We start from the raw sequence: 44,326 nt of genomic DNA, 5'->3' as shown, positions 1-44,326 counted from the left end.
CAGGACAAGGACAGCTTCACCTATACGGTGACCGACGCCCACGGCAACACCACCACCGGCTCCATCCTGGTCGACATCGTCGATGACGTGCCGACGCTTGGAGCTTTCACGCCAGGGACGATCCCCAACGAGGTCGGATCCGTCAACGGTTTGTTTGACTTTGTGGCGGGAGCCGACGGTGTCAACCATTTCAACATCACAGGTCCGGCGATCACGGGGGTTAGCTACAGCACGGCAGTCCAGGCTGACGGAACGACGGTGCTGCTGGCCGAAACCTCCACGGGGACTGACATCTATTCACTCACCTTGCATCCAGATGGTACCTACGCCTTTGCGCTTATCACACCCGATGCAGCAACAACGGTAACTCAAACGCTCACGGGGCTGTCGCCGGGTGGTCCGACACCTTTCCTTGAAACATCGGATGGCCTGATCGAGTTCACCGGTACTGGCACGGGCGTCAATTCTTCGACACAGGGCTTCGGTGTCGCCGATCAGTTTATCGAGAAAGATGAGAACTTCACCATGGAGTTTCACACCTCCGCAACCGCGGGGGATGACGCACCGACGCTGAATCCGAAGTTCATAGGCAGCCTCGATTTCGCGGCAAGCGGCAACAGCTCGGGCTCTGTATCGTGGATCGCAACCAATTCCGTCACCGGCGAGACCCGTAGCGGAACGGCGACAGTTACGAACGGACATCTGGTCATCGATCCTTCGATCGACTTCAACCTAATTTCCATAACCGGTGATGCTGGTTCGAAAATCAGGCTGTCCGCCGTCGACATCTCACAAACGATACTGCCATCCGACACCACGTTGCATTTTCAAGTCAGTGCGGTCGATGGTGACGGTGACGTTAGTGCAACCCAGTCCTTGGACATCCACCAGGTAGCTGCAAGTTCGGGTGGATCCTTTACGCTGGCAGGGTTTGCGGGCACCGTGAACGACGTGATCGCCGGCAGCACCCACGCTGACACGATCTCAGGCGGAGCCGGCACCGACATTGCCGACTATACCGGGAGCGCGGCGATCTCGATAAACCTGACAGATGCAGGTGGCGCCGCCGGTGTTCATGGCACCCCCAGCAATCCGAGTGATGGCAACATCACCGGGGGCGATGCCACGGGAGATACGCTGACTGGCATCGAGGGCTTGATCGGCGGTTCCGGCGATGACTATCTCTACGGAAACTCCGGCGCCAATTACCTGGCCGGCGGATTGGGCAACGACACGCTCAGAGGCGAAGGCGGCGCCGACACTTTGATCGGCGGCGCCGGCAACGACCTGCTGGTCGGTGGTGCCGGGAGTGACACGCTCACCGGCGGGACGGGCACTGACACGTTCAGACTTGAGAACCTCGACATCAAGGATCTGATCACGGACTTCAATGGCGGCGACGGCGACAAGATCGACCTGACAGCCCTGTTCGACTCGGCTCCTGCGAATGTCGGCAACTTCGTCAACTACGACGCAGGGACCGGCGTGCTGAGTGTCGACACGAGCGGATCGGGAGATCCGGCCAATTTTGTCCAAGTGGCGGAACTCACGAACCACCCCGCTGCCAACACGATCACGCTGCTCTACGACGATGGCATAACCCAGCATCAGACAACGGCAAACGTGGTGTAACGCCATAGCGCACAACCACGTGACTATGTTATACGTCGCTAATATCTAGGGGAGCTCAATATGAAACGTTCTGCAAGACTGCTTGTTTCCGCTGCGACGCTGTTGCTGGCAGTCGGGTCGACGGGGTATGCCGCCGACATCATCGACGGTCCGACGGGCGACTATTGCCGTGTCGTCGGCACCTCCAACCTGGTGCTGAACGACAACATCGTCGATCTGAAGCAGGAGGTTGTGAAGTTGATGGACGAGTCGGTTGCCGTCGCCAACAGCTCGGAGTGGATCAACTCGTCGCGGCCCGTCTTCGTCTGGGCGTCGGAGGCCAAGGTCGCTTGCGGCAAGGCCTATGGCTACCTGAAGACGAACTACAAGGACGAAGACTACCTCAACAAATGCGAGTGTTTTCACGATCGCATGGTCGAGTACATGCACTGACCGGATAGGCGAACCCACGCCTGTTGGCCATCATGACAGCCGACGGATCCTTCCTGAAGGCGGTCGCGGGTGCGATCGTGTTGTTTGGCTTTGTCCAAACGGTCACGCCGGCCAGTGCCAACTGGCTGGAACGACCATCCGTGAAACAACAGCTTTCGTCCGGCCTGAAGCAACCGGTGCGCTGTGATCCGGCCACGGAGTGGACCCGGCAGGCTTTCAAGGCATTTGCGAGTTGCCAGGCATCGATCTATGGCCTGGAGCCGATGCTGGCGCATGCGGTGATGGAGATCGAAAGCGGCTTCGATCCCGGCGTGCAAGGCGGCGACGGCGAAGTCGGCCTGATGCAGGTGATGCCGGCGACGGCCAGGATGCTCGGCTTTCGAGGTTCCCTGGACGATCTGAGCGCGCCGGCGGCCAACATCGCGCTGGGGGTCAAATATCTTGCACAGGCCAACAGGCTCGCCGCGGGCGATCTGTGCACCACGGTCATGAAATATCGCGCCGGGCACAATGAAAGCCGGTTCTCAGCCCTTTCGGTCCGCTACTGCCAGCGTGCGCGGGCAATCCTGGCAAGGGAAGGCTTTGAAGTGACCGGGCCTTTGCCGGTGGCGACGTTTGGCTTTTCCGCATTTTCGCCGGGCGGAGAGGGTGGAGCCGCTGCCCAGGCAAAGGGCGTCTGCGTGCGCCGCGTGTTCGTGCCGGGGCCGCGATACATGAAATGCGCCGAGTATCGAAGTGCCGGGCAAGCAAGGCAGATCAGGGCGCTCAGAGGCAGGCTCTTCGGCGGCTAAAAGAACTACAGACGGCACTGCAAGTCCGCCGTAACATGCGTTGAAGACCAGACCGGGAACAATATCCGGCGGCACATAGGGGTGGAGCATTCATGGAAGCTGGCCGACAGGTCCACTGTCCGCGGACATGGGCAATCGCCTTGGCGCTCGCCGCGATCGTGTCGGGCTGCCAGTCGAAGGGCGGCGTGTCCGAAGTGCTCGATCCGGCGGCGATTGCCGCGCCTGCCGGGCAGAATGGCGCCGCCGGTGCCGGTCCCGTCCAGGCGACCCAGTCGCTGGGCACCGGTTCGACCAAAGTCACGATGCTGCTGCCGTTGTCCGCCCCCGGAACGGCCGGGGAAAACGGCAGGAAGATGCTCGATGCGACCAAGCTGGCGATGACGGATATCGGCAACGGATTGCTGACGCTGACGATAGAGGACACCAAGGGCGACAGCACGCAGGCCAGCAAACTGGCAGTAACGGCCATTACGACGGGATCGAAAGTCGTCATTGGCCCGACCGAGCTGCCGGCAGCCCAGCATATTGCCACGCTTTCGGGATCGAAGCGGCCACCGGTTCTGGCGCTTGCCGACAATTTCGCCGGCGGCGCCGGGGTTTATGCCGTGCTCCTTGGCGAGGCGGACAGCGCCGCAGCCGGCGCCGCGGGACTGGCTGCGAAAGGCAGCAAGAAGTTCGTACTGCTTGTCGCGGACGGTCCAAACGCCGGCGCCATGGAGAAGCGGGTCGCAAACAGCCTCAGCATCTACGGCGCGGCGCTTGCGGTCACTCTCCGATATTCTGCCGGCGATGGTGGCGCGAAGGCGGTCGACGAAATGGGCTCACTCGTGGACGCCCCCGACGCCGTCATTGTCGCCAGTGGCAATGGCAGTCCGGCGCCTATCCTTGCCGCCCTCAAATCGAAGGGCATTCCGGGAAAGACCATCTCCGTCGTCGGAACGAACCGTTGGCTGGAGCACCCCATGGATCCGCTCTTCGAGGGGGCGTTTATCGCCACGCTCGATCCAAGTGAAACCGGGCCGATCGCCGACCGCTTCAGGACGACATACAACTATCCTGCCGACGTCAACGTGGCCTATGCCTATGATATGGTTGCCTTGACGGCAGGGATTGCCAGCGCGGTCGGGCCTGATGGTTTCAGCAAGAAAGTTCTCGAAAATCCAAACGGCTTTCGTGGCTCGACCGGCCTGTTCCGGTTTCGGGCCGACGGATCCAGCCAACGCTCGATGCCGTTCTATCGGATTGAAAAAGGTGCGCTCAAGCTGGTTGCCAAATCGACGTCGGGTTTCTGACCGGCGCAAATCCCCGAGATCTTGTTCAAGCTGATGGCTAGGCCGGGCCGCAGCCGCTTGGCGATCGCGCTCGGAAGCTTCCTGCTTCTGGCCGGTATCCTGCTGATCATTCAGGGCGGGGCGTTGCTTTCGGTCGATCGGCCTGTCCGTGCCCCGTCGCCGGATGTTGGCGATACCCGGCCTATCCGGCCGGTTGCCCCGGTTGCCGGCGCGCAACGCCTGGAGCCGGCGCGCAAGGTTGCTCAAGACCTGATCGCTCCGCCACGGCTTGATCCCGCTGAGATCGAACGGGCCGAGCCCCGTCCGCCACTAAGCGAGCTCGGTCTCGCCGTGCCCCCGAAAACGCCAATGCCCGGGGATTGGCGGGAGGTCTTGCTCTACCGCCCGATCGCCACATCGTCGGCGATGTTCGAAGCCATGGGCCGCAAGGTGGTCATCAGCGGAGTGCGAGGCATCGATCTCGACAGCTCCTGCTCGTTTCATGACGTCATCTGGCCTTGCGGCGTGCGCGCCCGCGCCGTTTTCAATTCCTGGCTGAGGGGACGCGCGCTGCACTGTTTCGTACCGCCGGACGTCGAGCGTTTTGCCGTCGCCGCACCATGCAGGCTGGGCAAGCAGGATGTTGGCGCCTGGCTTGTCTCCAACGGCTGGGCCACGGCGCTGCCGAGCGGCATCTACGGCAAGGCGGAGGCGACAGCCCGAAAGGCTGGGATGGGCATATTCGGCCCGGCGCAATAGCCTGCCATTCATTCCCTGATGTTTTGTTTGTTAACCGCCACGGGCGCAGCCTTGATGGGGTCATCGCGCAATCGATTAAATTGCAAGCTTCCTTGAAACTGAAATTGCAACACACCGGCCTTATACCAGCCCAACCACAGGAGATCGGCCAGTGATAAAGACTATGGCGAGCACCACCGACCAGGCATGGAAAAGCGTCGCTTTGCTGACCTTTCTGGGAACCGCTGCAATCCTGGGCGTTTCCGTCGGCCTCAATTACCTGCTCCTGTTCTCCGAGGCGCTGACGCCATTTGGGCGCAGCATGATCACGGCAATCCTGTTGCCCGTTGTCCTTGGCGTTCCGCTTTTTCTGTTCGTTGGATTGAAACAGATCGAGCTTCGTCGCTATCGCCGGGAACTCGACAAGTCGGCAACCTTCGACACCATGACCGGCTGCCTGAACGGAGCGGTCTTCACGTCGATGGTCGAAAAAAGAACGGCACGGCCGTCGGTGCCGGGGCCGAAATCGGGCGCCTTCCTGGTCATCCATTCGGAACATCTGCGGTCCATCAACCTGCGCTTTGGTCTTGAATGGGGCGATCAAGCCTTGCGGCTCATAGCCTCGACCATACAATCGTCGGTGCGCGCGGAGGATCTGGTTGGACGCATGGGGACGTCGATGTTCGGGGTTTTCCTCGCCGGCGCGACCGAAGCAGAAGCCAGGGAAATCGGCGAGCGTATCAGTGCGCGCATCGCGCAAGTCTATTTCGCGCCAAAAGGGATGGAGGATGCCCTGACCGTCAAGGTCGGCGGCGTGGTGTTCGAAAACCAGGTGGAGTTCGCGGACATGTTCCGGTCCGCCGAGCAGCGCATGGCCGGCGTCCAGGACGGAGCCGCGTTTGAACTGACGCATCTCCATAGCTGACCGTCGCTGGGAACCAGAGCCATTCGGAAACCAGGGGAACTGTCGGACGCGGCCGCGGTTACGCTGAGGACGGGGTAGCCCGTGAAGACGCCGCCCAGGTTTCGGCGATGGCGACGATCGCGGCGTTGATCGGTCCGCTCGGGATCGCCGGCATCACCGAGGCGTCTACGACAAAGGCATTGTCGAAGCCGTTCAGCCGCAAGTCAGGATCGACGACGGCCTCAGTGTCACGACCCATCCGGCAGGTGCCGGCCGGATGGTGATGGGTGGAAGCAGCCCTGGCGATGAAAGCATTGAGTTCGGCATCGGACTGAACCGGTGCACCTGGCAGGATCTCCGTATCGCGCCATTCGTCCAGGGCCGCATGATGGCCGACCATGCGCGCCCGCTTCAACGCCATCCTGAATGTCGCGCGATCGTGTTCGGTTTCGAGGTAATGCGGGTCGATGACCGGCGCATCGTTGCGGCTCGGGCCGCTCGGTGTGATGCGCCCGCGGCTTGTTGGATGAGTGACGCCGCACAGGATGGTAAAGGCCGAGCCATAAAGCGGGGTCTTCAGGCCCTCGGCCGCCGACGGCGCGACGACGCAGGCGAGCACGATATCGGGACTTCCCGTGGAGCGGGTCGGGTCGTCGCTGTGCAGGTACATCAGCGATTCGGAGTGCTGCAGGCGGGAGGGCGGCACCGGCTTCTTCGTGCTGTAGACATTGCCGAGAGCCAGCAGATGATCCTGCAGGTTGCGGCCGACATCGCCGCGATCGGCAAGGCAACGTATGTCAGCTTGCTTCAGCGTATCGGGACAGCCAATGCCCGACCGCATGAGGATGAGCGGCGTGGATACTGCGCCGGCGCAAAGGACGATCCGGTCGGCGGACAGCGTTCCGGTCTCACCCTCGCACACCACGCTCACGCCCGTGATCTTGTGGCCGTCCAGCACCAGGTGCTCGACCTCGTGGCCGGCAAGCAAGGTCAGGTTCGGCCGCGCCATGACCTGCAACGACAGATAGGCGTCGGCGACGCTCAGGCGCTTGCCGTCACGTATGTTGAGTGAATTGGGACTAGTGCCGACCAGTTCGCCGCTGTTGTGGTCGCTCAGGGCGGGAGCACCCATGGCGCGCCCGGCGGCGATGTAGGCCCGCACGACCGGACTGACCTCGGCGTCCGGCAGATAGACGTCCAGCGGGCCACACTTGCCGCGTGTCGGCCCGTCGAAGGCAGTGAAGGCTTCGCTGCGGATGAAGCCCGGCAACAACCCCCGATAGGACCAGCGCTCGCCGCCAGCTTGCGCCCAGGGTTCGAAATCATCGGCATGGCCGCGGACATAGGCCATTGCATGCAGGCAGCTCGAGCCGCCGACGATCCTGCCGCGCGGCCATTCATGGACGCGGTTGGCGGTGAAGGGCTGGGGCACGGTCCGGTAGCTCCAGTCGTAGGCGCGGCCCTGGAGCATCGTCCATTTCAGCGGATCGGCGATGTCGGGATCGGCCGGCATCGCCCCGGCCTCGACGAGGCCGACCTGGCACGACCGGTCTTCACTGAGCCGGCTGGCAACAACCGAGCCGGCGGATCCCGCACCGATCACCAGCACGTCGAAATGACGTTTCAATTTGAAATTCCCCGCACAGGCTCACTATCGGAAGCTGATACGATCACGCGGCAAAGGCGCCGGCATTCGACCGTTCCATGATCTGTCTCTGCACGGACAAAAGGTGCGCGCGCATTGCGGCCTCTGCCGCTTCGGGATCGCGCTGCGAGATCGCCTCGGCGATCAGGCGATGCTCGCCGTCGCGGTGGGCGATCCGCTTGGGGCAGGTGGGGGCTGCGGTGCGCGCAACCTTCACCCGCGCATCGACGCCGACCTGGCGCAGCATCTTGTAGAATTCCGCGGCGAGATGGTTGCGGGCCGCGGCAACGATCGCGAGATGGAAAGCGAAGTCGACCTCACCCGACGGGGCGTTCTCCGGCGTGGTTGCCGCGTCGAGGATCCGCGCCGTCTCGAAAGAGGAGGCGCGCAGCGACGCCAGTCGGGCAAGGCCCGGCTCCATGATCAGGCGCAATTCCAGGACCTCGATCGGATTGGTTACCCTGACCAGTTCCTCGCCATATCTCGGAAGGGCGGTCGGCGCCCGCCTGGCGCGCGCCGGTTTGAGGTCGCCCGAAAGGCGCAGCACTTCAAGCGCCTTGCGAAGCTGATGGCGCTTGACGCTCAGATGTTCCGCAAGATCGCGCTCGGACGGAAGCTTGCCGCCGCCCTGCTGCAACTGGCGGACCGCGGCGATGATGTCGTCGAGATCCGATGGTCCGACCTGCGGCTCGAATGCGCTCAAAACCAAATCTCCTGTCCGATCGGCAGACCGCCGACTCAACGTCCGGCATCATATTGTGACACGAAAGCCTGTTCGACGGCACTCAACCAATTCAACCAATCTACAGCTGTACGCAATGGTTGACAACACCAGTTGCGCGATGGTTGACTGCCCATGTCGACGGTTGCCATCGCGGCGGGCCGTTTTCTCCCGAGGATCACGCATGCCGGCTGGCGAAACCTTTGACTACGTCATTGTCGGTGCGGGATCGGCCGGCTGTGTGCTGGCGAACCGGCTGAGCGAGGACCCTGCCGTATCGGTGCTTCTGCTGGAGGCGGGGGATTGGGACCGCGATCCGATGATCCACATCCCGCTCGGCTGGGGCAAGATACTGACCGAGCGCCGCCACGACTGGATGTATTTCTGCGAGCCCGAGGCCAATGTCGGCGGGCGCAAGGTCGAATGCGCGCGCGGCAAGGTCATCGGCGGCTCTTCCTCCACCAACGCCATGGCTTATGTGCGCGGCAATCGCGGCGACTACGATCGCTGGGCGGCAAGCGGCCTGACGGATTGGTCGTTCGACAAGGTGCTGCCCTACTTCAAGAAGCAGGAGCGCTGGGAAGCGGGGGAAAGCCGGTACCGTGGTGGCAGCGGGCCGCTGAACACCCAGTTCTGCCGGTACAAGGACGAACTGATCGATGCCTTCGCCACAGCCAGCCGTGATGCCGGATACCCGCAGACCGACGACTATAACGGCGCCATACAGGAAGGCTTCGGCCGGCTGCAGATGACAATTGCGAACGGCCGCCGCTGCTCGACCGCGACCGCCTATCTGCGGCCTGCCATGCGCCGCGGCAACGTCAAGGTGCTGACCGGCGCGATGGCGACGAAGATCCTGCTCAGGGATGGCCGTGCAACGGGCATTGCCTACACCAGAGGCGGGGCGAGCCATGAAGTTCTGGCGCGGCGCGAAGTCCTGCTTGCCGGCGGCGTCATCAACACGCCGCAGCTGATGATGCTGTCAGGCATAGGCGACAGCGGTGAGCTCGCGGCGCATGGCATCGAGACGAAGGTCGATCGTGCGCAGGTCGGAAAGAATTTGCAGGACCACGTTTCGGTCATCCTGATGTATCGGCGCAAACAGCCGGGACCGTTTCTCAAGATGATGCGGGCCGATCGTATCGGGCTGGATTTCGTCAAGACCTATCTCACCGGAAAGGGCTTTTCGGGAGATGTGCCTGGCGGCGTCGTGGCATTCCTGAAGAGCGACGCAAGCCGGCCGCTGCCGGACGTGCAGCTGCTTTTCACCGCCGCACCGCTGGGGGCATGGCCTTACATGTCGCCGTTCAAGGCGCCGTTCGCCGACGGCTTTGCGACCCGTATCGTTGCTGTGCAGCCGGAGAGCCGCGGCAGCGTCAGGCTGGCGTCGAGCGATCCGGTCGCCGCGCCGCTGATCCATCAGAATTTCCTGTCCTCGCAGCGCGACTGGCAATCGCTTCGCGCCGGCTTTCGCGTTGCCCGCAACCTTGCCAGCCAGCCGTCCATGACCCCGTTCGTGGGCGCAGAGTTCTTCCCCGGCCCGAAATGCGAGAGCGACGAAGAGATCGACGAGCATATCCGCAAGACCTCGATCACCGTGCATCATCCGGCCGGCACGTGCCGCATGGGCGTCGATGCGGCATCGGTGGTCGATCCGGAATTGCGGGTGCGCGGCATCGCCGGACTTCGTGTCGTTGACGCCTCGGTCATGCCCGACCTCGTCTGCGGCAACATCAATGCGGCGGTCATCATGATCGCCGAAAAGGCCGCGGATCTGATCCGCAGCCGCGCTCAACAGAGCGTGGCGGCCTGATAGAGGCGGCCGGAATACAACCAAAGTCTTTTGGTTGAGACTGAAAAACTGCGTTGGTTGGACTGTCATGCGCGTCCGCATGGCCGTGGCGAAGCGGTTTCACGCCCTTGTTGCGAGCTGTATCTCGCGATTTCTAGGCTATTTTGCCTATTTCTAGGCATTTGCCTCCCAAAAATGCACCTCAACCAAAAACTTATAAAATTCGCAATTTGGCTATTGTCGAGCAAAACCAATGCGAATACGGTTGAGTTGGTTAGAAGTATTTTCTTCGTGACGAGAGGTGTCCGATATGTCCCTGGCGCAACCAGCTAACGATGTGCTCACCAACAAGAAGGCAGCACTCAAGGGCCTCTATGACGCCCTCTACGCAAAGAACATGTTTCCGTTCTGGGCGACGTCGGAAGGCGTCGATCATGACGAGATCAAGCAGCTGATGGCGACGTCGAAGGCCGTTCCCTTCGTGTGGTCCTATTCGGACATCGAGCCGCTGCTGCAGCGCGCCGCCGAACTGGTGACCATGGACGACAGTGAGCGCCGTTCGCTGATCCTGGTCAATCCCGGTCTTGCGCCCAAGCGTGCATCGGTCAGCACCATGTACACCGCCTACCGCCTGAACGATCCCGACGAGATCATGCCGCCGCACAAGCACTCGCCGAGCGCCATCCGCTTCGGCCTGACCGGCAAGGGCAACTTCACCGGCGTCGAGGGCGAAGACGTGGTCTTCGGCCCGGGCGACATGGTGCTGACGCCCAACGACGCCTGGCACAATCATGGCACCGTCGGCGGCGAGCAGGCGGTCAACCTGTCGGTGCTCGACCTGCCGCTGGTCGAAACGCTGCATGCCGTCCATTTCGATCACAAATACACCGAGATGGTCGATGGCAAGGAAGTCGAGAAGAAGGTGCAGACCGCCCGCTATCCCGGTGACTACTCACAGCGCATCTATGGCGAGGGTGGCCTGATGCCGCGTTTCGTCGACCACAAGCGCGGCGGCGGCCTGTCGTCGCCGATGTATGTCTATCGCTGGGAGAAGATGGAAGCGGTCCTCGACGCCCACAAGGATTGGGATGGCGACCCCCATGAAGGCATCGTCATCGACTATGTCGATCCGACCACCGGCGGCCCCGTCTTCCACACCATCAATTTCTACGTGCAGATGCTGCGCCCCGGCGAGAGGACCTTGCCGCAGCGCGAGACCGCCAGCCTGCTCTTGGCGCCGTTCCGCGGCAACGGCCATTCGATCATCGACGGCAAACGTTATGACTGGAACCAGTTCGACACCATCGCCATACCTGGCGGTTCCTGGGTCGAGCATGTCAACGGCTCGTCTAGCGAGCCGGTGATCTTCTTCGGCGCCACTGATGCGCCGACGCAGAAGGCGCTGCTCCTCTACAAGCGCTGGGGCCGCAACCAGGCCGGCGACCTGCTCCGCCTCGTCTAGTTTTCGGCCCTTCGGCAAGCACTGTCCCGCCGCGATTGGCGGCGGGGACATCGAAATGACGTTTCAGCAGCAAGGGCGTATGCATTTGGTTTCGGCGTTCAACACCAAGCAGATCGGCCATGTCGACTGTCCAGGCGGCGGCCAGGTCTGGGTCGATGGCAACATCCTTTATATCGGTCACATGCGGCCGCCGAGCGGCACGACGCTGGTCGACATTTCCGACCCGCGCAATCCGCGCAAGATAGCCACGATCGATGTTCCGCCCGGCTGGCATTCGCACAAGGTGCGCGCCAAGGACGGGCTGATGATCATCAACCACGAGCGCTTTGGTGATGCCGGCCCGGCCGATTTCGGCGGCGGACTGGCGCTTTACGACACAACCAAGCCGGCGCAGCCCAAGCTCATCTCGAAATGGATAACCGGCGGCAAGGGCGTCCACCGCTACGACTTCGACGGCCGTTACGTCTACATCTCGCCGACCGCCGACGGTTATGTCGGCAACATCGTGATGATCCTCGACCTGATCGATCCCACGAAGCCGGTCGAGGTCGGACGCTGGTGGATACCCGGCCAGTGGACGGGTGGCGGCGAAGAATACCCGTGGCATGACTATGTCACGCCGCGTTGCCACCATCCGCTGCGCATGGGCGACCGGCTCTATGTCAGCTACTGGCATCACGGGCTGTTCATCCTCGACATTTCGGACATCACCAAGCCGAAACTGGTCTCGCACGTCAATTCGAGCCCGAGCTTTCCGCATCCCACCCACACCTGCCTGCCGATCCCGCAGTTGCTGAAGGGCCGCAACATCATGGTGGTGGCGGACGAGGATGTCGCCAAACTGCGACCTTCGCCGCCGGCCTTCACCTGGATCTACGACATCACCGACGAGACCAACCCGTTGCCGATCTCGACCTTCCAGGTGCCGGGCCTCGACCCGGATGGGGCGCCGCAACCGCCGATGACCGGCTGCCACCAGCCCTCCGAGCGGTTCAATGGAACCGTCATTCCGTTTGCATGGTTCGCGCAGGGGCTGCGCCTCGTCGACATCGCCGATCCGTTCGCGCCAAAGGAAGTCGGCCATTTCATGCCCGACGCGCCGGAGGGGGCGGAGCGTTCCTCGTCCAACGACGTGACCATCGACGACCGTGGCATCGTCTACCTGATCGATCGCATCCGTGGCGTCGACATTATCGAAACCAGCGTTCTCTAGGGGGGTATGTTGAGCGACAGCACGCGAAAATCCGCCAGCCACTACGCCATCGGCAACAAGAACCCGAACCTGCCGTTTCATCCGGCGGTGCGTGCCGGCGATTTCATCTTCGTCTCGGGCCAGGTGCCGAAGGACGAGAACAACAACATGATCAGCGGCACGATCGAGGAAGAGACGCTGGCGACGCTGAAGACCATTGCGCGCGTCATCGCGCATGAAGGCGCGACGCTGTCGGATGTCGTGCGGATCACCACCTATCTCGAGGATACGCGCGATTTCGGTCGCTACAACAAGGCGTTCCTCGAAGGGATCGGCGACGCCGTTCTGGCACGCACGACCGTCGAGGCAAAGGCCGTCATCAACACCAAGATCGAAATGGACGCCATCGTCTACAAGCCGCTCCCGGCGAGCAAGTAGACCCCTGGACACTAGCGAGGAGACGACATGTACAAGCTGTTAGGCCGCCAGACATCAGGCAACGTCCAGAAGGTGCTCTTCATGCTCGAAGAGCTGGGGGCCTCCTACAAGCGCGAGGATTATGGCCGCCAGTTCGAGAACACGCAGACGGCGGAATACAAGGCGCTCAACCCGACCTCCAAGGTGCCGACGCTGGTCGACGGCGACACCGTGATCTGGGAGTCCAACACCATCCTGCGCTATCTCGCGGCATGCGGCGGCGAACAGTTGAATGGCGCCACGCCGGCCGAAAAGACCGAGGTCGAGCGCTGGATGGACTTCCTGCTGGCGGCGGTCAATCCCGGCTATCTGGCGGCCTTCAAGGGCGCCAAGCTCACGCCCGAGGAACAGACCGCCGAATACAAGGAACAAGTGAAGGACCTTGTCGCGCAGCTCAAGATCGTCGACGGCCATCTGGCCGGCAAGGACTTCCTGGCGCTCGGCAAGCTGACCCTTGCCGACATTGCCTGCGCGCCGATCCTGAAGCGCTGCGTCGACTTCAAGATCGACCGGCCGTCAATGCCCAATCTGGAGCGCTGGGTGGCCGCAATCGCCGCCCGGCCGGCCTTCAAGGCGGCAACCACTGCTGCTCCCGCAAAGGCGGCATGATGATCAAGCGCGCCGCTCTCATCGGACTGGGAACGATGGGTCCAGGCATCGCCGCGCGGCTTTCGCGCGGCGGGCTCGATGTGACGGCGTATGATGTTTCGCCAGGGGCAATCGAGCGCGCCCGCGGCATGCTTGATCTCGCCGGCGGCGTGCTCGACCGTCTCGACATCAAGGCGCCCGGGACTGGCGCCGGCAGCGTGCGTTTCGTCGAGACGATCGCCGAGGCCGTCGATGGCGCCGAACTGGTGATCGAGAACGTGCCCGAGAATATCGACATCAAGGCGCAGACCTATCGCGACATCGATCCGCTGATCGGCCCGTCCGTCATCGTCGCCTCCGACACGTCGGGCATCCCGATCACCAAGCTGCAGGCGCATATCTCGCATCCCGAGCGGATGGTCGGCATGCACTGGTCGAACCCGCCGCACATCATCCCGATGATCGAGGTGATCGGCGGCGAAAAGACCGCGCCTGAAACCGTGACTGTTATCCGCGATCTCATCCGCTCGATCGGCCTGCTGCCGGTGGTGGTGAAGAAGGACATTCCAGGCTTCGTCGAGAACCGCGTGCTCTATGCGCTGCTGCGCGAGGCGGTCGATCTTGTCGAGCGCGGCGTCATCGAGCCGGAAGACCTCGACACCTGCGTGTCCTGGGGCATCGGCTACAAGATCGCGGTCATCGGTCCGATGGCGCTGCTCGATATGGCGGGGCTGGATATCTACAAATCCGTCTCGTCTTTCCTCAATGCCGATCTCTCCAACCGCGACGATGTCGCGCCGATGGTGCTGGAGAAGACAGCTGCGTCGAAGTTCGGCATCAAGTCGGGCGAGGGCATGTTTGCCTACACGCCCGAGCAGACAAAGGCGCTGCAGGGTGAACGGGCGCGCAAGCTCGTCGCGGTGCGGCGCATCCTGGAAGGCCGGGAGTAGCCGATGTCATATGGTGCGCAGAGGGCAGGCCGGTTTGAGGAGTTCCACCGGTCGGCTGTTTGTGTGAAGGGCGCCTTCGCCATCAAGGTGGTGCGGGTGCGGCAGAAAACAGCGCGCGGGGCGACAAGCCATGCGCATTGAAACCATTCGAGCCGCCGGCGACAGGCCGGCCCATATCCGCCATGACGATCTGATCTCCGCCAAGGGCGTTTCGGTGGTCATGGCCCGGCAGCTGATCCTCAGCAACATCGATCTTTCGGTGCCCAAGGGGTCGTTCGTTTCCCTTATCGGCCCTTCCGGCTGCGGCAAGAGCACCTTGCTCAAGGTGCTGGCCGGACTGGTGCAGCCGACCCAGGGCAGCGTTTCGATCGCCGGGCTCGCGCCGACCGAGGCGGCGCGCAAGCGGATGATCGGCCTCGTCTTCCAGGACGCCAACCTGCTCCCCTGGAAAAACGCCGTCGACAATGCCTCGATGCTGCTCAGCATCGCCGACAAGTCGCTGTCGCGCTCGGATCTGCGGGCGCGCGGGCAGGAGATGCTGGAGCTGGTGGGGCTGGGCGACAGCGCCCACAAGCGGCCAAACGAGCTGTCGGGCGGCATGCGGCAGCGGGTCGCCATTGCACGGGCCCTGGCGCTCGATCCCGCAGTCCTGCTGATGGACGAACCGTTCGGCGCGCTCGATGCCATCACCCGCGATTCGATGGGCCAGTCGCTGCTGGAGATCTGGCAGCGGACCGGCAAGACGATCGTGCTCGTCACCCATTCCATCGACGAGGCCATCCATCTGTCGCGCCATGTTCACGTGCTGGGGATCAAGCCCGGGCGGATCACCGAGAGCCTCGACATTGCGCTGCCTTATCCGCGCGACCTGTCGGTCACCGAAGATCCGGAGTTCGTCAGGCTGGTGGTCCAGTTGCGAACGATGCTGCGCTCCAGTCATCAACCGGGAGGCGCGTCTTGAGCGACCAACCCATCACCGACCTTTCCGAGCCGCGCCTCGCCTCCAACTGGAGTGCGGCGACCGGCAGCTGGCTTCCTGCGGTCATCCTGCTGCTGGTGACGATCGTGCTGTGGGAAGCGGCCGTGCGGGTCTTTGCCATATCCGCTTTCATTATTCCCGCTCCGTCCGAGATCGCGAAGTCGCTGGTCGCGCAATGGGGCACGCTGATGCAGGCGACGCTGGTGACGGCGGGCGAGATCCTGTTCGGCTTCCTGGTCTCGGTCGTGGTCGGCATCGCCATTGCGCTGCTCATCGTGCGCTTCGATTGGTTGGGACGCGCCCTGTATCCGCTGGTGGTGCTGTTCCAGAACGTGCCGAAAGTCGCGCTCGCGCCGATCTTCATCCTCTGGTTCGGATATGGACTGGCGCCCAAGATCGGCCTGATCCTGGTCATCGCCTTCTTCCCGGTGACGCTCTCCATGCTGGCGGGCATGCAATCGGTCGACCGCTCGCTGCTGTCGCTGATGAATTCGGTCGGGGCCAGCCAGACGCAGATCCTGTTCAGGATCCGCGTTCCGCACTCGCTGCCGAACCTTATGGCCGGAACCAAGATCGCCGCCACGTTGAGCGTGATCGGCGCCATCGTCGGCGAATTTGCCGGCGCCTCGGACGGTCTCGGCTACGTCATCCAGTTCGCTTCGACCCAGCTCGACACGGCGCTGGTCTTCGCAGCGCTGCTGCTCGTTTCCGTGCTTGGCATCGCCTTCTACTATGCCGCCGAAATCCTCGAACGCATCGTGGTGCCGTGGGCGCCGAAATTCAGCCAGTCCTAGGCCCACTCGATCAACCAAATTCATAAAGGGGAACAAAACATGCTGAGACGGTCACTTATCAAGGCAGCTACCTTGGCAGCTTTTGTCGGCGCGCTCGGCTTCTCCAGCGCGGCTCTGGCGGCCGACAAGGTCAACGTCCAGCTCGACTGGGTGGTGCGCGGCAATCACGCCATGTTCTTCGTCGGCAAGGAAAAGGGCTTCTTCGCCAAGAACGACATCGATGTGGCCGAGATCCGCAAGGGATCCGGCTCGCCGGACGCGATGCGGCTGGTGGGCAATGAGAACGCGGATTTCGGGTTCGGCGATCTTCCCACGCTTGCCGTCGCACGGTCGCAGAATGTCCCGGTCGTGGCGCTGGCGGCTGTCAACCAGCACTCGCCGCTGGGGATCATTTCGCTGGCCAAGACGCTGAAGCTCACCAAGCCGTCCGACCTCAAGGGACTGACCATCGGCATTCATCCGGCCGGCTCCACCTACATCTTCTTCAAGGGCTTCCTGGCCGCCAACGGCCTGACCGAAAAGGACATGACGCTGAACAGCGTCTCGCCTCCCTATGAAAGCTATTTGCTGCTTGGCCGGGTTCAGACGGTCGTCGGCTATATCGATGCGGAGGTTCCCGAACTGGAAGCGAAGGCCGGAGGCCCCGGCTCGCTCAGCATCATGATGGGGGCGGACCATGGGTGGAAAGCCTATGGCTCGGGCCTGTTCACCTCGCAGGCGATGATCAAGGACAAGCCGGACGTCGTACGCCGCTTCGTCAAGGCATACAGGGAGGCCTTCGACTATGTCGTGGCTCATCCGGAAGAGGCCGCCGAGATCACGGCCAAGGCCGCGCCCGGCTATGCGGAGAAAAAGGATGTACTGCTGGCGCAGATCAACGCCGACATCGCATCGACGTTCAGCAGCCCCGACACAAAGGAACACGGTCTTGGCTGGATGACGAAGACGCAGTGGGAGGAGACCCTGAAGACGCTGACGGACCAGGGCGTGCTCAAGACGGCTCTGTCGGCGGACGACGTCTTCACCGACGCATTCCTGGCAAAAGAATAAGGGGCGCGCGGTGTTCGAACGGAAAGCCCGATGACCGCCTACCGGCAGACCAGGCTGTCCCGCGCGATGCCGCAGGACACATCACGCTCGCCTTTCGCCGCATCGGTGCGGTCGAGCGTGACCTGCACGCGGGTGGCATATGCGCGGCTCGCCAGACCGCACCACAGCCGCTCGACGGGCAGGTTCTCGCGTTTGTCGTTGAGGATCGTGAACGTGCCGGTCTTCGCATCGAACCAGAGCTCGACGCGGGTCTTCTTGCCCGGCTCGACCGTTGCGATCCCGGCTGAATACCAGTGGGCGAAGTCGGCGTTGCAGGAGAGGCTTTCGCTGCCCGCATTCGAAATCGTCAACGGAACCATGTCGAGCCCGTCAGTGCCGGTGCGGACGGTGACATGGTGCAACTCAACCGCGTTGGCGAAGGACGACAACGCCAGCATCACCGGAAGGGCATAACGGATCTTCACTTTGCCTGAGCTCCATAATGTAATTTTTCCTAGGCAGTCTATCTCGCTTTTGCGCAATAACAATAAGAATATTGATTGGTAAAACAACAGAGAGGGTAACATGTTAAAGCTTCTTAAGAGCAGTGTAAGTGCAGCTATATTGACCGGTGTCTTGATGGGCGGCGCGCTTGCCGGCGAGGTCAAGTCGATCGCCATCCTGACGCCCGAAGAAGGCACGGACTATGGCTGGAACCAGCAAGGTATCGACGCCGCCAAGGCGGCGGGCAAGGCCGCCGGCGTCGAAGTGGTCGTGGCCCAGGGCCTCGGCTATGGCGACGTTCGTCCGACCTTGCGGGAACTTGCGACCGATGGCGCCAGCCTTCTGATCGCCCATGCCAGCGGCTACAACACCTCGGCGCCCGAAATCGCCAAGGAACTGAAAGTTCCGGTGGCGATCGTCGACACGCCAGCCGGCCTGGAGAAGGGCCTCGTCGCCGACTACACGCTGAGCGGCCACGAGGGTGCCTATCTCGCCGGCCGTCTCGCCGCCAAGGTGTCGCGTTCCAAGTCGGTCGGCATCGTCGTCTCGGGCGAACCGCCATCATGGAATTCGCAGTCGGCGGCATTCGCGCAAGGCGTGAAGGCGGAAAACCCGGACGTCAAGATCACCTATGCGGTGATCGGCCCTGCCGCCTACAGCGACGCGGCCGGCGGCAAGCGCGTCACCGAGAGCGTGATCGCATCGGGTGCCGACATCATCTTCGGCCAAGGCAACGGTTCGAGCTTCGGCATGCTGCAGGCGGTCGAGACGACCAAGGCAGCCGATGGCGGCAAGGTCTATTTCATCGACGTCATCGGCGACAAGTCACCGATCGACAAGGGCTTCCTGCTGTCGTCGGTGGTGTGGAACATCGAGCCGGTCTATGCGGCGATGATTGCCGACCTGAAGGCCGACACATTCGGCACCAAACACTATACGATCGGCCTCAAGGACGACTCGGTCAAGCTGCTGAAGACCGCTGCGATCCCGGACAATGTCTGGACGGAAATCCAGGCGCTGCGCGAGGACGTCATTTCCGGCAAGATCAAGGTCGAGCCGGTCTATGACGCGGACGCCGTCAGGGCACTGATGACCAGCGTCGCCCAGTAAGGCGATCACGGTCAGCTGCCGGAGGGGTGATCCGTTCACCCCTCCGGACGATTCCTGTTTTTTGGTGCTGGGCTTTCATGAGCGGTTTTTCTTCATCGTCCGTTGCCGGGCGCGACATCGTCGCGCTTGAAGGCGTGACCAAACGGTTCCCCGGCATCGTTGCCAATGACAGCGTCGACCTGTCGGTCCGCCCGGGCGAAGTGCATGTGCTGCTGGGCGAGAACGGTGCTGGAAAATCGACATTGATCGGCATGTTGTCCGGCCTGCAGCAGCCGGACGAAGGACGCATACTGGTCGACGGCAAACCGACGCCGATCACCTCGCCGCGCCATGCGCTGGCACTCGGCATCGGCACCGTATTCCAGCACATGATGCTGGTGCCGACGCTGACGGTGGCGGAGAACCTTCTGCTTGGCGGGCCGTGGTGGCAGCGCCCCAGGACCGAGGAACTGGCGGCGCGCGTCGCCGAGATCACCGGCACGCTCGGCATCACCGTCAAGCTTCAAGCCAAGGTATCGGAGTTGTCGCTCGGCGAGCAGCAGCAGGTCGAGATCCTGCGCGCGATGCTGCGCAACAGCCGGCTGCTCATCCTTGACGAGTCCACCTCCATGCTGACGCCGAAAGGCATCGACGAACTGGGCGCGCTGATGCGCCGCCTTGTCGAGCAGGGCCTGGCGATCGTCTTCATCACCCATAAGCTCAAGGAGGCGGCTGCCTTCGGCGACCGCATCTCGGTGCTGAAGCTCGGCCGCAAGGTCGGCGAGATCCCGCCCGAGCGGTTTCGCACGCTGGGCGAACAGGAGATCGTCTCCGAGATCGTGGAATTGATGTTCGGCAAGCAGAAGGATGATCCGGAAGCCGTCGAGCGTCCGGTCCGCACTGCCCGGGCAGAAGCGGCCCCGCTGCTTCAGATCGCGGATCTGGCGGTTGCGCCGACCGACAATGCACCGGGCCTGTCGTCGATCTCCTTCGACATCCGCCCGGGCGAGATCCTGGGCATAGCCGGCATCGACGGCAACGGCCAGAAGCAGCTGGCGGAAGCGCTGGCCGGCCAGCGTACAGCTGCCGGCGGCTCGATACGGCTGGAAGGCGCCGCCATCGAGACGCTGAGCGTCGGCGAGCGCCGCCGGCGCGGCCTTCGCTACCTGACCGACGACCGGCTGGGCGAGGGCACTGTCGGAACCTTCCCGGTCTCGATCAACTTCTTTCTCAAGCAGGTCGGCGCGGCTCCGTTCTGGCGCAACGGCGTCGAGCAGCGCGCGGAGATCGACAAGCGCGCCGCGCAGCTCGTGCGCGAATACGACGTGCGTACGCCGAGCCTGAAGACGCCCGTCGCGCGGCTGTCCGGCGGCAACATCCAGAAGGTGCTTCTGGCACGGGAACTGGCTGAAGGCGCCAAGGTGGTGATCTTCAACAAGCCGACCTACGGGCTCGATCTCGCCAACACTTTGGCGTCGCGCCAGCGCATTCGCGACACGGCGGCGCGTGGCCTTGCGGTGCTGCTGATCTCCACCGACCTCGAGGAATTGCTTGGTCTGTGCGACCGCATCGCCGTCATCGCCGAGGGAGCTTTGGTCGGCACCGTCGAGAACGTAGACGACGCCCGCACCAAGGTCGGTCGCCTGATGATCGGACTTGCCGCATGAGCATCGACACCGCACCCACGGTCAGTGCTACCGCACTCGATGCCACGAGCGGGGCAACGACGCGTCGCGACATCGCGCATCGGTTGCTGATGACGCTCGGCCCGATCCTCATCGCTCTCGTCATAGCCGGCTGTATCCTGCTTGCGGTCGGCGTCGACCCGCTCGCCTACTACGGCTTCGTGCTGGAGAAAGGACTGTTCTCGCCGCTCGGCATCCAGCAGACGCTGACGCGCATGGCGCCGCTGCTGTTTCTTGCCGCCGGCCTGATCGTGGCCTTTCGCGCCGGCATGTGGAATCTCGGCGGCGACGGCCAGTTCCTGCTCGGCGCGGTGACGGCGGCGGCCAGCGCTCCTATGTTCGTGCAGGTCATGCCAGCCTGGCTGGCGCTGGTCTGCTCGTTCCTCATCGCCATGGTGGTGGCGATGATCTGGTCGCTGGTGCCGGCCCTGCTGCGTGCCTATCAGGGCGTCAACGAGATCATCACCACGCTGATGATGACGTTCCTCGGCACCTCGCTCGCCAATGTGCTGGTCAAGCTGGCGTTTCGCGACCCCAACACGACCGTGCCGCAGACCCGTACGCTGCCGGTGGAAGACCGGTTGCCGCGCCTGTTCGAAACGACCATCACCAGCGGCTTGCTGCTTGGGCTGGCGGCGATCGTCATCGTGCATCTGGTGATGACGCGCACGGCGTTCGGGCTGAAGCTGAGGATCGTCGGCGCCAATCCACGCGCGGCGGTTCACTCGGGACTCGGTGTCCCCGGCCTGACCGTCGCCGTCTTCGCCATTTCGGCCGGGCTGGCCGGGCTTGCCGGCGCCGTCGACATCATCGGCGTCCAGGGCAATGTCCGCGCCGACTGGAATCCCGCCTACGGGCTTGCGGTGATACCCGCCGTGTTTCTCGCCCGCATGAACGGCTTTGCAGCCATCGGCTTCGTGTTCCTGCTTTCGGTGCTTTCGATCGGCGGTGAGAGCGCGGCGCGCCGGCTCGGCGTGCCCAATCATTTCACTCTGGTGCTGGTTTCCATCGTGCTGATCGTGCTCGCGCTCGCCGAATATTTCGATCACCGATACAACCAGTCGCGGAGGGCCTAGGGCATGACCGGGCTGTTCAGCGAAGTCTTTCTCAGCGCGCTCCTGTTCGGCGCCGTCACCGCGGCGATCCCGCTGCTGCTTGCCGGGCTCGGCGAGCAGATCTCCGAGAAGGCGGGCGTGCTCAATATCGGCATCGAAGGCATGATGCTGGCCGGCGCCTATCTCGGCTTTGTCGGCGCTTTCTATTCCGGGTCGCTGTGGCTGGGCTTTCTCACCGGTGCCGCCGGGGGTGCTGCGGTGGCGCTTGTCATGGCGCTGCTTTGCGTGCGCATCGGGCTGAACCAGATCGTCATCGGCATCGCGCTGACCTTGGGGCTCGAGGGCCTGACGGCACTGCTCCACCATTTCCAGTTCTCACGCAGCTACCCGCGCCTGCCCGCGGCGGATGCTACCGTCATCCCGCTGCTTTCGGACATCCCGGTCATCGGGCCTGCATTCTTCAAGCATCATCTGATCGTCTATCTGGCGGTCGCGCTGGTTTTCGGCATGAGCTACCTCTATCGGCGCACGCAACTCGGCCTCAATTTGCAGGCGGCAGGCGACAAGCCGGCCGCGCTCGATGTCGCCGGCATCGATGTCGTGCGGACCCGCACCATCGCCGTGTTGACGACCGGAGCGCTGGCTGGGCTCGGCGGCGCCTATCTCGCCAATGTCGGGGCTGGGCTGTTCATTCCGTTCATCACCAATGGCGCGGGCTTTCTCGGCATCGTGCTGGCCATGCTGGCGCGCGGTCGCCCGATCTGGGTGCTGTTCGGTGCGTTGCTGTTCGGCGTCTGCCTGTCGCTGACGACGGCCATGCAGGTGGCCGGCATCAACATACCGACCGACATCATCCAGATGCTGCCGTTCCTGGCGGTGATGATCATGCTGGTGCTGTTCGGCCGGCGCGCGAGCCTGCCGGCGGCGCTCGGCATTCCATACGAGCGCGGCGCGCGCTGAGGACAATTCATGCGCGGATGGGACCCGCGCCAATAAAGGAGGCAAGAATGTCGGATACCAAGGTCTACCTGCTCGATGGCGGCTCGCTCGTTCTCGACGGCTATCATGTGTTCTGGAATCGCGGCCCTGGCGGCGAAGTGCGCTTCCCGGTCTATTCGATCCTGATCGAGCATGCCGAGGGCCGGTTCCTCATCGACACCGGCTACGACTACGATCATGTGATGAAGGTGCTGCCATTCGAAAAGCCGATCCAGGAAAAGCACCAGACCATCCCCGGCGCCCTGGCGCTGCTCGGCCTTGAGCCGAAGGACATCGACGTCGTGGTCAACTCGCATTTCCACTTCGATCATTGCGGCGGCAACAAGTATTTTCCGCATGCCAAGAAGATCTGCCACCGGACCGAGGTGCCGCAGGCGTGCAATCCCCAGCCTTTCGAACATCTCGGCTATTCCGATCTGAGTTTTTCGGCGGAGGCTGCAGAAGCGCGTGGCGCGACCGGGCAATTGCTTGCGGGTACGACACGGGCGAATTCGACCTTCGAAGGTGTCGATGGTGACGTCGAGCTTGCCAGGGGCGTCCGGCTGATCTCGACGCCCGGCCATTCGATCGGCCACTACAGCCTGCTGGTGGAGTTCCCCAAGCGTAAGCCGATCATGTTCACCATCGACGCGGCCTATACGCAGAAGAGCCTTGAAACGCTGTGCCAGGCGGCCTTCCACATCGATCCGGTGGCGGGCGTTAATTCGATGCGCAAGGTGAAGAAACTTGCCGAGGACCATGGCGCCGAGCTGATGTACTCGCACGACATGGACAACTTCAAGACCTACAGGACCGGCACGCAATTCTACGGCTGACCGCAGTCAGGAGGAGACAAGACGATGCGCTATCTCGAACATGCCGATCCGGTCATCACCCTGACCGCGGGGCCGGTGAACGCCTATGCCGAAGTGCTGCGCGGCCTCGGGCGCACGGTGCTCTACGACTACGACCCGGCGTTCCAGCTTTTCTACGAAGGTGTGGTCGACAAGGCGCAAAAGGCGATGCGGCTGTCGAACAAGCCGGTCATCCTGCATGGCGAGCCCGTGCTTGGCCTGGAGGCCGCCGCGGCCTCGCTGATCACGCCGGACGATGTCGTGCTCAACCTTGCCTCCGGCGTTTACGGCAAGGGGTTCGGCTATTGGGCGAAGCGCTATTCGCCACATCTGCTCGAGATCGAGGTGCCCTATAACGAGGCGATCGATCCGCAGGATGTCGAGGCAATGCTGAAGGCGCATCCGGAGATCACCGTCGTTTCCGTCTGCCACCACGACACGCCGTCCGGCACCATCAATCCGATCGACGCCATCGGTGCGCTGGTCTCGGCGCATGGCGGCTATCTCATCGTCGATGCGGTCTCGTCCTTTGGCGGCATGAAGACGCATCCCGAGGATTGCAAGGCCGATATCTATGTCACCGGCCCGAACAAATGCCTGGGCGCGCCTCCCGGCCTCACGATGATGGGTGTCAGCGAGCGGGCCTGGGCCAAGATGAAGGCCAATCCCCTGGCGCCGCGCGCGTCGATGCTGAGCATCGTCGACTGGGAGCATGCGTGGTCGCGGGACAAGCCGTTTCCATTTACGCCGTCGGTCTCGGAGATCAACGGGCTCGATGTCGCGCTCGACCTCTACCTCAATGAGGGACCGGAGGCGGTGTGGGCGCGCCATGCACTCACCGCCAAGGCCATGCGCGCCGGCGTTGCCGCGATGGGCCTGTCGATCTGGGCTGCCAGCGACAGCATCGCGTCGCCGACCACGACCGCTGTCCGCACGCCCGACGGTGTCGACGAGAAGGCGCTTCGCCAGGCCGCGCGCGCCCGTTACGGCGTGGTGTTTTCGTCGGGCCGCGGCGAGACCTTGGGAAAGCTGACGCGCATCGGCCATATGGGACCGACAGCCCAGCCGATCTATGCGATCGCGGCGCTGACGGCACTGGGCGGCGCCATGAACGCGGCCGGCCAGAAACTGGCGATCGGCAGGGGCATCGACGCGGCGCTGGCCGTGATCGACGCCGACGCCTGAACAGACATCACCACGGATTGAGGGAGCATTTTCATGACTGAACGGCTTGCGGGAAAGACGGCCCTGGTTACAGGCGCCGCGCAGGGTATCGGCAAGGCGATCGCAGCGCGGCTTGCCGCCGACGGTGCGACCGTCATCGTCAGCGACATCAATGCCGAAGGCGCCGGGGCGGCGGCCGCGGCGACAGGCGGAAAGGCGAGGGCGATCGCCGCCGACATTTCCGATCCGGCATCCGTCAAGGCACTCTTCGCCGAAATCCAGGCCCTGACCGGGGGCATCGACATCCTGGTCAACAATGCCAGCATCGTGCCGTTCGTCGCCTGGGACGATGTCGATCTCGACCATTGGCGCAAGATCATCGACGTCAATTTGACCGGCACTTTCATCGTCAGCCGTGCCGGTACGGACCAGATGCGTGCGGCGGGGAAGGCCGGACGGGTAATCAGCATCGCATCCAACACCTTCTTTGCCGGCACGCCGAACATGGCCGCCTATGTCGCGGCCAAGGGTGGCGTCATCGGCTTCACCAGGGCGCTCGCCACCGAGCTTGGCAAATACAACATCACCGCCAATGCGGTGACGCCCGGCCTGATCGAGAGCGACGGCGTCAAGGCGAGCCCGCACAACGAGGCGTTCGGCTTCGTCGAGATGCTTCAGGCGATGAAAGGCAAAGGGCAGCCGGAACATATCGCCGACGTGGTTTCGTTCCTGGCCTCCGACGATGCGCGCTGGATCACTGGCCAGACGCTCAATGTCGACGCAGGGATGGTGCGCCACTAGCCAAAAGCGCATCCCAAAAACGCTACGACCCTTCCGGGCGACCTGCATTTTGGGTCGCAACAGCGGATGAGCGCGGCCGTGTCCGCAAGGCCGTGCCGTAAATGGCCAATCAAGGAAAAATCATAGTGGACTTCGGATTCGACACGTCGGTTTTCGACGGGCTGACGATTGCAATGCTGATCGCCGGCCTGGCCATGACCGGAATTGCCTCCGGCGTGCTCGCCGGTCTGCTGGGAGTCGGAGGCGGCATCGTCATCGTTCCGGTGCTGTTCTGGGTGCTTAGCCTGTTCCACTTTTCGCCTGCTGTGATCAGCCATCTGGCGGTCGCGACATCGCTTGCGGTCATCATCCCCACCTCGATCTCGTCGATGCGGTCGCACAACAGGCGCGGTAATGTCGACCGGGCACTGCTCACTCTGTGGGGACCGGCCATTTTCGTCAGTGCCCTCATCGGCGGCATCATGTCGAAATTCATCCCGGGCGCCGGCTTGCGGCTGGTCTTCGGCGTCGTCGGCCTGCTGGTGGCCGTCAACATGGCATTGCCGAAGCACCTCGTGATCTCCGATCACCTGCCGCAAAGCGGCTGGATCAACCGCGCGATCGCTGCTGTGATCGGCTTTGTCTCTTCGCTCATGGGAATTGGCGGCGGCACACTGTCGGTGCCGACGCTTTCCAGCTTCTCCTTTCCGGTGCACCGGGCCGTCGGCACATCGTCGGCGCTTGGCCTGCTTATCGCGCTGCCGGCGGTGGCCGGATTCATCTGGTCGGGTCTCGCAATTGCAGGCAGGCCTCCGCTCAGCCTGGGTTACGTCAGCCTGCCGGCGGTTGCCATCATAGCGCCCGTGAGCTTTCTGTTCGCTCCTCTGGGCGCAAGGCTCGCCCACGCGCTCAACCCGCGCTACCTGAAACTTGCCTTTGCGTTCTTCCTGGCGATCACGGCCGGGCGAATGCTGCTTTCCTGAATCAGGTTCAGCGGCCTACGGCTATTTTTCCCGCATGGCCCGGCGGAAGTTCTGCGTGATCGGCTCGGCGAGATAAGAGAGCACGGTGCGAGCCCCCGTCCGGATCATCGTCTCGCTCGACATGCCGGGCAGCAGCTTGCGGCCCTCCAGCTTGCCGAGTTCGCTTTTGTCGATCACAACCGTCGCGGCGAAATAAGGTGCGCCGCTGCGTTCCTCAACCATGCGGTCAGCCGACACGATCTCCACGACGCCCTCGAGCGGCGGCAGGTTGTAGCGGGCGAAGGCCGGGAAGCTGACGCGCGCGAGCTGTCCGGGTGCGATCGTCTCGACATCCTCCGGCTTGACCATAGCCTCGACCACGAGTTGTTGTCCGAGCGGTACGATCGTCATCAATGTCTCACCGGGTTTCACGACACCGCCCGCCGTATGGACCTTCAGCTCCATGACGATGCCGTCAACCGGCGCGACGACGTTGGTACGGCTAAGCACGTCCCTGGCGGAACGCTCCTGCTGTCCGAGGTCAAACAGCTCCGCCTCGACCTTGCTCAACTCGTCGACGGCCTCGTTCAGGCGCACTGTGTTGAGGTTCAGGATCTGCATGTCGATCTCGGCCATGGCGCGTCCGGCACGGGCGATTGCCGCGACATTGGTGGCGCGCTCGCCCTCGATCTCCCGCTGTTGGCGTCTGAGCGACAGGTTCCGTTCGCGGGTGGTCAGCCCTTTCTTGAGCAGACCCTCAAGGTCTTTGCTTTCACCCTCGATTGCCTCGATCTGCTTGTCTTCCGTGACGATAAGCTGCTCCAGCCCCGTTATCTCTTCCTCGACCTGGTGACGGCGCTGGCCGAGAATTTCCTGCTCGTCCTTCAGATTGTGGTGCTTCGCTGTAAACACGTCACGCTGTGCTGCCACCGCGTCCTTCACGGCGATCGCGGGGTTTGCGAGCAACGCCGGATTGAACTCGATCTCGGTCTTGCCGTCACGCTCGGCCCTGAGACGCGCGGCCAGCGCCTCACGCGTTGCTATCCGGTTCTGGATCAGGTCGAGCTGCGCCTTTGCCTGCGTGTCGTCGAGCCCGACGAGGATCTTGCCCGCCTTGACGATATCCCCGTTGGCGGCGTTCAACTCCGCGATGATGCCGCCCTCGAGGTGCTGGATGAGCTTGCGGTCGCCAGCGACCTTGATCACGCCCGACGCTACCGCAGCGCTGTCCAGCGGCGCCAGGGCCGCCCATCCCCCGGCCACGCCGAAGAACAGGAACATGATCGCGAAGCCGGTGCACGTCACGCCGGTGAGACGGAGGGGTTGCGGCTCCAGGAGAGAGGGCGGCGCGAGGGGCAGCGGCACGACCTTCAATTCGGGGGGGCGGCTCATGCTTCCTTGACCTCTTTGATTTCCTTCACCACTTCAAGGGCTGGCAACTGGGCCACCTTGGGCAGATGGGCCACCTTGCCGACACGGCTGGCGAGTTCATTGAAGACATGATCGCGCGGCCCGAAGAGATCTTGAGCGCCGTGGTTGAGGACCAACACCTTGTCGACTTTGTCCAGGATGCTTGGCCGGTGCGAGATCAGGATCAGGGTCGTACCTGCCTCCTTGAGCCCACCGATGACCGTGGCGAGCGCCTGCTCGCCTTCGTGGTCGAGATTGGAGTTAGGCTCGTCAAGGATAAGGAACGCGGGGTCGCCGTAAAGCGCCCGCGCCAGTCCGATGCGCTGGCGTTGCCCTCCGGACAGTGCCGCGCCACCTTGACCGATCTCGGTGGCGTAGCCCTTCGGCAGCCCCTTGATCAGTTCATGGACTCCCGCCAATTGCGCGGCCTTGACCACGTTGTTGAAAGTTGCGGGATTGAGCGACGCAAAACGGGCGATGTTCTCGGAGACGGTGCCGGCGAAGAGCTCGATATCCTGCGGCAGGTAGCCGACATGTCGACCCCGGTCCTCGGCCGCCCATTCGACAACGTTCATTCCGTCAAGCAACGCGCGACCACCGGTCGGCCGCCAAGTGCCGGCCAACACGCGCGCAAGGCTCGTCTTACCGGCTGCGCTCGGGCCGACCAGCGCCATCGCTTCACCGGGCTTGAGCTGGAAGCTGATTCCTCGCAGGATTGGTTCGCCGCCCTGTCTGGCGAGCATAATATTCTCGGCCACAAACTTGCCTTTCGGGCGCGGCAGTGGCAGGGCCGGCGTGGCCTCCGGTCGCTGACCGGCCATTGCAACCAGGCGCTTGTAAGCAGCCCGTGCCCCGATCGTCGCCTTCCATGTACCGATCGCTTGCTCGACCGGGGCCAAGGCGCGGCCCATCAGGATCGAGGCGGCGATCATGATGCCGGGCGAAGCCTCGTTCTTCAGCACCAGATAGGCGCCGAGGCCGAGCACGGCCATCTGCAGGGCCAGCCGGAAAGAGCGCGCGAGGGCCGAGATGACACTGGATCGGTTGCTGGCGCGAGATTGCGCATCATTTGCCTCGTCCTGCTGCGCCTTCCAGCTCTCGAGCAGGGGATTCAACATGCCCATGGCCTGGACGACTTCCGCGTTGCGGATCGTTTGCTCGGCCTGCATGTAGGCTCGCGTCTGGGCGATCGCGGCTTCCGCCAGTGGCTTGCGGGTCAGGTACTCGGTAAGCAACGCCAATGCGAACAGCGCGATACCGCCGCAGGTCGCCAGCCAGCCGAGCCAAGGGTGCATGAGGAAGATAGCGCCCAGGAAGATCGGCGCCCAAGGCGCGTCGAGGATCGGGTAGATACTCGGGCTGGTAAAAAAATTCCGCACCTGGTCGAGATCACGCAGCGCCCGGGCGTTGATCTGACCGGGCGCCGAGGCGGCGTGTTCGACCGATACGGTCAGGAGAACCGGCGCCAATCGCGCGTTCAGCCACGTGCCGACTTTAGCCAGAAGGCGCGCGCGCACAACTTCCAGCGCCGCCATTGTTGCGAGCGCCGTCGCCGCCATCAATGACAGCATTACCAACGTTTCCAGGCTGTGGCTGCCCAACACGCGGTGATAGACCTGGAGCATGTAGAAGGCGCCGGTCAGCATCAATATGTTGATGCCGGCGCTGAACCAGATAAGTGGTCTGACAGCGCGCTTGGCCTCTTTCATCACCGCTTGCAGGGCAGAGGGATGCGGGTTTTTCATCGTTAATTATCCCTGGTGTGCGGTTATGTTGGTATATTGGTAAGCAGGTGGTCATGTAAAAAGACCGGCCCCCGGCGGGTTAAGAGGGGGCCCGGTCAATCAATCTTGTCCTGTAAAGGGGCAGCGTTTAACTGCCCCTCTGGGCAAGTTTAGGCGACCACGTCCACTAGAATGTGGGCCGCCGGGGTCGGCGTTACGTCGCCGTCCGCGTCGGCAAGCTGAACGGCAAAGTCAAGGCTGGCGTTCAACGTACCGGAAGTGCTTTGCACAAACCCGATGTCCACGATCTTGAGGACGTCGTTGTCGGTCAGGTCGAGATTTTGCTGGGCACCCGCCAAGCTACCGCCGCCCGCGCCGGTCGTATTGACAAAGTTGATACCCGTGCCGGTCAGACCGTTCGCGGACTGCATGATCTGCACGCCCTGAATAAGGACGTTAGCATTGGTAGTGTAGTCGTTCTGCTCGATAATGATCAACGCGTCGTTGTTGGAACCCGAATACCCTGACAGGGAGAACTCGGCATCGTACGGGGCGGGTACAACAGCACCGCCCTTGAGGAAGTCCGAGTTCTGGATATTCAAGGCGACGGTAGTCTCGGTGTCGTCCGACGTGGAGGCCGTGCCCTTGGTGTCGACCAAGTCAAGGATCAAGACGAGGTCCTCGGCATTGCCGATGCCGTCGAACTTCAGCACGATACCGCTAGCTGTCGTTGTCGGCTCGGTCCGTTCGTGTTGGATGCCCGGTGTGACGGGATCAACATCGACGCCGGGGTTCGGGTCGTTGAGCACTGCCGGCTCTTTGAAGAACCGTATCGTCAACAGTTCGCCCTTCTGGATCGTATCACCGGCGACACCATTCTCGCCTTGGGTTGCAGAAACCCAAGTCGTGACGGCACTGGCGGCCATGTCGTGGTTGGCGCCGTCAAACGCGATGTCAGCGGTAGACCCTTCGCCGTTCTGCGAGAAGCTAAACGGCGAATTATTGGCCGTGAACTGCACGAGGAACGGGTTTGGATCACCATTCGGCGTCAACTGCGCCACGACGACTTCCGGGTGGCCCGAATTAGTGTTCGGGTTCCGAGCGAAGTCCTGACTGGTGTGGACGACATCAAAGGCGAACCCATCGATAACGTCGTTCAGGGCAATCGAGTAGGTGTCGTTGACCTTGTCAAAGATCAGCTGACCACCCGCCGTCGCGTCCTGAATACCAGCCGTGATCGGGTCCTTGTCGTAGTGGAACGTGAAGTTGAACGTCGCAGAGTTGGCGTCCTCCGACACGAGCGTAGCGTATGCCGGTGCGGCAGGCGCATTGTTAACGTTCGCAAAGATCGCGGTGCCGTTAGACCCCGTGATCGGCGGTGTCGCGCTACCGACAAAACCGGAGAGAGCAAGCTGCACCCCAGCCACGTTAAGATTACCGTCCACGAAGTCCGACTTGTCGTCGGAGTTGCCGGCGATGTTATCGGCACCGTCATAGTCCGGAATGTCGTTACCGATACTGTACCCGAAGACACCGGTAGCTGCGAGGGCCGGCGGGGACACCACGTTGTGCAACGTCTCGCGCTGGATGCCTGATGCCGGGTCACCGTCGAACGGTGCCGTGATCGTCGGGCCGTCGTCCGTGAAGGTAAGGTTCTGGCCGATGTTGACAAAAGCCGATGCCTGGTCGCCGTCCTTGTCGGTTATGGTGGCGGTGAGCTTGATAAGGTTGTCGGCGGTCAACGTCTCCGTATCGTTGGGTCCGCTGTTGGGATCGTGTATAATCGCCCGATCCTGGTTGAGCGTCACAACACCAAAGGCGTCCACGCTGGCCGTGAAGACCAGAAGATTACCGACTGCGGTGCGACCCTCGACAGCCCCACCGCTGACCGTCAAGTTGACAGCCTCACCGGAAAGTGTATCGACAAGACCGCTGTTGGCACCCGACACGCTCACACTGAGCGCGTAAGTTGTGGTCCCGGCCCCGTCAGCGCCGTAGAGACCCGTGAAGTTCGACGAGTAGTCGGCGGTCGAGTTGCCCGCGAGATTGGTCTCATCAACCGTGGCGCTGGCCTCTGCGCCCCCTGCGTTGATGCTCGGGCCGTCGTCCTTGAAGATGAGGTTCTGACCAATGTCCAGGGTGGCCGATTGATGGTCGCCGTCCTTGTCGGTGACGGTTGCGGTGAGCTTGACCAGGTTGTCGGCGGCCAGGGTTGTGCTCTCGTCGGGGTCGGCGGTCGGATGCACCACCGCCCGTATCTGGTCGAGCGTCACGCTGCCGGTACCGCTGACAGCGACCGTGAAGACGAGGTCGTTGCTGGTAACGGTGCGACCTTCGATGACGCCGCCATTGAGCGAGAGGACAACCGCTTGTCCGGTTAGGGTATCTACGATGCCAGTTACGCCTGCCGTGAAGCCGAGCGCGTAGGTCACCGTGCCGGCGCCGTCGGAGCCGAAAGCCGAGCTGAAGTTGACCGCAAAGCTCTGCACGTCGTTGGTCCCCAGCACCGTCTCGTCTACAGTCAGTGTAGGCTCCGTGCCGGTCGATGAAATGCTAGGCCCGTCGTCATCGAAGTTGATGAAGGAGCCGACCTCTTCGTTGTAGGCGTTGGCTACGTTGCCAGCAAAGTGGACTTCCTTGACATCGAAATAGTCTTTGTCGGTGTCGATATTCTTGATGGTGAAGCGATCAAAGGTTCCGCCAACCCCACCCGCGGTCGTGAAATCGACCGTCACGCCCTCGCCGACATCCTGTAGGATCGCTCCAGTGCTGGTAAGATCGACCGTGATGCCGAGTTGTGCGGCAGTCATCGTGACGCCGTTCAGTTTGAACGTCACGCCGGTGATATTGATCTCCGTACCGAGAGCATCACTGGGGAACGCGGCGCCCTCTTCGTTCCCGGCTTCGTTATAGGCGTGAATCTCGATGTCAGCCTTGGTATTGGTCGGCGTGGATTGCGAAATCGAAAAACCCGCACCGGAGACGGTCTCGATGTGGGTGTTGTAGTCAGGCGCCACGGTTGGCGTGTCGGTAAACGTCTTCCCCGCGCTCTGGGTGCCGCCATTGATCAGGTCGATCTGAAGTTCACGGCCAAAACGCACGTCTTGGGATGAGACACCCAGGCCTTGCGTGCTGACGTTGACTTCGGCCTGTACGCCATTGTCATGAGCCGTGACTAGGATCTTCTGCGGGCTCGCCGTATCGGCGTCGAGGATATACCATTTGTTGTGTCCGGGAGGGGCGTCACCAAGCGAGCTGAAATTGAGCACCGTGGTCCCGGTGACCGAGGCGAAAACCTTATTGGTCAGATCAATTTGGTCATCCGGGTTAGCCGCATTCGGATGCAACAACGACACGTACTGGACCAGGTAAAGGTCGGCAGTGGTGGCGCTTGTGGAATTCAGCCCGAACGAGAGGGCGAGAGGCCCGGTTGCAGCCGGTGCGGCGGACGGGTCAGAGGTACCAATGACGCCAATTACGACGTTTGGATGCGTTGGGTCCTGAAACAGCCAGACATAACTGCCATCGACTGTCTTGATAAGACTGTTTACGCCGACGGTCGTGGAAAACGCCGTGCCGGAGGAGTTCTGGGCCAGAATGATTGAGGTGATGGTTTCCCCTGCGTTCGCCGAGGCCACCACGAAGTTGGCCTGGAAGGCGACTTCCGGTGAGGTCAGTCCGCCCGCGCCGTCGAGGCCCAGGAGATATGTAAGCGTGGCGTTGGTGCTGTGCGGCGGAAGGGAGGAGTCAACATCATCGTCCTGAAGGCCGGTGGTCTCGTCGATGATGATGTCTTGAGCTACGATGTCGAGTGCCATGGAGATTCTCCTTGGTTCAAAATGCTTTCTGGAAAAGGGATGCAGCCCCCAATGCCGGAAATGCACCTACCCCGGTGCAGCCGGTCGCATACTGAAATGCGCCCCTCCAATTTCATTGTGCCGCCGGCGCAGAGGGCGCGTCCATTCCCGGTTGGATAGTATTGCGGTCAATGTCCGCACCTGATCGAACGATATATATCCTTCGATAGATCAGGTTGGCGGGCGCTGCGGGAGGTCGCGCAGGCACGCGCCAGACGCCGTCAGACGGCTCTCCGGCCGTTGCCGTGCGTACAATGTCGGTGCGAGTGGAGAGTGTTCAGAGCAGGCCGGTTCGACCCATTCCCGGTCGCTCGGCGGCTTTGCCGTGCGTCATCCAGGCCAGTTCCGCCCGGCCGCCGAGGTGCAACTTTTCGTAGACGTGATGCAGGTGCATCTTCACCGTGCCTTCGGATAAATGCAGCCGCTGCGCGATGGTTTTGTTGCGCAGCCCGCGCGAGACGAGATCGGCGATTTCGGTCTCCCGCCCGGTCAGCCTGGACATTGGCTGCGGCTGCGAGCCGGGCATCAGCAGCTGCTGGACGATCTTGTTGTCGATCCACTTCTTGCCCGCCGCCACCGCATTCACGCATTCGATGAGAAAGCGGTGGCTGATGCCGTCCAGAAACAGGCCATCGACGTCGAGCGTCTGTATTTCCCTGACATCGAGCCCGCCGGTTGGCTGCACGATGAAGATGATGCCGAGAGCGCTGCTGCAGGCCTTCAGCCGTGAGGAAAGACCTGATGTCTGTTGGTCCGCGAGATCCACGCCCACGATGACCATATCAGGCCGATGGCGCTCCACATGAGCGAGAACGTCCACAGGGCGGCGACACTGGGCGACAACATCGTGTCCAGCCTTCTGCAACACCCATTCCAGACCAGCGAGATACACCCCTCGCGGGTCCGCGACAACTAACGTTGACATGCGAACACCGCCCGTAAAAAACGCAACGAACTTGGTTAAACACCCGTTAAATCAGGAAACCAGAGCCTAGGCCGATTGTCAAGGAATAGCTAATATACATGTTGCTATAATAACGACCCGGGGCCGCGGGGCGGAACTGCGCCGTGAAAGGCCAACCTATGATATGCCTGCGACTTCAAGGTTCTAACGTCCCTTGCCGCGCGGCCCAGTCGTACGGGTACAGGCAGTAAAAATAGCCGGTGCGTTCGGTTGCGATGTATTTCAGATGCGTGCCATTGGGCAGCCAGACGATGTCGCCAGGGCGGCATTCGTGGCGGCCGTCATCCAGTTCGATCGTCAGCGTGCCTTCATGGATGAACAGCACCTCGTCATAGGTCACGGTCCAGTCGATCGAGGCGTTCTCCAGATACTCAATGCCACCGCCCATGGTCCGGCTGATGTCGGCATTGATCACGCGCGCGATCGACGACGTTCCGGTCGGCGTGACTGATGGCTTCAGAGTCAACTCGCTGTGCTTGAAAATCTTGGCCTTGGACATTGTCATCCTTTCTTTCCACGAAGATTGGCTTTGGAGGGAGTGACGCCGGACGGAGCCAGCCCGGCGAGCCATCTCGTCACCGGATCCAGCTTGCGCCCGGCATGTTCCAGATCGTCGCGCCGACGCACCGCGCCACGGACGAAATGCGCACCGACGAAGCGAAAGGGTTCGGGCGGGAAACCGCGCGTCACCGGACGCACCAGCGCCGAATGCGTCAGTTCCGATTCGCCGTCAGTCAGCAGGCCGGTGAGGATCTCGCCGCCGATATAAGCCATTGTCGTGCCATTGCCGGAAAAGCCGTAGCCGTAGACGACATCGCGGTTGGCGGGCAAAGCGCCGAACAGCGGGACGCCGCTGATCGTCCGGTCGATCGGGCCGTTCCACGATGTCTCGAGTGGGAAATCGGCGAGCGCCGGGTGGCCATCCCGCAGCGCGCGACGCATTTCGGCGACCCGTGGCGACAGGCCATGGAAACGCTGGTCGACGATGCCGCCGAAGCCAATGACGCCACCGCTGACGCCGACGGACAGCCGACCATCGCGCGTCGGAGACCAACCGCCAACGAAGACGCGGGAATCGATCATCAGCGGCGCCCGGCGGTAGCCGACCTTGTCGAGAAGGTCTGGAATGGGCTGTGACATGGCGTCGTCGCTGGAGATGTTGAAGATCGCAGGGGCCAGTTCCGGAATCGCCCCGGACCAGGCATTCATGGCAAGCACGACCTTGCCGCAGGACACAGTTCCTTTCGCCGTTTCCACCGTGAGCTTGCCACGTCGTGAAAACCGCTTCATCGGCGACTTTTCATAGATCCGAACGCCGCGGTTCAGCGCTGCACGACGCAGGCCGCGCACCAGGAACCCTGGATGCACAGTTGCCGACGAAGCGTCGAACGCACCGCCAAGGTGGCTCGTCGTACCGGCCATCGCCGCGATCTCCGGGCGCGAAACTCGCCGCGCCGGGACGTAGCCATGCGCTGCCAGCTTGTTTAACGCGTCGTCCCAGGCGCCAAGCTGTGCTTCGCAGGTAGCGCCCCAGATCCAGCCGATGCGATCGAACCAGGCGTCGATTGCCTCGGCCTTGCAGAAAGCCTCGATGCCGCCGATCGCGGCTTCGGATGCCTTGATGATCGAAAGCGCGTCGTTTCCGTCGCGCAGCGCGGCAAGCGCGCTGTATTTGGTCCACGCCGAAAGCACCATTCCGGAATTGCGGCCGCTCGGGCCACCACCACAAATGTCGCGCTCTACAATGACAACGTCGAAGCCTGGATTGTGCTCCTTGAGGCGAATGGCGGTCCACAGTCCGAGATACCCGCCGCCGACGATGCAGATGTCGGCCTGCGTTGTCTCTTCGAGCGGAGGCGCAAGGTCCGGGTCCTCGGGCAATGCCTGCCGCAGCCAATGGCTCCGCCAGCGGATGTCTTTTTCCGGCAACTGCATCACGATGCGCCTGCGGCGGACAGGCGGCGCTCCACCAGCCTGACCCAAAGACTGGCGCCCATCGGCAGGATAGCGTCGTTGAAATCGTAATTGGTGTCGTGCGCGGCGGCCTGGTGCGCGTCGTCCGCCTGGCCAAGCAAGAAATAGCAGCCCGGCCGCTGTTCCAACATGTAGCAGAAATCTTCAGAACCCATCTCGGGAGGCGGATCGACGACGAGACGTTCCGAGCCCATCACCTCGTTCGCAATCGCGATCATCGCGTCGGCTTGCGCCTGAGTGTTGATCGTCGGCGCGAAGGGCGTTTCGTAGCGAATATCGACGCTGGCGCCAAAAGCTTCAGCCTCGTTTTTCGCGATGCGGCGGATTGCCATCTCCAGCGTCTTTTGAACCTGATGGTCGAAGGTGCGCACGGTGCCGGTCAGAAACGCCGCATCGGGGATGGTGTTGAAGGCTTCGCCGGCGCGCAGGCTGCCAACGGTGACGATTGCCGGAGAGTGCACATCGGTCAGGCGACCGGGCAGGGCTTCGATTGCCAGCAGGATGCGCGCGGCGACGGGGAGTGGATTGATCGCCAGATGCGGCATCGCCGCGTGGCCGCCCCTTCCATTGACGACGATCTCGAAGCGATCGGCCGCCGCGGCCACCGTTCCGCGGTGGACGGCGATCTCGCCCAGCGGCCGTTCGCAATTGTGCAGCGCGTAGACTTCATCGCAGGGGAAACGCTCGAAAAGGCCATCATTCAGCATGGCGAGTGCCCCACCTCGACCCTCCTCGGCCGGTTGGAAAATGAAATGCACGGTGCCGGCGAAGTCGGGCGAGCGGGCAAGCGCCGAGGCTGCGCCGAGCAGCATCGTCGTGTGACCGTCATGGCCGCAGCCATGCATCCTCCCGGGAATGCGGGATGCATGCGGCAGCGGCCGCGCCTCGGTCATCGGCAGGGCGTCCATGTCGGCTCGGATGCCAAGACTGCGACCAGCGCCGAGCCTGCCCCTGAGCGTGCCGACGACACCTGTCCGTCCGACGCCTTCGGTCGTCTCGATGCCCCACGAGCGCAGTTTGTCCGCCACGAAACGCGCCGTCTCGAACTCTTCGAAGCCGAGTTCTGGATTGGCATGCAGATGCCGCCGCCAGGTCGTCATCTCGGTCTCCAACTGCTGCACCGATGGAACCAGTCTCATGCCGATGCCCTTGCGCGGAGAGTTTGCGAGCGGCCCTGAAGGATGGCGATGACACCAAGCAGGGTCGCCGAGAATGCGATCAGCAGCACAGCGACGGCCGCGATGGCAGGGCTGATGGACTCGCGAACCCCGGAGAAGATCATGCGAGGCAAGGTTCGTTCCGCGCCTGTCGAGAGGAAGCTTGCGACGACGACTTCGTCGAAAGAGATGATGAACGCGATGATGGCCCCTGTAACGACGCCCGGCGCTATCAGCGGCAGCACCACCTTGAAGAATGTGCGCATGGTGCCGGCGCCGAGCGATGCGGCGGCGCGAACCAATGTCCGGTCGAAGGTCGAAAGGCTGGCGACGACAGTCGTCAGCATCACAGGCACGGCCATCGCCGTATGCACCAGAATGATCGATAGCTTGTTGCCGACGAGTCCCAGTGTGGCGAAGAATGAAAAGGCCGCGACGCCGACGATGACAACCGGCGTCACCAGGGGCGCGGCGATGATCGCGTAAAGGATCCGTTTGCCGGCAAAATCGCCCCAGGCGAGTCCGATCGCTGCAGGTATGCCGAGCAGCAACGCCAGAACCGTGGTGGATAGCCCGATGACGACCGAGTTCCACAGTGCGTTCGGCCAACGCTGGTCGACCCACAGTTCGGCATACCAGCGCAGCGACCAGCCCGGCGTCGGAAATGCCAGCGAATTGCTCGAGGTCAGCGACATAGGGATCACGATCAGCAGGGGCAGGATGATGAACGCCAGCAACGTCGCCGCATAGGCATACATCAGCCACTTCCGGAAGCGGTCGGCGCTCATGCGACATGCGCCTTGCGGCGGAAGAGGACGGACGCCGTCCAGAACAGCAACGCAAACAACACGAGGATCATCAGCAGTTGCAGCGAAAGCGCTGCACCCATGCCCCAGTTCAGTGTGCTGTTCGTGTAGAAAGCTATGTAGCTGGAGATCATCTGGTCGGTCGGCCCGCCGACAAGCGTCGGGGTGATGTAGTAGCCAAGTGCGAAGACAAAAACGATCGCCCCGCCGGACAGGATTCCTGGCAGGATCAACGGTAACTGCACGCGGCGCCACGCCGTGAGCCACGGCGCACCCAGCGACAGTGCCGCGCGCATGTAGGTGGTCGGAACCCGCCGCATGACAGCGACGACGGAGAGCACCATCATAGGCAGCAGAACCTGAACCATCGCCAAATAGAGCGAAAAGCGGGTGTAGATGAGGTCGAGGGGTTCGCTGACGATACCCAATCCGAGCAGAGTGGAATTCACGGGGCCGTTCTTCTGCAGCACGATGATCCAGATGACGGTGCGCACCAGCAGCGACGTCCAGAGCGGAAACAGGATCAACGCGAACATCAGCTTCGACCACGCCGGGGGCGCGCTGACAATTGCCTGCGCCAGCGGCACGGCGAGCACCGCGCAGATGACGGTCACCACGATGCTGATCCAGATCGTACGCAGCAGCGCGTCGACGAAGATGGCGCGGTCGGCGGAAACGGCTTCGATCGAATTGTCCGCGCCTCGCTTCAGGTCCAGGCTCGCCAACAGATAATAGTCCGTTCGCGCGCTTTGCTGGCGCGCTATGACCTGCCAGAGATCGATGTTTTTCCAGCCGGCCTGTTTGGAGAGCACCTCGTCGCGCACGGGACGCATAGTGAGTTTGCCGTCGGCCGCATCCTTTGCCGTCTTGATGACGAGGAAACGGCTGCCGACGACGCGCTGGTTCACGAGTTGCGCCAGGACGCCTTCCTTCCCGGCGCGCCGCGCGTCGGCCAAATCCTCGACGAGTGCTGCAAAGACGGGTTCGCCAGGCAGGCCGCTATCCGCATTCCAGCCCGCCAGAGCGGCAATTGTGCGCGGCAGGTTGTTCGAGAAATCCGAGTTGTCGACGGCCAGAGCGAGGAAGCGCGCTACCGGCCACAGAAACAGAATGACGACGAACAGAATAAGCGGGGCCGTCAACAGGGCGAGCATGCCGCCCCGTTGGCGCCGCTTCATAGCCGGCTTTGTCCCGACCAACATGCCTGGGTTACTTCGCGAGCCAGGCCTTGAAGCGTTCTTCCAGTGCTTCCTTGTGCTCGGTCCAGAAGTCGTTGTCATAGGAGGCGCCGTACTGAAGGTGCTCCGGCGACGTCGGCAGGTTGGCCTTCCAATCCGCGGGAATGAGGTCGGCGGCTTCCTTGCGGCCGGTGCCATAGGCATAGAGTTTCGAGAAGCCGGCCTGGTTTTCAGGGATGGAGAACCACTTGAGGAGATCCAGCCCGGCCTGCTGGTGCGGCGCGCCCTTCACCACCGCCCAGTAGTCGGTGCCATAGAAGAAGCCAGCGTCCCATGCGATCGCATAGGGCTTCTTCTCGTTGATGGCTTCGTTGGTGATGCGCGCATTGAATCCGTCGCTGAGCGTGACTTCGCCGCTGTCGAGGTTCTGGATGCCCTGCGTTGTGGTGGACCACCAGACGACGTTCGGCTTGATCTTGTCGAGCATGGCGAAAGCCCGATCGACACCTTCCGGCGTGGCCAGCACCTTGTACATGTCCTCGCGCTTAACGCCGTCGGCCATCAGCGCATTTTCCAGCGTGAACTGTGCCTGCTGGTAAAGCCCGCGCTTTCCCGGAAATTTCTCGACGTTCCAGAAGTCCGCCCAGCTCTTCGGCGCGGCGTCACCTTTGTAGACCTTCGTGTTGTAGGCAAGGACCGTAGCCCAGGTGTCGGATGCGACGCCGCATTCGTGCAGGGTGCCTGGGAGATAATTCGCCGCGTCGCCGGTGATCTCGGGCGTCAGCGGGACGAACAGGCCTTCGGCGCAGCCGACTTCCATGGCGGGCGCTTCGACCGAGACGACGTCATAAGTGATGTTGCCTGCCTGCACCTGGGCACGCACCTTGGCGACCTCGCCGCCCCACTCTTCCATGACGATCGGGACCCCCGTCTGTTCGGTGTACTTGTCCCAGACTCCATCCTTGTAGGCCTTGTCCCATGTACCACCCCAGCCAACCACCGTGACGGGGTCGGCCGCGGACGCGGCCAAAGTCGAGGTCGCGAGGCAGATCGCGGCGGCAGATACGGCTTGCAGATAAGTCCTCATTGCAGTTCCCCTTTCTTATCGTTGTAGATTTGATCAAATTTCAAACGCAAAATGGATTGATTAGCAACAGGAATTTGCGATATGGTGCAAAAAAGTTGAAAAGACGAGGGGATTTGATCGAATGCTGCAAGGCACTAGAGACCTGCGCGCCAATGTCAGTCTCGCTGCTGTTCTGGATGAGGCCCGACAGCGTTTCGCTGACGCCAACCCGAACAGCCTGGCGCGTCAGAACGAGGCCGCGGCATCGTTGCCGGGTGGCAATACGAGGGCTGTTCTATGGTATCCGCCGTTCCCCGTATCGTTTGTTTCCGGCGACGGCTGCAGGGTCACCGATCTCGACGGCCATACCTATGTCGACCTGGTCTCGGAATATAGCGCCGGTTTTTACGGCCATTCCGACAAGGCGATTTCGGCAGCCCTTGTGGACGTAATACAGGGCGGCATCATGCTGGGCGCCCCCAACCGCTACGAAGCGCGCCTTGCAGCGGCGGTAGTCGACCGTTTTCCAGCCATAGAGCGCGTGCGCTTCTGCAACTCGGGCACCGAGGCGAACATCATGGCGATTTCCGCCGCTCGCGCCATCACAAAGCGTTCGAAGATACTCGCGTTCCGCGAGGGCTATCACGGTGGCGTACTCACCTTTGCGCATGGCGGCTCGCCGCTCAATCTGCCGTTCCCCTTTGTCTTCGCCGACTACAACGATAGTGCAGGCGCCGTGGCGCTCATCAAGGAACAGGGCGACGAGCTTGCCGCGGTGATCGTCGAGCCGATGATGGGCGGCGGCGGCTGCATCCCGGCGACGCGTGAGTTCCTGGAAGCGCTGCGCGCGGCGACGAAGGAGACCGGCGCGCTGCTGATTTTCGACGAGGTCATGACTTCGCGCCTCGACTACCGCGCGCTCCACGGGGCGCATGGGATTTTTCCCGATTTCGTGACGCTCGGCAAGTATATCGGCGGCGGCGCCAGTTTTGGCGCATTCGGTGGACGCGCCGACCTCGTCGATCGCTTCGATCCGGCTTTGCCCGGTGCGTTCTCGCATGGCGGGACGTTCAACAACAATATTCTCAGCATGGCTGCTGGCTTCACCGGTCTGACCCAGGTGCTGACGCAAGAGGCGAGCCGCGCGGTCAATGCGCGCGGCGACCGCCTGCGCGAAGCGATGAACGTCTCCCTTGAAAGGCATGACGTCGAGGGCATCGTCATAGGGCGAGGGTCGTTGATGAACCTGCATTTCGTCAGGGGGCCGGTGGACACGCCGGCGCGGCTCGACGACGCCGATCCATCGGTGATTGCGCTTTGGCATATCGAAATGCTGTTGCGAGGGTACTACGTGACGCCGCGCGGCATGCTGGCGTTGTCACTGCCATTTGGCGACGCCGAACTCGACGGCTTCGCCGGCGCATTCGACGATTTCCTGTCGAGCAACCTCAAAATACTGCCGCGCCGGACAAACTGATGCTTGATCGCAAGGATGCCAGTGCCGGCTCGGCCGCGCAAAAGACAGCTCATGTTCGTGTCCATACGGGCTTGAAGGAAGCACTGATGAACGGTGACTTCCTGCCCGGCCAAAGACTGGTCGTGCGACAGCTTGCCGAACAGTACCGGACCAGCGCCATGCCGGTGCGCGAGGCCTTACGGCAACTCGTCAGCGACGAGGCGATGTTCGACCACCCAAATCGGGGCGTCATCGTCCCCGAGGCCACGGTGGCGCGTATTTCGGATCTGGTGCGTGTGCGCTGCAGCGTCGAAGGAACGGCGGCCGAGTGGGCCGCGACGACCATCACGCCCGAAGAACTCGATGAATTGGCGAAGCTGAACGGGCTGATGCGCGAATGCGTCGAGAGCAATGTCATGGCTAGCTATCTCGGCTTGAACAGGCGCTTCCATTTCACGATGTACCATGCCGCGCGGTCACCTCTCATCCAGCAAATCATCGAGAAATTGTGGCTGCAAGCAGGACCGTTCTTGAACATCGTCCGCTCGGACGTGACCTACGGCCTGGGCCTGGACCATCATGACGAAATGCTCGCGGCGCTGCGTCGCGCCGATGGCGCGGCTGCGCGCAAGGCGCTGGTGGCCGACCTGCGCGAGGCCGCCGACATCATTCTTCGCGCCGCCGCGGCGGCTGAGGCTCAACCTGCGCGCAAACGCCCGGCTTCGGCACGCCGTGATCCCAAGGCGCAGGCGCGGTGATGGGCGGATCCCCGCGTGGCCCGGTTCATGTCGAGTTTCGTGGCGTCAGCAAGCGCTACGGGCAGACGGTCCAGGCGGTGCGTCAGCTCGACCTGGAAATCATGCGCGGCGAATTCCTGACGCTGCTGGGGCCTTCCGGGTCTGGCAAGACGACGGCGTTGATGATGCTTGCGGGGTTCGAAGATACGACCGAGGGCGAAATCCTCATTGACGGTCAGCGCATCGACAACGTTCCCGCTAATCGTCGCGGCATCGGCATGGTGTTCCAGAACTACGCGCTTTTCCCGCACATGACGGTCGCCGAAAATCTGGCTTTCCCGCTCGAGGTCCGCAAACTTGGCCGCGACGAGGTGACGCGACGTGTCAGGAACGTTCTCGACATGGTCCAGTTGCCCGAATTCGGCAACCGGCGTCCGGCGCAGCTTTCGGGTGGGCAGCAACAACGCGTCGCGGTTGCCCGCGCCCTGATCTTCGAACCAAATCTTGTCCTGATGGACGAACCGCTCGGCGCCCTCGACAAGCAATTGCGCGAGCAGATGCAGTTTGAAATCAAGGATATCCATGCCCGGCTTGGCGTCACGTTCGTTTATGTGACACACGACCAGACCGAGGCGCTGACCATGTCGGACCGGATCGCGGTGTTCAGCGCCGGCCGCATCGAGCAGCTTTCGACACCACGCGAACTGTATGAGCGTCCGACGGGCAGCTTTGTGGCGAGCTTCATCGGCGAGAACAACCGCATGTCCGGCACCGTGCTTGCCGGCGGTGAAAACGGTGGCGTGGCCGTCCATCTCGACGATGGCGATCTGGTGTTGAACGCCATTTCCCCTCGCGCGACGCCCCCTGCGGGCGCCAAGGTGACGCTGTCGATCAGGCCCGAGCGCATGTCCTTATTGCACGATGGCTCCACCGCCCTCAACGTGATTGCGGCAACCGTCGTTCAGTCCGTCTATGTCGGGGATCACATCCGGCTCGTCGCTGTGACGGCGGGGGGCCTGAAATTCATTGTCAAGCTTGCCGCATCGTCGTCTCGGTCCGAACTCAATGCGGGCGAGGCGGTTCGATTGGGCTGTGGTCGTGAGGATTGCCTCGCGCTCGAGAGATAACAACAAAAGGCAGACAAGGGAGAGTTCAACAATGAAGAAATCGCCGAAAGTCGTCATCACCTGTGCGGTCACCGGCTCGATCCACACGCCGACGATGAGCCCGTATCTGCCGATAACGCCGTCCGAGATCGTCGACGCCGCCGTCGGAGCAGCCGAAGCCGGAGCGTCGGTGATCCATCTGCATGCCCGCGATCCGGAGACCGGCAAGCCTACCCCTGATCCAAAGCTGTTTATGGATTTCCTGCCGCGCATCAAGCAGCAGACCGACGCCGTGATGAACATTTCCACCGGCGGCGGGCTGAAGATGACCCTCGAAGAGCGCCTTGAAGCCGCCCACGCTTCGAAGCCGGAACTCTGCTCGCTCAATATGGGATCTATGAATTTCGCCCTGCACCACATCGC

40 protein-coding genes (1 of these 40 cut by a window edge) are annotated in these 44,326 nt (G+C 62.5%); 27 read left to right on the top strand and 13 right to left on the bottom strand.

What is annotated here, in order from left to right:
* The 6 genes from AC0L2U_RS06290 to AC0L2U_RS06265 all read left to right on the top strand — a co-directional run.
* Nucleotides 1-1,632, top strand: a 1,632-nt coding sequence (locus AC0L2U_RS06290; RefSeq protein ID WP_473601583.1) for a calcium-binding protein, incomplete at its 5' end; no start/stop codon positions are given.
* Nucleotides 1,633-1,692: 60 nt separating this feature from the next.
* Nucleotides 1,693-2,064 carry a hypothetical protein gene (locus AC0L2U_RS06285; protein ID WP_127270682.1) on the top strand — a complete coding sequence of 124 codons (372 nt, stop codon included), beginning with the start codon at nt 1,693-1,695 and terminating at the stop codon, nt 2,062-2,064.
* A gap of 32 nt (nt 2,065-2,096) precedes the next feature.
* Nucleotides 2,097-2,855: a lytic transglycosylase domain-containing protein gene (locus AC0L2U_RS06280; protein ID WP_127397957.1), complete on the top strand. Its 759-nt coding sequence runs from the start codon at nt 2,097-2,099 to the stop codon at nt 2,853-2,855.
* A 92-nt stretch (nt 2,856-2,947) separates the two neighbouring features.
* On the top strand, nt 2,948-4,147 hold the full coding sequence (locus tag AC0L2U_RS06275; protein WP_473601582.1) for an ABC transporter substrate-binding protein: 1,200 nt from the start codon (nt 2,948-2,950) through the stop codon (nt 4,145-4,147).
* A 57-nt stretch (nt 4,148-4,204) separates the two neighbouring features.
* Nucleotides 4,205-4,885 carry a thermonuclease family protein gene (locus AC0L2U_RS06270; protein WP_292657678.1) on the top strand — a complete coding sequence of 227 codons (681 nt, stop codon included), beginning with the start codon at nt 4,205-4,207 and terminating at the stop codon, nt 4,883-4,885.
* Nucleotides 4,886-5,036: 151 nt separating this feature from the next.
* Nucleotides 5,037-5,789, top strand: coding sequence for a GGDEF domain-containing protein (locus AC0L2U_RS06265; RefSeq protein WP_473601581.1), 753 nt, complete (start codon nt 5,037-5,039; stop codon nt 5,787-5,789).
* A 58-nt stretch (nt 5,790-5,847) separates the two neighbouring features.
* Here AC0L2U_RS06265 and AC0L2U_RS06260 read toward each other — a convergent pair whose 3' ends face one another.
* Complete coding sequence (locus tag AC0L2U_RS06260) at nt 5,848-7,395, bottom strand: GMC family oxidoreductase (protein ID WP_164895563.1); 1,548 nt, start codon at nt 7,393-7,395, stop codon at nt 5,848-5,850.
* Between the two features lie 43 nt (nt 7,396-7,438).
* Nucleotides 7,439-8,116, bottom strand: a complete 678-nt coding sequence (locus AC0L2U_RS06255) for a FadR/GntR family transcriptional regulator (RefSeq protein WP_013529856.1) — start codon at nt 8,114-8,116, stop codon at nt 7,439-7,441.
* 202 nt (nt 8,117-8,318) lie between these two features.
* Between AC0L2U_RS06255 and AC0L2U_RS06250 the strand changes: the two genes are divergently transcribed.
* The 9 genes from AC0L2U_RS06250 to AC0L2U_RS06210 all read left to right on the top strand — a co-directional run bounded on the left by AC0L2U_RS06250 (nt 8,319) and on the right by AC0L2U_RS06210 (nt 17,418).
* Nucleotides 8,319-9,947, top strand: coding sequence for a GMC family oxidoreductase (locus AC0L2U_RS06250; RefSeq protein WP_127396971.1), 1,629 nt, complete (start codon nt 8,319-8,321; stop codon nt 9,945-9,947).
* Between the two features lie 289 nt (nt 9,948-10,236).
* Nucleotides 10,237-11,388 carry a cupin domain-containing protein gene (locus tag AC0L2U_RS06245; RefSeq protein WP_128363487.1) on the top strand — a complete coding sequence of 384 codons (1,152 nt, stop codon included), beginning with the start codon at nt 10,237-10,239 and terminating at the stop codon, nt 11,386-11,388.
* Between the two features lie 55 nt (nt 11,389-11,443).
* Nucleotides 11,444-12,601: an LVIVD repeat-containing protein gene (locus tag AC0L2U_RS06240; RefSeq protein WP_292136164.1), complete on the top strand. Its 1,158-nt coding sequence runs from the start codon at nt 11,444-11,446 to the stop codon at nt 12,599-12,601.
* A 6-nt stretch (nt 12,602-12,607) separates the two neighbouring features.
* Nucleotides 12,608-13,018: a RidA family protein gene (locus AC0L2U_RS06235; protein WP_013529860.1), complete on the top strand. Its 411-nt coding sequence runs from the start codon at nt 12,608-12,610 to the stop codon at nt 13,016-13,018.
* A gap of 27 nt (nt 13,019-13,045) precedes the next feature.
* Complete coding sequence (locus AC0L2U_RS06230; protein WP_473601578.1) at nt 13,046-13,666, top strand: glutathione S-transferase family protein; 621 nt, start codon at nt 13,046-13,048, stop codon at nt 13,664-13,666.
* Nucleotides 13,666-14,595 (top strand): 5-formyl-3-hydroxy-2-methylpyridine 4-carboxylate 5-dehydrogenase, encoded by a 930-nt coding sequence (fhmpcd1, locus tag AC0L2U_RS06225; RefSeq protein WP_128363490.1) that lies wholly within the window; start codon nt 13,666-13,668, stop codon nt 14,593-14,595. The genes AC0L2U_RS06230 and fhmpcd1 overlap by 1 nt, the downstream gene beginning before the upstream one ends.
* 130 nt (nt 14,596-14,725) lie before the next feature.
* A complete protein-coding gene (locus tag AC0L2U_RS06220; protein WP_473601577.1) occupies nt 14,726-15,556 on the top strand; it encodes an ABC transporter ATP-binding protein in 831 nt (276 codons plus the stop codon).
* Entirely contained in the window at nt 15,553-16,368 is an 816-nt protein-coding gene (locus AC0L2U_RS06215) for an ABC transporter permease (RefSeq protein WP_127809458.1), read from the top strand. Before AC0L2U_RS06220 ends, AC0L2U_RS06215 begins: the two co-directional genes overlap by 4 nt.
* Nucleotides 16,369-16,407: 39 nt before the next feature.
* Nucleotides 16,408-17,418: an ABC transporter substrate-binding protein gene (locus AC0L2U_RS06210; protein WP_127267963.1), complete on the top strand. Its 1,011-nt coding sequence runs from the start codon at nt 16,408-16,410 to the stop codon at nt 17,416-17,418.
* Between the two features lie 38 nt (nt 17,419-17,456).
* Here the strand turns inward: AC0L2U_RS06210 and AC0L2U_RS06205 are convergent, their stop codons facing one another.
* Nucleotides 17,457-17,882: a hypothetical protein gene (locus AC0L2U_RS06205; RefSeq protein WP_127408288.1), complete on the bottom strand. Its 426-nt coding sequence runs from the start codon at nt 17,880-17,882 to the stop codon at nt 17,457-17,459.
* 100 nt (nt 17,883-17,982) lie between these two features.
* On the opposite strand from AC0L2U_RS06205, the gene AC0L2U_RS06200 reads away from it, so the two are divergent.
* From AC0L2U_RS06200 to AC0L2U_RS06165, 8 genes are all read left to right on the top strand, one after another.
* Entirely contained in the window at nt 17,983-19,011 is a 1,029-nt protein-coding gene (locus AC0L2U_RS06200) for a putative B6 ABC transporter substrate-binding protein (protein WP_473601575.1), read from the top strand.
* A 77-nt stretch (nt 19,012-19,088) separates the two neighbouring features.
* Complete coding sequence (locus AC0L2U_RS06195) at nt 19,089-20,657, top strand: putative B6 ABC transporter ATP-binding protein (RefSeq protein ID WP_292679846.1); 1,569 nt, start codon at nt 19,089-19,091, stop codon at nt 20,655-20,657.
* Nucleotides 20,654-21,751 (top strand): putative B6 ABC transporter permease subunit 2, encoded by a 1,098-nt coding sequence (locus AC0L2U_RS06190; RefSeq protein WP_127809462.1) that lies wholly within the window; start codon nt 20,654-20,656, stop codon nt 21,749-21,751. The genes AC0L2U_RS06195 and AC0L2U_RS06190 overlap by 4 nt, the downstream gene beginning before the upstream one ends.
* Before the next feature lie 3 nt (nt 21,752-21,754).
* On the top strand, nt 21,755-22,690 hold the full coding sequence (locus AC0L2U_RS06185; RefSeq protein ID WP_127267958.1) for a putative B6 ABC transporter permease subunit 1: 936 nt from the start codon (nt 21,755-21,757) through the stop codon (nt 22,688-22,690).
* A 47-nt stretch (nt 22,691-22,737) separates the two neighbouring features.
* Nucleotides 22,738-23,544, top strand: coding sequence for a 4-pyridoxolactonase (gene pldA, locus AC0L2U_RS06180; RefSeq protein ID WP_292338109.1), 807 nt, complete (start codon nt 22,738-22,740; stop codon nt 23,542-23,544).
* A 24-nt stretch (nt 23,545-23,568) separates the two neighbouring features.
* Nucleotides 23,569-24,747 (top strand): pyridoxamine--pyruvate transaminase, encoded by a 1,179-nt coding sequence (gene ppaT / locus AC0L2U_RS06175; RefSeq protein WP_473601574.1) that lies wholly within the window; start codon nt 23,569-23,571, stop codon nt 24,745-24,747.
* Between the two features lie 33 nt (nt 24,748-24,780).
* On the top strand, nt 24,781-25,527 hold the full coding sequence (gene pldH / locus AC0L2U_RS06170; RefSeq protein WP_473601573.1) for a pyridoxal 4-dehydrogenase, SDR-type: 747 nt from the start codon (nt 24,781-24,783) through the stop codon (nt 25,525-25,527).
* 125 nt (nt 25,528-25,652) lie between these two features.
* A complete protein-coding gene (locus AC0L2U_RS06165) occupies nt 25,653-26,489 on the top strand; it encodes a sulfite exporter TauE/SafE family protein (RefSeq protein WP_473601572.1) in 837 nt (278 codons plus the stop codon).
* Nucleotides 26,490-26,510: 21 nt separating this feature from the next.
* On the opposite strand, the gene AC0L2U_RS06160 is transcribed toward AC0L2U_RS06165, so the two are convergent.
* The 10 genes from AC0L2U_RS06160 to AC0L2U_RS06115 form a co-directional block, all read right to left on the bottom strand.
* Nucleotides 26,511-27,860: an HlyD family type I secretion periplasmic adaptor subunit gene (locus AC0L2U_RS06160; RefSeq protein ID WP_473601571.1), complete on the bottom strand. Its 1,350-nt coding sequence runs from the start codon at nt 27,858-27,860 to the stop codon at nt 26,511-26,513.
* A complete protein-coding gene (locus tag AC0L2U_RS06155) occupies nt 27,857-29,623 on the bottom strand; it encodes a type I secretion system permease/ATPase (RefSeq protein ID WP_473601570.1) in 1,767 nt (588 codons plus the stop codon). Before AC0L2U_RS06155 ends, AC0L2U_RS06160 begins: the two co-directional genes overlap by 4 nt.
* Nucleotides 29,624-29,772: 149 nt before the next feature.
* Nucleotides 29,773-33,420 (bottom strand): DUF5801 repeats-in-toxin domain-containing protein, encoded by a 3,648-nt coding sequence (locus tag AC0L2U_RS06150; RefSeq protein WP_473601568.1) that lies wholly within the window; start codon nt 33,418-33,420, stop codon nt 29,773-29,775.
* A gap of 316 nt (nt 33,421-33,736) precedes the next feature.
* Nucleotides 33,737-34,225 carry a response regulator transcription factor gene (locus AC0L2U_RS06145; RefSeq protein WP_473601567.1) on the bottom strand — a complete coding sequence of 163 codons (489 nt, stop codon included), beginning with the start codon at nt 34,223-34,225 and terminating at the stop codon, nt 33,737-33,739.
* Between the two features lie 334 nt (nt 34,226-34,559).
* Nucleotides 34,560-34,922: an AraC family ligand binding domain-containing protein gene (locus AC0L2U_RS06140; RefSeq protein WP_473601566.1), complete on the bottom strand. Its 363-nt coding sequence runs from the start codon at nt 34,920-34,922 to the stop codon at nt 34,560-34,562.
* 2 nt (nt 34,923-34,924) lie between these two features.
* The gene (locus AC0L2U_RS06135; protein WP_473601565.1) at nt 34,925-36,358 is read right to left on the bottom strand and encodes an NAD(P)/FAD-dependent oxidoreductase; all 1,434 of its coding nucleotides are present in this window, start codon (nt 36,356-36,358) and stop codon (nt 34,925-34,927) included.
* A complete protein-coding gene (locus AC0L2U_RS06130) occupies nt 36,358-37,536 on the bottom strand; it encodes a M20 aminoacylase family protein (RefSeq protein ID WP_292337018.1) in 1,179 nt (392 codons plus the stop codon). The genes AC0L2U_RS06135 and AC0L2U_RS06130 overlap by 1 nt, the downstream gene beginning before the upstream one ends.
* On the bottom strand, nt 37,533-38,342 hold the full coding sequence (locus AC0L2U_RS06125; protein ID WP_473601564.1) for an ABC transporter permease: 810 nt from the start codon (nt 38,340-38,342) through the stop codon (nt 37,533-37,535). The genes AC0L2U_RS06130 and AC0L2U_RS06125 overlap by 4 nt, the downstream gene beginning before the upstream one ends.
* A complete protein-coding gene (locus tag AC0L2U_RS06120; protein ID WP_164873800.1) occupies nt 38,339-39,538 on the bottom strand; it encodes an ABC transporter permease in 1,200 nt (399 codons plus the stop codon). The genes AC0L2U_RS06125 and AC0L2U_RS06120 overlap by 4 nt, the downstream gene beginning before the upstream one ends.
* Before the next feature lie 31 nt (nt 39,539-39,569).
* Nucleotides 39,570-40,625, bottom strand: a complete 1,056-nt coding sequence (locus AC0L2U_RS06115) for an ABC transporter substrate-binding protein (RefSeq protein ID WP_128287620.1) — start codon at nt 40,623-40,625, stop codon at nt 39,570-39,572.
* A gap of 121 nt (nt 40,626-40,746) precedes the next feature.
* Here AC0L2U_RS06115 and AC0L2U_RS06110 point away from each other — a divergent pair, with 121 nt between their 5' ends.
* The 4 genes in view from AC0L2U_RS06110 to kce are tightly spaced (at most 31 nt apart) and all read left to right on the top strand, a layout consistent with a single transcriptional unit that may run on beyond the window.
* The gene (locus AC0L2U_RS06110; RefSeq protein ID WP_128287621.1) at nt 40,747-42,081 is read left to right on the top strand and encodes an aspartate aminotransferase family protein; all 1,335 of its coding nucleotides are present in this window, start codon (nt 40,747-40,749) and stop codon (nt 42,079-42,081) included.
* Entirely contained in the window at nt 42,081-42,818 is a 738-nt protein-coding gene (locus AC0L2U_RS06105) for a GntR family transcriptional regulator (protein WP_127321023.1), read from the top strand. The genes AC0L2U_RS06110 and AC0L2U_RS06105 overlap by 1 nt, the downstream gene beginning before the upstream one ends.
* Entirely contained in the window at nt 42,818-43,924 is a 1,107-nt protein-coding gene (locus tag AC0L2U_RS06100; RefSeq protein ID WP_473601563.1) for an ABC transporter ATP-binding protein, read from the top strand. Before AC0L2U_RS06105 ends, AC0L2U_RS06100 begins: the two co-directional genes overlap by 1 nt.
* Before the next feature lie 31 nt (nt 43,925-43,955).
* On the top strand, nt 43,956-44,326 hold the start of the coding sequence (gene kce / locus AC0L2U_RS06095) for a 3,5-dioxohexanoate:acetyl-CoA acetone transferase (protein ID WP_127317813.1). The gene runs 565 nt beyond the window's last position; the window shows 371 of its 936 coding nt (coding positions 1-371); it begins with the start codon at nt 43,956-43,958; its stop codon lies beyond the right edge, outside the window.

Source organism: Mesorhizobium sp. WSM4808 (genome assembly GCF_055811675.1).
This window is presented reverse-complemented; position numbering and strand designations above follow the sequence as displayed.

What these genes read in the sequence shown, in the direction of transcription:
- AC0L2U_RS06275 (WP_473601582.1), top strand. Translation starts at nt 2,948, where the DNA reads ATGGAAGCTGGCCGACAGGTCCACTGTCCGCGGACATGGGCAATCGCC.
- AC0L2U_RS06150 (WP_473601568.1), bottom strand. Translation starts at nt 33,420, where the DNA reads ATGGCACTCGACATCGTAGCTCAAGACATCATCATCGACGAGACCACC.
- ppaT (WP_473601574.1), top strand. Translation starts at nt 23,569, where the DNA reads ATGCGCTATCTCGAACATGCCGATCCGGTCATCACCCTGACCGCGGGG.
- AC0L2U_RS06105 (WP_127321023.1), top strand. Translation starts at nt 42,081, where the DNA reads ATGCTTGATCGCAAGGATGCCAGTGCCGGCTCGGCCGCGCAAAAGACA.
- AC0L2U_RS06285 (WP_127270682.1), top strand. Translation starts at nt 1,693, where the DNA reads ATGAAACGTTCTGCAAGACTGCTTGTTTCCGCTGCGACGCTGTTGCTG.
- AC0L2U_RS06140 (WP_473601566.1), bottom strand. Translation starts at nt 34,922, where the DNA reads ATGTCCAAGGCCAAGATTTTCAAGCACAGCGAGTTGACTCTGAAGCCA.
- AC0L2U_RS06200 (WP_473601575.1), top strand. Translation starts at nt 17,983, where the DNA reads ATGTTAAAGCTTCTTAAGAGCAGTGTAAGTGCAGCTATATTGACCGGT.
- pldH (WP_473601573.1), top strand. Translation starts at nt 24,781, where the DNA reads ATGACTGAACGGCTTGCGGGAAAGACGGCCCTGGTTACAGGCGCCGCG.
- AC0L2U_RS06235 (WP_013529860.1), top strand. Translation starts at nt 12,608, where the DNA reads ATGTTGAGCGACAGCACGCGAAAATCCGCCAGCCACTACGCCATCGGC.
- AC0L2U_RS06245 (WP_128363487.1), top strand. Translation starts at nt 10,237, where the DNA reads ATGTCCCTGGCGCAACCAGCTAACGATGTGCTCACCAACAAGAAGGCA.
- AC0L2U_RS06100 (WP_473601563.1), top strand. Translation starts at nt 42,818, where the DNA reads ATGGGCGGATCCCCGCGTGGCCCGGTTCATGTCGAGTTTCGTGGCGTC.
- AC0L2U_RS06230 (WP_473601578.1), top strand. Translation starts at nt 13,046, where the DNA reads ATGTACAAGCTGTTAGGCCGCCAGACATCAGGCAACGTCCAGAAGGTG.
- AC0L2U_RS06115 (WP_128287620.1), bottom strand. Translation starts at nt 40,625, where the DNA reads ATGAGGACTTATCTGCAAGCCGTATCTGCCGCCGCGATCTGCCTCGCG.
- AC0L2U_RS06155 (WP_473601570.1), bottom strand. Translation starts at nt 29,623, where the DNA reads ATGAAAAACCCGCATCCCTCTGCCCTGCAAGCGGTGATGAAAGAGGCC.
- AC0L2U_RS06135 (WP_473601565.1), bottom strand. Translation starts at nt 36,358, where the DNA reads ATGCAGTTGCCGGAAAAAGACATCCGCTGGCGGAGCCATTGGCTGCGG.
- AC0L2U_RS06195 (WP_292679846.1), top strand. Translation starts at nt 19,089, where the DNA reads ATGAGCGGTTTTTCTTCATCGTCCGTTGCCGGGCGCGACATCGTCGCG.
- pldA (WP_292338109.1), top strand. Translation starts at nt 22,738, where the DNA reads ATGTCGGATACCAAGGTCTACCTGCTCGATGGCGGCTCGCTCGTTCTC.
- AC0L2U_RS06110 (WP_128287621.1), top strand. Translation starts at nt 40,747, where the DNA reads ATGCTGCAAGGCACTAGAGACCTGCGCGCCAATGTCAGTCTCGCTGCT.
- AC0L2U_RS06240 (WP_292136164.1), top strand. Translation starts at nt 11,444, where the DNA reads ATGACGTTTCAGCAGCAAGGGCGTATGCATTTGGTTTCGGCGTTCAAC.
- AC0L2U_RS06120 (WP_164873800.1), bottom strand. Translation starts at nt 39,538, where the DNA reads ATGAAGCGGCGCCAACGGGGCGGCATGCTCGCCCTGTTGACGGCCCCG.
- AC0L2U_RS06130 (WP_292337018.1), bottom strand. Translation starts at nt 37,536, where the DNA reads ATGAGACTGGTTCCATCGGTGCAGCAGTTGGAGACCGAGATGACGACC.
- AC0L2U_RS06185 (WP_127267958.1), top strand. Translation starts at nt 21,755, where the DNA reads ATGACCGGGCTGTTCAGCGAAGTCTTTCTCAGCGCGCTCCTGTTCGGC.
- AC0L2U_RS06220 (WP_473601577.1), top strand. Translation starts at nt 14,726, where the DNA reads ATGCGCATTGAAACCATTCGAGCCGCCGGCGACAGGCCGGCCCATATC.
- AC0L2U_RS06210 (WP_127267963.1), top strand. Translation starts at nt 16,408, where the DNA reads ATGCTGAGACGGTCACTTATCAAGGCAGCTACCTTGGCAGCTTTTGTC.
- AC0L2U_RS06280 (WP_127397957.1), top strand. Translation starts at nt 2,097, where the DNA reads ATGACAGCCGACGGATCCTTCCTGAAGGCGGTCGCGGGTGCGATCGTG.
- AC0L2U_RS06160 (WP_473601571.1), bottom strand. Translation starts at nt 27,860, where the DNA reads ATGAGCCGCCCCCCCGAATTGAAGGTCGTGCCGCTGCCCCTCGCGCCG.
- AC0L2U_RS06250 (WP_127396971.1), top strand. Translation starts at nt 8,319, where the DNA reads ATGCCGGCTGGCGAAACCTTTGACTACGTCATTGTCGGTGCGGGATCG.
- AC0L2U_RS06190 (WP_127809462.1), top strand. Translation starts at nt 20,654, where the DNA reads ATGAGCATCGACACCGCACCCACGGTCAGTGCTACCGCACTCGATGCC.
- AC0L2U_RS06125 (WP_473601564.1), bottom strand. Translation starts at nt 38,342, where the DNA reads ATGAGCGCCGACCGCTTCCGGAAGTGGCTGATGTATGCCTATGCGGCG.
- fhmpcd1 (WP_128363490.1), top strand. Translation starts at nt 13,666, where the DNA reads ATGATCAAGCGCGCCGCTCTCATCGGACTGGGAACGATGGGTCCAGGC.